Origin of the sequence: Streptomyces sp. NPDC058576 (genome assembly GCF_042718715.1) — a bacterium.
GTDB lineage: Bacteria > Actinomycetota > Actinomycetes > Streptomycetales > Streptomycetaceae > Streptomyces.
On sequence record NZ_JBHXPF010000014.1, the window covers coordinates 1 to 54,188 of the forward strand.

Genomic DNA, 54,188 nt, shown 5'->3' on the forward strand with positions numbered 1-54,188 from the left:
GTTCTCGGGCGATCGGGGGTAGCGTCCTCGGCATGGACTCTCGTACCACCGTTGAGCGCGCTCAACGCCTCAAGCAACTGCACGCCGACCACAAGCCGCTCGTGCTGCCCACCGTCTGGGACGTCTGGTCCGCGCGGACCGCAGCCGCCGCGGGCTTCCCCGCCCTGACCATCGGCAGCCATCCGCTCGCCGACTCCCGCGGGGCCGCCGACCAGGAGGGACAGACCTTCGAGGAGGTGCTCGCCGCCGTCAGGCCGATCATCGCGGCCGTCGACGTCCCCGTCTCCGTGGACCTGGAGGCGGGCTACGGACAGAAGCCCGCGGATCTCGTGGCCGGTCTCATCGAGGTCGGCGGTGCCGGACTCAACATCGAGGACACCGTCCACTCGGAGGGCGGACGGGTGCGCGGCACGCAGGAGCACGCGAGCTATGTCGCGGGCCTGCGCGCGGCGGCCGACGACGCGGGGGTCCCGCTCTGGGTCAACGGGCGCACCGACCTCTTCCTGCACGCGGAGAATCCCGCCGACGTGCTCGACGAGGTGATCGAGCGACTGCGAGCCCTGGAGCAGGCCGGCGCCGACAGCGTCTACCCGGTGCGTATCCAGGACGACGACGACCTGCTCGCGGCGGTGACCGCGTCCGTCGCCGTTCCGGTCAACACCACCGCCCATCCCGTGAAACACGACCTTGAGCGCTTCCGCCGTCTCGGCGTCGGCCGGATCACCTACGGTCCGCTGCTGCAGATCGCTCTGACGGACGCGATGAAGGACATGCTCAAGCCGTGGGCGACCGCCTAGAGACTGTCCCGCGATGCGAGAAGCCCCCGGCCGCGGCGAGCGATTCGCCGCGGCCGGGGGCGGCCGTCACGTGCGGGGAGTGAGGTCAGGCGGCCGGGCGGGCGCTTCGTGCCGCGTGCTCCCGGACCAGCTCCGCGTACCGGAGCCCGCTGCTCTTGACCGTACGACGCTGGGTCGCGTAGTCCACGTGGACAAGACCGAACCGCTTGTCGTAGCCGTAGGCCCACTCGAAGTTGTCCATCAGGGACCAGGCGAAGTACCCGGCGAGCGGGGCGCCCTTGGCGACCGCGCGGGCGCAGGCGGCGAGGTGCTCCTCCAGATAGCGGACGCGCTCCGGGTCGTGCACCGAACCGTCCGCCCCGACGACGTCCTCGTACGCCGAACCGTTCTCGGTGACGTAGATCCGCTGGACGCCGTACTCCTCGGTCAGGCGCAGCAACAGCTGTTCCAGGCCCTCCGCGTGGACCTCCCAGTCCATGTGGGTGAGCCGGGCGCCGGGGACGGAGACCTGCTCGGCGTGCGGTGCGGTCCCGTCGGGGTCGGCGGTGACGATTTGGCGGAAGTAGTAGTTCAACCCCAGCCAGTCCAGCGGGGCCGCGATCGTCTCCAGGTCGCCCGGCCGGACCGGGAGTTCGACGCCGTACTCCTCCACCATGTCCTGCGGGTAGCCGCGGCCCAGGATCGGGTCCAGCCACCAGCGGTTGATGTGGCCGTCGGCGCGCCGGGCGGCGGCGAGGTCGGCCTCGCTCGCGCTCGCCGGCTCGATCGGGCTGAGGTTGTTGACGATGCCGACGCGGGCGTCCGGGGAGGCCGCCCGGATCGCCCGCACCGCGAGGCCGTGGCCCAGATGCAGGTGGTAGGAGGCGCGCACGGCGGCGGTCAGGTCGGTGAGACCCGGCGCCATCCGGCCCTCCAGGTGACCGATCCACGCCGAGCAGAGCGGCTCGTTGAGCGTCGCCCAGTCCTTGACCCGGTCGCCCAGGCGCTCCACCACATGGGAGGCGTACGCGGCGAAGTGCTCCGAGGTCTCCCGTACCGTCCAGCCGCCCCGGTCCTGGAGCACCTGCGGCAGGTCCCAGTGGTAGAGGGTGGCGAACGGGGTGACACCGGCCTCCAGCAGTCCGTCCACGAGCCGGTCGTAGAAGTCCAGGCCCGCCTTGTTGACCGGCCCGTCGCCGCCGGGCACGACGCGCGGCCAGGCGATGGAGAAGCGGTAGGCGTCCGCGCCGAGCCGCTTGATCAGGCCGATGTCCTCGGGCACCCGGTGGTAGTGGTCGCAGGCCACGTCACCCGTGTCACCGCCGTCGATGGTGCCGGGGGTGTGCGAGAACGTGTCCCAGATGGAGGGGGAGCGGCCGTCCTCGGCCACGGCCCCCTCGATCTGGTACGCGGCGGTGGCGACGCCCCAGGTGAAATCCGCCGGGAGGGTGGTGAGGTCGGACACGTACTGCCTTTCTGTGGGGGTCACTTGACGGCTCCCGCCGTCAGACCGGCGACCAGATAGCGCTGGAGGAGCAGGAACCCGACGACGATCGGGACGCTGACGACGAGGGACGCCGCCATGACCTGGTTCCAGTACACGTCGTTCTGCGTGGCGTAGCCCTGGAGGCCGACGGAGAGGGTCCGGGTGGCGTCGTTCGTCATGACGGAGGCGAAGAGCACTTCGCCCCAGGCCGTCATGAAGGAGTAGACGGACACGGCGACGATGCCCGGGACGGCTGCCGGCACGACGACCTGGAAGAGGGCGCGGACCGGTCCGCAGCCGTCCACCAGAGCGGCCTCGTCGAGGTCGCGGGGGATGGAGTCGAAGTAGCCGATCAGCATCCAGATGGAGAACGGCAGCGAGAACGTGAGGTAGGTGAGGATGAGCCCGCCGCGCGAGCCGTACAGTGCGACGCCCGTGCTGTTGCCGATGTTGACGAAGATGAGGAACAGGGGGAGCAGGAAGAGGATCCCCGGGAACATCTGCGTGGACAGCACCGTGACGGTGAAGACCCGCTTGCCCCGGAACCGGTAGCGGCTCACCGCGTACGCCGAGAACACCGCGATCGTCACCGACAGCACCGTCGCCGAGCCCGCCACGATCAGCGAGTTGACGAAGTACTTGGCGAGCGGGACGGTCTCCCAGATGTCGAAGTACGGCTGGATCGTCAGCGTGGACGGGATCCACTGGAACTTCCCCGACACGTCCTGGAGCGGCTTCAGCGAGCTGCTGACCATCACGTAGACCGGCAGCAGGACGAAGCCGGCGAGCAGGGTGAGGATGATGCGGCGGGTCCAGAGGAAGGACTGCGGCGCGGCCATCGGCGAGCGGGCCCGCGACCGGGTGGTGCGGGTCGGCCGCGTGAGGCTAGACATCGGCGCCCTTCCTTCCGCGCGAGGTGAGGAACAGGTAGACGGCCGTCACGATCAGCAGGAAGAGCAGCAGCAGGACGGACATCGCCGACCCGGTGCCGAAGTTCCAGGTGACGAACGACGACTGGTAGATGTGGATCGAGATGAGGTCCGCGTTCTCCGGCGCCGACTTCCCGAACAGGACGAACGGGGTGTTGAAGTCGTTGAACGTCCACAGGAAGAGCACCAGCACCAGAACCTGGTTGACCGGGCGCAGCGAGGGCAGGGTGATCCGGCGGATCTGCTGCCAGATGCCGGCGCCGTCGATCGAGGCGGCCTCGTACAGGTCGCGCGGGATGTTCTGGAGCCCGGCCATCAGCATGAGGAAGGCGAACGGCCAGCCCTTCCACACCGAGACGATGATCAGGGTGTAGAGGCTGTTGTCGCCGATCAGCCAGAACGACGGCTCGTCCGTGATGCCGAGCTGGTCGTGCAGGACGTGGTTGATCATCCCGTTGTCCCGCTGGAACATGAACGCCCAGGTGATGACGGCCGCGTAGACAGGCAGGGCGTACGGGACGAGGAAGATCGTCCGCAGGACGCCCCGGCCCCGGAAGCTCTCCTGGAGCAGGATCGCGGCGGCCGTGCCGAACAGCCAGGCCAGGCCGACGGAGAAGAACGTGAAGACGCAGGTGACGAAGAACGAGTGGAGCAGGGCCTCACCGATCGGCGCGTCGATGTCGACGGCGATCCGGTAGTTGTCGAGGCCGGACCAGGGCGCCGCGCCCCAGTCGTTGATGAAGAACTGCGTGAGCTGCCGGAAGCTCATCACGATCCCGATGACCATCGGGATGATGTGGATGAGGAGTTCCAGCAGGACGGCGGGCAGGAGCAGGAGATAGGGCAGTCCGCCTTGGCGGATCCGGTCGGGGATGCGCGGCAGTCTCCTGCGCGCACCCCCGGTGCCCCGGCTCGTCCCCCTGCTCGTCGACTTGTCGACCTCGGGGTCCGTGGTGACGGTGGCGGTCATGGATCAGGGCCTCACTGCTGCATCGTCTGCTGGGCCTTTTCCAGGCGCGCCTTGACGGATTCCTCGGTCACGGGGCGTCCGGCCGCCGCGTCCGCCCACAGTTCCTTGACCGCCGTGCCGACGGCCGTCTCGAACTGCGACTCGTTCGGGACCTGGGGGAGCGGGGCGGCGCTGGTGGCGAGGGTGTCGCGCAGGATCTTGAGGTCGGGGGCCCCGAAGGCGGCGTCGGCCTGCGCGGCCTCGACGGGCGGGATGGAGCCGTAGGTCTTGTTGAGCAGCTTCTGCTCGGCGTCGCTCGTCATGAACTTCACGAACTTCTTCGCGCCGTCGATGTTCTTGGTGTTCTTGAACACCGCCATGTTGATGCCCGCGACCATGGAGTTGGTCTGCTTGCCGGTACCCGGTGCGCCCGAGGGGACCGGCACCGGGGCCGCGCCCCAGTCCTCGGGCTTCATGCCCTGGGCGGCGAAGGTGGAGGCGGCGGCCTGCCACAGCACCATGGCCGTCTTGCCCTTGGCGAAGTCGGTGAGCGACTGGTTCTGGGCGTACTCCGCGTTGCCCGGCGCGATGATCTTGTCCTTGGCCATGAAGTCGATGTACTGCTTCACCGCCGCGACCGCACCGTCCGAGGCGAACGTCGCCTTGCCGTCCTCGTCGAAGAAGTCGGCGCCGTGCTGCTGGCCCAGGACGAACGTCTGGTGGATGTTGTTGGAGAGGTTGCCGCCCTCGGCGCCCAGCCCCCACTTGCCGTCCTTGGATATCTTCCTGCCGGTCTCGACCAGCTCGTCCCAGGTGGCCGGGGGCTTCTCGACGCCCGCCTCGGCGAACATCTTCTTGTTGTAGTAGAGGGCGTACGCCAGGGAGTACAGCGGCACCGCGGCGGGCGGTTCGCCCTCCTTGCCGGCCGAGGCGACCGCCGAGTCGACGAAGCGGTCCCGGCCGCCGATCGCCTCGAAGTTCTTGTCGTCCCACGGCAGGAGTGCCCCGGTCGCCTGGAGCGAGGCCGACCAGGTGTTGCCGATGTTCAGCACGTCCGGGCCCTGACCGGAGGTGGTGGCGGCGAGGATCCGGTTCAGCAGGTCGGCCCACGGCACCACCTCCAGCTTCACCTTGATCCCGGTCTCCTTCTCGAACTTCTTCAGCTCGGGAGTGAGGATCTCCTTGTCGGCCTCGATGCTGGGACCCTGGTTGGAAGCCCAGTAGGTGAGGGTCTTCGGCGACTCGTTGCTGCCGCCCGACGGGGACCCGCCGCCACAGCCGGTGGCGGCCACGGCGATGGCGAGGGCGAGGGTGACGGCGCTTGCGGCTCTGAGGTGACGCATGAGAGGTGGCCCCTTTCCGGGGATGGCTGCGTTCGGGAACCGAACGGCCTCCATGACTTAATTTATGCCGTGATTTAAGAGGTGAGAGAAGGTCGCGTCAAGGCCTTCGACCGGGGTATGTTCCTGGACGGGAAGGAGCACCATGGCCGAGCGCAACAGACGAACCGTGCGTGACCTGCGGCGGGGCAACCGGGCGAGGGTATTGCAACGGTTGTATTTCGACGGCCCGCTGAGTCGTCAGGAGCTCGGACCGGTCACGGGCCTGAGTTCAGGTTCCATCAGCAACGTCGTCGCGGAGCTCTCCGCCGAGGGACTGCTGGAGGAGGCCGGCGTCGTCGACTCCGACGGCGGCCGCCCCCGTACGCTGCTGCGCGTCGCCCCGGACGGCGGGCTGCTCGTCGGCATCGACATCGGCGAGACCCGGGTGCGGGTCGAGCTGTTCGACCTCTCCCTGACCGAACTGGCCCGCACCGAAAGGCTGCTGGCCCAGCACGGCTACGACGTCGACCGGATCGTCGCCCACGTCCGCACCGGCGTCGCGGACGTGCTGCGCGACGCGGGCGCCGACCCCCGCCGGCTCCTCGGCATCGGCATCGGAGTCCCCGGCATCATCGAGCGCGACGGCCCCGAAGGCCCCGACGGCACGCGCGGCGCGGTGGTGCACGGCCAGACCATCGGCTGGCGCGCGGTCCCCTTCGAACAACTCCTGCGCGAGGCCGTCGACGTGCCGCCCGAGGTGCCGCTGTTCATCGACAACGGGGCCAAGACGCTCGGCCAGGCCGAGATGTGGTTCGGCGGCGGCCGGGGCGCGGGCGCCGCCGCCATCGCCCTCATCGGATCGGGCGTGGGCGCCTGCGTCGACCACGGCGACATCCTTGACGAGGACCGCACCAGCCTCGCCCTCGAATGGGGCCACACCACGGTCCAGCTGCGCGGTCGCCGGTGCCGCTGCGGCTCCATCGGCTGTCTGGAGGCGTACGCGGGCGCGGAAGCCCTGCGCGAGCGCTGGCGCGAGGCGGGCGGCCCGCTGCCCGAGGACGCCGACGACGAGACCGCGCTCGCCGCGCTGCTCGCCGCCGCCTATCCGGCGCGCCGGGGCACCGCCCCGGACCCGGTGGCGCTCTCGCTCCTCGACGAGACCGCCGAATGCCTCGGCGCGGCCCTCGCCGACCTGATCAACCTCTTCCTGCCCGAGCGGATCCTCATCGGCGGCTGGGCGGGGCTGCTCCTCGGCCCCCGCCTGCTGCCGGAGATCCGCCGGTACGCGAACGAGTACGCCCTGAGCCACGCGGCGGCCCGCACCACCATCGAGATGGGGCGCCTCGGCCCGGACGCGGTCACGGTGGGCGCGGCGACGCTCCCGCTCGCCGACTTCCTCACCCGGGGCGGCAGCCGTCCAGGGGTGGGCGGTGCCGGCACCCCGCCGCGCACGGCCGTCCAGACGGTCCGGGAACGCCACCGGACCGCGCTGGGCTGAGAGGGCACGCCTCCGCCGGTCAGCCCACCGCGCCGCCCGGCGCGCCCCAGTGCGGGTCCACCCGGCCCGGCCGGGCGTCCTGGGCGTCGGCGAGCGGGCGCTCCAGGGGAAGCTGCCTCATCCCGCGTTCGGTCCGACGGACAGCCCTCAGGCCGAGCCCCGTATCACCAGCTCCGGTTCGAAGATCACCGATGTCACCGGGCCGTCCGGCCGGGCCAGCCGGTCCAGCAGCAGCCGCGTCATCTCGGCCGCCATCCCCTCCACCGGCTGGCGGACCGTGGTCAGCGGCGGGCGGCAGGCCAGGGCCGCGCTGCTGTCGTCGAAGCCCACCACCGCCACGTCCCCCGGCACCGAGCGGCCGTGCTCCCGCAGGACGTGGCAGGCCCCCAGCGCCATCAGGTCGTTGGCGGCGAAGACCCCGTCCAGATCCGGATGCTCCGCCAGCAGCCGTTCCATCGCGGCCTCGCCGCTCTCCTGGGTGAACTGCCCCTCGGCGATGGGGATGTACGCGTGCCCGTGGCGCGCCATGGTGTCCCGGAAGCCCGTCAGGCGGGCCAGGCCCGCCGGTACGTCCAGCGGGCCGCTGATCGTCGCGATCACGCGGCAGCCCCGGCCCAGAAGATGCTCGGCCGCCAGCCGCGCGCCGTCCTGGTGCGCGAGATCGACATAGCTGACCGGGACCGGCCGCGCCGGGCGCGCGTACAGGACGGCCGCCAGACCGGCGTCCGCGAGCAGAGCGGGCAGCGGGTCCTCGGCGTGCGTCGAGACGACCAGGGCCCCGTCCGCGCTGCCCTGCCGCAGGTACGCCACCACCTCCTCGCGCGCCCGTGAGGTCTCCGCGAACATCAGCACCGGGTGCATCCCGCGCGGACGCAGGTAGTCGACCACCCCGGTCACCACCCGGCCGAAGAACGGGTCCGCGAACACCTGCGCGGTGAACGAGCCCGCGTCGCCGGCCCCGGCCCCGTCGCCGGGCCTCCTCGCCCGTGCCCCGGCCCCCGGTGCCCCGCCGCCGTTGTCCTCCGCGGCCGCCTGCGGCTCGACGCCCGCGCCCGACACGACCAGGGCGACGGCATCGGCCCGCCGGGTCACCAGGGACCTGGCCGCCCGGTTCGGGGTGTAGCCCGTCACGGAGACCGCCTGACGCACGGCCTCCTGGATCACCGGATCCACATTGCGCACCCCGTTGACGACCCGGGAGACGGTGGCGCGCGAGACGCCGGCCGCCCGGGCGACGTCCTCCAGGGTGGGTGCTCCGGCCGGCCGCAGATCATCCGTCATGAGCGCCTTTATAGCACCAACGGAGAGCGCTCTCCACGCGTCTGCGGTCCCGTAGCTCCACAACGGGCCGGCGTGACGTCTCAGGCCAGTGAGCCGCCCGTCGCGTCGACCCAGTGGCCCGTGATCCACCGGCTGTCGTCCGAGGCGAGGAAGGCCACCACGTCGGCGATGTCGGCCGCGGTGCCGACCTTCCCCAGGGCGGACAGGGCCGCCGCGCCCGCCCAGGCCTCGTCGCCGGTGCGCAGCCAGTCCGCGTTGGCGTCGGTGTCCACGATCCCCGGCGCCACCGCGTTGACGGTGATGCCCCGGCTGCCCAGCACCTTGGACAGGTAGCGGGTGAACACGTCCAGCGCGCCCTTGGTCATGGCGTAGGCGATCAGGTCCGGCATCATCGCCGCTCGGCTGAGGCCCGTCGAGACGTTGATGACGCGTCCGCCGTCCCGCAGCCGGTCGAGCCCCAGTTGGGTGAGGAAGAACGGCGCCTTCGTGTTGACGTCGAACAGTCGGTCGTACTCCGCCTCCTCGATCTGCGTGAAGTTCTGCGATGTGCCTGTCCCGGCGTTGTTGACGAGGATGTCCACGCCGTCCGCGTGCTCGTCGAAGGCGGCCCAGAGCGCGGCCGCGGACCCCGGAGCCGCCAGTTCCACGCCGACCGGGAACGCCGTGCCGCCCGCCTCCTCGATCGCGGCCACGGTCTTCAGGGCCGCCGCCTCATCTCTGCCGTAGTGCACACCGACGAGCGCTCCGTCGCGGCCGAGCCGCTCGGCGATCCCCCGTCCGATGCCCCTGCTGCCGCCGGTGACCAGTGCCGTCTTTCCCGTGAGCGAGCTCATGGCTCCGCCCTCCCTTTTTATTAGCGGTCGCTACAGAAAAGACCGTAACACGTTCCTTAGCGGTCGTTATAGAATTGGCGCATGGCGACGAAGCAGCGCGGCAGACCACGGACCTTCGACCGGGAGGACGCTCTCCGGAAGGCGACGCTGCTCTTCTGGGAGCAGGGGTACGAAGCGACCTCCATCGCGGACCTGACGCGCGTGATGGGCATCGCCGCGCCGAGCCTGTACGCCGCGTTCGGCGACAAGCGGAAGCTGTTCGGCGAGGTCCTCGACGCGTACGCGACCCTCTTCGGCGGCTTCGGCGACCGGGCCCTGGCCGCTGAACCGACCGCCCGACGCGGCTTCGCGCGGATGCTGCGCGAAGCCGCGGCGGAGTACACGGCGGACGGCCGGCCGCACGGCTGCATGGTGCTCAGCGCCGCCGAGAACTGCTCGTCGGACGAGGTGGTGGCGGTGCTGCGCGGCCACCGCCTGCGCAACGTGACGGAGTTCCGGCGGCGGATCCAGCTGGACATCGACGCGGGGGTGCTCCCCGCGCACGTCGACGCGGCGGCGCTCGCGCGCTATACGGCGGCCGTCGGCCAGGGAATGTCGCAGCAGGCCCGCGACGGCGCGAGCCGTGCGGAGCTGGAGGAGCTCGCGGACCTGGCCATGCGGGCCTGGCCGGAGGAGTCCGCGGGGGCCTGAACGCCTCCAGGGGCGAGGGAGGTTCGCGGCAGCGGCCGGAACCGGCAGGGAACGGGCCCGATGCAGCGGGCGCGGCAGCGCGAGGGCCGGGACTTCGCGGCAGCGGTATTCGGCCACCGACCGGCCGGGGGAGGCCGAGTATCACGTTTTGCTTGTGATCAGTCACCGTGCGGACCTACGTTGCCCCTTGCGAGATGTACCGAAGCCAGTGGGGGAGCCACGTATGGCCGCGACCGGACGGCACCGCAGATATCAGCCCAGTCGGATCAACCGTGCCTCGCTCACGGTGACGGCGGGCGGCGCCGGCATCGCCCTCCCGCTCATCACCGCGGCCTCGGCGGGCGCCGCGTCGGGTGAGGTCTGGGAGAAGGTCGCCGCCTGTGAGTCCAGCGGGAACTGGGCCGTCAACACGGGCAACGGCTATTACGGCGGGCTGCAGTTCAGCGGCTCCACCTGGGAGGCCTTCGGCGGCACGCGGTACGCGCCGCGGGCCGATCTCGCCACCCGGGACCAGCAGATCGCCATCGCCGAGAAGGTGCTGGACGGCCAGGGCCCCGGCGCCTGGCCCACCTGCTCGGTACGGGCGGGGCTCACCCGGGGCGGGGACGCGCCCGAGACGAACCCGGGGCCGGGGACCGACGCGCAGAGCGTCCAGGCCCCGGCGCCGCGGAGCGCGCCGCCTCAGCAGCCGCAGACGCGTCCCGCCGCGGCGACGCCCACCCATGTGCCGGGCAAGCGCGACGCGTACACCGTCGCGAGCGGCGACTCCCTCTCCGGGATCGCCTCCGCCCAGCGCGTGCGCGGCGGCTGGCAGGCTCTCCACGCGGCCAACCGCAGCGTCGTGGGGGACGACCCGGATCTGATCTTCCCCGGGCAGCGGCTGAGCCTCGACGGGAGCCGGGCGCCGAAGGCGGATCAGCGCAGGGCCGAGCCCCGGAAGGAAGCTCCCGAGCGGCAGGCGCCCAAGAAGGACGCCCCCGAGCAGCAGGCGCCGAAACAGCAGGCGCCCAAGAAGGAAGCGCCCAAGCAGCAGGCCCCGAAGCAGGAGGCCCCGAAGCAGCAGACCCCGAAGAAGGCCGCCCCCAAGAAGGAGCAGCCCGCTCCGGAACGGGCCGTGAAGCACTCCGGGTTCAGCGCCCCGGTGGCCGCCGGCACCGGCACCCCCTACCGGCAGGCGGGCGGCTGGTCCAGCGGATACCACACCGGCGTGGACTTCCCCGTGCCCACCGGGACGTCCGTGAAGTCGGTGGCCCCGGGGCGCGTCGTCTCGGCCGGCTGGGCCGGAGCGTACGGCTACGAGGTGGTCATCCGGCACAGCGACGGCAAGTACAGCCAGTACGCCCATCTCTCCGCGCTCCATGTGCGCGCGGGGCAGTCGGTCTCCGGCGGGCAGCGCATCGCCCGCTCCGGTTCCACGGGCAACAGCACCGGCCCCCACCTGCACTTCGAGATCCGTAACGGCCCCGGCTACGGCTCGGACGTCGATCCGCTCGCCTACCTGCGGGCCGGCGGCGTCAGGGTCTGAACCGTCCGCTCGGAGCGGGAGCGCCGCAGAGTGGATCCGCCGCGCCGCCGCTGCTCCGCGAGCGGCCCCGGCATACCGAACTCCATCTGCGGAACGGCGCGCCCCGGCGGCAGGGGCGCCGGCTGGTGTCCCGAGGGCAGCTGCCCCGACGCGGATTCCGGCACGGCCGGCGACGCCGAGGGGCGCCCGTCTTTTCGCCCTTCCCCGCCGCCGGCCGTGTCCTCCGCACCGGAGCCTCCGGCCTGGACCGTGCGCCGGGTACCGGGGCCCGTCGCCTCCGGGTCCGTCCGCGCCTGCTCGGCGTGCTCCCTGTTCAGCCTCTCCCGCGTCAGCATGATCAGGCCGCCGGCGGCCAACGCCCCGCTGGAGAGGGCCAGGACGGTGCCCGGCACGCCGAGCCGGAACTGCTCGCCGAACAGGGTGAGGCCGATCGCGGCGGCCACCACCGGGTTGACCACCGTCACCGTCGCGAGCGGAGCGGTGAGCCCCGCGCCCCGGTAGGCGGCCTGGGACAGGAACAGGCCCGCCGCCGCGAGCCCGGCGATCACCAGCAGCGGCAGCGCGCCCGAGCGCAGCGAACCGGACGTCCACTCCACGGCCACGGTCTTGGTGAACACCGAGGCCATGCCGAACGCCGCGCCCGCGCCCGTGGCCAGGACGATGCTGCGCAGGACCGGCCGGCGCAGCGTACGGGCGAGCACGACGAGCGCGCCGACGGTCCCGAACGTCACCGAGGCCAGCAGCGCCTGCTCGGTGCCGTTGAGGGTGTGCGGCTCGGCGTTGCCCGTGAGCGCCAGCAGCCCGCCGAGCCCGGCCGTCGCCATCAGCGCGCCGCGCCACGCCGTCGCCCCCGCCCTCCGCCCCACGAACAGGGCCGCCATCGGCAGCGCGAAGACGATCGTCAGCGCACCGAGCGGCTGGACCAGGCTGAGCGGACCGTAGGCGAGTGCCACCACGTGCAGGACCGCGCCGATCCCGTTGAGGACGACGGCGATCCACCACACGCCGTTGCGCAGCAGGGCGTACGAGGAGTTGTCACCGGTCGCGGCCACGCGCTCCTGGATGATCGCCCCGGCCGCATAGGCGACCGCGGAGATCAGTGACAGCAGCACGGACAACGCAAGGGAGCTCATGTACACCACGATGTCCCGTCCGGGGCCCCACGTCGTCGTCCTTGAGACTGCACTTCGGCGTACTGCCCCAGTAGTACGCCCGTTGGACCGACGTCCTCCTCCCGACGGTAGTCCTGCCGCCCCCTGCCGTCAGAAGTTGTCGCCCGGCGGATACGGTGAGCCGCGAGGACCGCACAGTCGGTGTCCGTACGGCAGGTCACGGGAGCGGGACCGCTGACGGACCGGGAACCGAGGGGGAGCAGGCCATGGACCTGGTGCTACTGGCGTCGGTCGGGGGATTCTTCGCGCTGCGGACCACCCCGGTGCCGGGCGGCGGGCACCGGCCGCTGGAGCGGTTGTACGCGGGGGAGAACGGCCCGCTCGCCGCGCGTGTCGACCGGGTCGCGGAGCGCCTCGCGGCCCCCGAGCGCAGGGTCGCCGCCTCCATCGCCCATCTCGGACTGGCCGCGCGGCTCTGGTCCATCGCCCTGGGCCCGGCCGCGCTCTTCGGGCGGATCCCCGCCCTGACGCCCGACGCGTTGCACTGGGACCCGTCGTCCACCTCGCCGGACGACCTGTGGCTCGCGGGGACGGCTGAGCTGCCCGGCACGGCGGCCCGGATCCGTGAGGAGGTCCAGTACCGGCACCTGGTCCCGCTGTCAGCGGCCTTCCGGCGCGACGGGAACATCTCCCCGCAACTGCTGCGGGGCAACGCGGGATCCGCGCTCGCCGGAGCCGTACGCGAACTCGTCGCCTTCGCCCGCGCCCACGACCGGCCGGACGTGGCCGAACGGGCCCGCGCACTGGCGGCCGAACTCTTCGACGACGAGGCGCTGCGCGACACCGGGACCCCGCACGGTCCGGCGTTCCGGCGGCGCAGCTGCTGCCTGTACTGGCGCTGCCCGGGCGGCGGGCTGTGCGGGGACTGCGTGTTCGACCGGGCGCCCGGAGCGGGTGTGGCGGGGCGGTAGCCGCCCTCCCGCCTCGGCCGACCGGGCCGGGACCGTCGGGAACCCGGTGCGGGAGAGGTCACGCAGGCGGTGCGGGAGAGGTCAGGAAGGCAGTACCGCGTCGATGGCGTCGTCCACGGACGGCAGCACGGGCAGGGCGCTGTCGAGGCCGATCATGCCGATCAGGCGTCGCATGAACGGGGAGGGGGCGGCCAGCCGCAGCCGTTCGCCGAGCGCGGTGTGTCCCTGGAGGAGCACGTTCACCGTCGTCGAGTCCGCGAAGCCGACGCCGGAGAGGTCCACGACGACCGGGCCGGAGCCGTCGTCCGCCGCCGAGGTCAGCGCGAGGCCCAACGGTGCGACGCTGTCGATATCGAGGTCACCCGACACGGTGAGGACGCGTGCGTCCCGTTCCTGCCGGGTGGTGATTCTGACGGCTCTGTCCTCGTTGGGCGATGAAAGCACGGAAGGCACCTCGGGCGAGTCGGAAGGGAAGCAGAGAGCCGTTCTGCCGGACGGGTCGGCGTCGTCCCGTCCCTGGTCGCGGCGGGGTACGAGGGTAACGATAGGAGTAACAGTTGCCATTTGACAACATTCTCCATCGGGTAACAATCTGGTCCCCGACGGTTGCTGGTCCGACTGTCGACGGCGGAGAGCCGATGGAAGCGGAAGCAGGAGCTGGATGAAGCTAGGCGCTGTCCGCGACATCATCGCGGAGTGGGGAGGCGGCCGTGTCCCCTTGCGGGGAAAGGCGCTCCGAAGCCGCGGCGTGGAAGGCCGCGAGGCCGTCCGCCAGGGCGGCGAGGGCGGCGGGATCCATCCGCTCCAGCACGGCGTTCAGCTCGGCGGCACGCAGCGCCCGGTACTCTTCGAGAAGGGCGCGGCCGCGCAGACTCAGCCGCAGTTCCACTTCGCGCCGACTGGTCGGGCTGGGAGCCCGCTGGACGAGCCCCATCGCCTCCATCCGGTCGCAGAGCCGACTGACGGAGGGGGCACGCGATCCCAGGGCCTCGCCCAGCGCCCGCAGATTGGTGCCCTCCTGCTTCTCGATCACCAGCAGGGCACGAAGCTGGGAGGGCGATACGGTTCCCGAAGCGGCGGATTCCTGGCCCCGGCCCCACAGCACCTCCAGCAGCTCCGAGGCGGCGACGGCGTCGGCGGACGCCTGTTCGCGGCTGCTCGGGCGAAATCCTCGGTGGGGCATTCAGCCACTGTGTCACCCGTCAGGCCCGCTTGTCAGCCCGGGCCCGGCCCCTACCGCGTCGCAGGACGAAGAATGTGCGAGAGACCGTGAACAGACGAACGGACATCGAGGCCGCCGTAAGGGCCGCCGCTCCGCACGCCCTGCTGGCCACCCTGCGCACCGAGCTCAGCAGCGCCTACGGGGCCCTCGCGGTCGAGCTCCACCTCGCCGACTACGGTCTGCGGGTCCTCAAATCCCTGGACCGGCCCGACGGCGAGAAGGAGCCGCTGTCCCTCCACAACAGCCCCGAGGGCCGGGCGTTCGGCAGCCAGGAGCCCCGCGAACAGCAGGTCCGGCACGATGACGCCGTCGACCACCACCTGCCCGTGACCGTACGGGGCGAACGGCTCGGCATCCTCACCGTCCGGCTGCCCCAGGCCCTGTCCACCCCGGAGCTGGTCGGCGAGCTGACCCACATGGCCGACCTGCTGGGACACGAGATCCTGGTCGCCGAGCGGGACACCGACCTGTACCAGCGCGCCCGGCGCACCACCCGCCTCACTCTGGCCGCCGAGATGCAGTGGCAGCTGCTGCCCGCCCGCGCCTGCACCGCCGCCGAGTTCGCGATCGGGGCCCAGCTGGAGCCCGCGTACGCCATCCACGGCGACAACTTCGACTGGGCCGCCGACGCCGACGAGCTGACCCTCGCGGTCACCAACGGCATGGGCGAGGGCATACAGGCCTCGCTCCTCACCAACCTCGCCGTCAACGCCCTGCGCAACGCCCGCCGGGCCGGCATCGGCATCGCCGACCAGGCGGCCCTCGCCGACCAGGCCCTCTACGACCAGCACCGAGGCGCCTCCCACGTCTCGACCCTGCTGCTCCGCTTCGAGCTGGCGACCGGGCGGGTCGGCGTCGTCGACGCGGGATCGCCCCAGCTGTGGATGCAGCGCGGCCGCACGGTCCACCGCGTGGAGCTGGAGGCGCAGCTGCCGCTCGGCATGTTCGAGGAGTCGCAGTACACGGTCCAGGAGTTCCACGTGGAGCCCGGCGACCGGCTGCTGCTGTTCAGCGACGGCGTCTACGACGCGGTGTCCCCGCTCGGCGAGGTGTACGGGGAACGCATGCTGGCCCGTGCCATCCAGTCGACGCGGCTCCTGCCGGCCGCCACCGTGCCGCGCGCGATGCTCGCCGAGCTGGCGGAGTACCGGGGCACGGAGACGCCCGACGACGCGCTGGTGCTGTGCCTGGACTGGTTCGGCCGGCAGGACGGCTGACAGCGGGGGAGAGGCGGCCGGGGGGGGGCGTCGGTCAGGGAGTGTCGAAGGCGCGCCGGGAAGCCTCGATGTGACCGAGGTGCTCATGGGTCCAGTCGCACATCACATGGACCGTCCGGCGCAGGCCCTGCCCCGGCCCGGTGAGGGTGTACTCGACCCGTGGGGGCACGGTGGGGTGCACGCACCGGTCGACGAGTCCGTAGCGCTCCAGCATGCGCAGGTTCTGGGTGAGCATCTTGTGGCTGATGCCCTCGACCGCGCCCCGCAGCTCGGTGAAGCGGAGGGTGCCCTCGCCCAGGGCCTCGATGATCAGGAGCGCCCACTTGTTGGCGACGTCGGAGAAGATCTCCCGCGCCAGCGAGTCCGCGCGTCGCAGATCCGCGTCTTCCGGCGAGCCGCTGAACTGCTTGGTCACCATCAGGTTCCCCCGTCACCGGAAAGTGCGTTCTTCCCTGTCGGCGGCCACTCTCCTACGGTTTCCGAGTAACCACAAGTGACCGGGATCCGTCCGGTCCGGTGGCGGAGCGGGGGCACGGCCCCCGGGACGAGGAGGCGGGCGGCATGGCCATCACCCTGTTGAACCCGAGCGGACTTCCGGAGATCGGCGCCTACCGGCAGGTGTCGGTCGCGACCGGATCGCAGCTGGTCTTCATCGCCGGGCAGGTCGCCTGGGACGCGGCGGGCGCCACGGTCGGCGCGGGCGATCTCGCCGCGCAGGTCGAGCAGTGTTACGTCAACATCGGCACGGCCCTCGCAGCGGCCGGCGGCACCTTCGACGACGTGGCGAAGCTGACCGTGTACGTCGTGGACTGGGCGCCCGGGAAGATGCCGCTGTTCCTGGAGGGCGTGGCCCGGGCCGCCGCGAGACTGGGGGCCACCCCCGTACCGCCCGGCACATTGGTGGGCGTCGCGGCCCTGGACGTTCCCGAGCACCTTGTCGAGGTCGAGGCGATCGCCGTGCTCGACGCCTGAGGCGAAGACCCGGACGGCGGACGGGCGCCCGACGGAACGGGGAGCACCGGCGGGCTCAGGTGCTGAGCTGGAACTCCGCCCGGATCCGCTTGCCCACCGGCACCCGCTCGGCCGTGAGCCGGTCGCACAGGGCCACGACGATCTCCATGCCGTGACCGCCGAGGCGGGACGGGTCCGGGGCGTACAGCACGGGCATCGCGGTGCTGCTGTCGTACACCGTGACGCTGATGAGCCGCGCGTTGCCCTCCAGCTCCAGGAGGTAGGGGCCGTGGCTGTACCGGTCGGCGTTGGTGACCAGCTCGCTGACGGCCAGCATCAGGTCGCTGCGCGTGTGTTCGCCGATCGGGGCGAGGCACTCCACCGCGAGCCTCGTCAGGAAACGGTCGGCGAGCTCACGGGCCTGCGCGATGCAGCCCGGCTCGCCGTCGAAGACCTCGGCGCTGAGCAGCACCTCGGCGCCGGCCGTCCCCTGACCCGGTTCTTCCGGTGGGGAGGTGAGCTGTTCGTTCATGTGCTCCAGCCAGGGCGCCGAGTTGAGATCGCAGACCTTTTCCGCCATTCGTCTACCCCTGGCGAAGGATCCCACTCCAGGAGATCCGGACCGATCCTACGCACGTCCCGGCAGCCGCACCACGGTCACGAAGAACTCGTCGATCTGGCGCACCGCGGCGATGAACTGATCGAGGTCCACCGGCTTGGTGACGTAGGCGTTGGCGTGCAGTTTGTAGCTGCGCAGGATGTCCTCCTCGGCCGAGGACGTGGTGAGCACGACCACGGGGATGAGGGAGAGCTCGGGGTCGCCCTTGATCTGCTCCAGCACCTGCCGGCCGTCGTACTTGGGCAGGTTCAGGTCCAGCAGCACCAGGTCGGGGCGGGGGGCGTCGCCGTACTCGCCGCGTCGGTAGAGGAAGTCCAGCGCCTCCTGGCCGTCGCGCACGACGTGCAGGGTGTTGCGGATCTTGTTGTCCTCGAAGGCCTCACGGGTCATCAGCTCGTCGCCGGGGTCGTCCTCGACGAGCAGGACCTCGATGGGCTGGACGGGTGCGTTCACGAAGGGTCTCCCGACTGGCTGGTGAGCAGGGCGGGAGCGAGCAGCTCCGCCGTGGTGTGGGTGGGCGCCTCGGGCGCCACGGGCAGCGTGAAGTGGATGCGGGTGCCTTCGCCCGGTTCGGGCTCCAGCCAGATCCGGCCACCGTGGAATTCGATGATCTTCCGGCAGAGGGCGAGACCGATGCCCGTGCCGTCGTACTCGTCGCGGGCGTGCAGCCGCTGGAAGATGACGAACACCTTGTCCGCGAACTCGGGCGCGATCCCGATCCCGTTGTCCGACACGGTCAGGTGCCAGTTCTCGTCCTCGCGCACGCAGTCGACGGTGATCCGGGGCGTTCGGTCGGGGGCGCGGAACTTCACGGCGTTGCCGATGAGGTTCTGCCAGACCATGGTGAGGGCGGTGGCGTCCCCGACGAGTTCCGGCAGCTCCTCGGGGCGCTCGACGCTCGCCCCCGACTCCTCGACCGACGCGGCCAGATTGCCCAGAGCGCGGTCGAACGCCCGGCCCAGGTCGACGGGCTTCCAGCCGTCCTGGACCCGGCCCACCCGCGAGAAGGTCAGCAGGTCGTTGATGAGCACCTGCATGCGCTTGGCGCCGTCCACCGCGAACGCGATGTACTGCTTGCCCCGGTCGTCCAGCTCCGTTCCGTACCTCTTCTCCAGGAGCTGGCAGAACGAGGCGACCTTGCGCAACGGCTCCTGGAGGTCGTGGGAGGCGACGTACGCGAACTGCTCCAGCTCGGAGTTGGAGCGGCGCAGCTCCTCCGTCTGTCCCGCGAGGAGATCCTCGCGCCGCTGGGCTTCGTCCAGCTCGTCGGCGAGCCGACGGCGCATGTCCTCCACCGCCCCGGCCACGTCCTGGACGTCGGACGGACCCCTGATCTCGATCCGGTGGTCGAAAGTCCCCGATCGCACGGCTTCGGAAGCGGTGCGGAGCCGGTTCAGCGGCACGCCCACCACCCGGTGGAGCAGCACGCTCAACGCCACGATGGTGAGCACGAGAACACCGAGCAGGATGCCCACCACCCAGTCGCGGGTGGAGCGCGCGGCGTCCAGCCCGTCCCTCGCCCGGTCACGCGCCTCGGCGAGATTTCCCTGCTGGGCCGTGTACGCGCGCCGCAGGCTGTCGAACTCCGTCTTGCTGCTCTGGAGCTGCGCGGTGGTGCCGGAGCGGCTGGGGCCGCCCTCCCGCACCGCCGCGATCAACGGCTGGGCCTTGGTCTGCCGCCACCGATCGGCGGCGGCCTCGATGGCGTCCAGGTCCTGCGCGAGCCGCTCGTCGTCGCCGATCAGCTCCCGCGCCCGGGCCAGCCGCTCCCGCTCGGCGCTCTTCCCGGCCTCGTACGGCTCCAGGAAGGACCGGTCGCCGGTCAGGGCGAACCCCCTGACCCCCGTCTCCTGGTCGAGCAGGGCGTTCTGCAGTTGGAAGGAGACCGATCGCGCCGGCTGGATACGGTCCACCAGCTCGTCGGTGCGCTCCGACATCCGCGACAGCACCAGGCCGCCGATCACCAGGCAGCCGCAGATGACCACGACGAAACCGCCGAGGATCAGATGGACCCAGGACTGCACCGACAGCCGGGAGGCGATGCCCTCCTGCGGTATGCCCTTCGCGTTGTCAGTGCTCATTGTCTTCCGATCCCCAACCCAGGTGCAGTACGGCCACGTCGTCCGCGAGCCCACCGTACGGCGCGGCCCCTTCGGCGGCTCCCGCCACCAGGGCGTCCACGAACGCGTGGGCCGGCAGATGTCCGTTGGCCCGTGCCATGGCCAGCAGCCCTTCCTCGCCGAGCCGGCTGTCCGGCCCGTCGCGTCCCTCGAAGAGCCCGTCCGTGAAGAGGACCAGACCCGCGCCGGGCGGCAGTGAGATGTCCACCGTCGGCCACCGGCCGACCCCGGGCAGCAGCCCGAGCGCCATACCGCCCTCGGGTTCCACCCAGGTCACCTCCGTGCCCTGACGCAGCAGCAGGCCCGGGTGACCGGCCCGCAGGACCTGTACGTGCCGCTGCCCGGGCGGGAAGGCGAGTGAGGTGACGGTGGCGAACACATGCGAGTCCGAGCGCTCGGCGACCAGGATCTCCTCCAGCAGGGCGATCTGCTCGGGGTGGGACGTGCCGCACAGCACCGCGGTACGCCAGGCCACCCGCAGACACACGCCGAGGGCCGCCTCGGCGGCGCCGTGCCCCGAGACATCGCCGATCACCGCGTGCACCGTGCCGTCGGAGGTCTGCACGACATCGTAGAAGTCACCGCTCAGCAGCCCGTGGACCCGCCCCGGCTCGTAACGGGCGCGGGCCCGGAACCGGTCGTCGCGCAGCAGGGGGACAGGCAGCAGACCGCGCTCCAGCCGGGCGTTCTCCTGGGCCATCAGCTGGTTCGCGCGCAGCGCCGCGGCGGCCCGCTCCACTTCCTTGCGCTGCAGGGCGTAGCGGATCGCGCGCGAGAGGATCTCGGGGCCCAGACGGCCCTTGACCAGGTAGTCCTGGGCGCCTCCGGCGACCGCGCGGAGTCCGGTGCCCGAGTCCTCCAGGCCGGTGAGGACGACGATCGCGGCCTCGCCGTCGGTCTCCAGTATCTGGCGCACGGCGTCGAGGCCGTGGACGTCGGGCAGGTGCAGATCGAGGAGCACGCACACCGGCGCGGTGGAGGTGCGCAGGAACGTACGGGCCTCGCCCAGCGTCTTGCACCAGGTGAGGGCGGAGTCCAGCTCGCTGTCGGCGAGCATCTCCTCGACGAGCAGCGCGTCACCCGCGTCGTCCTCCACCAGCAGGATCGTCGCGTCGAGGTTCCACAACGGGGATTCGGGGCGGTGGGGGATGCCGACCTGTTGGGTGGGGATGCCGGGGGTGCCCACAGGACTCGGAAATGTGCCCACGGGCGACTCGGTCAAGCCTTCACCCTCTCGCGCCACGGCACGGTGCGTCCGGCCTGATCGTCAGAAAGCATATGCGAGCAAGGGGCCACGTCGGGGACGGGGCCGATGAGCGGACGGCACGAAGCCGCCCGCCCGGAAGGGCGGACGGCTCTATTCCGGGCGAAACCCGGACAGTTCGCGCAGGCTCACGCCTCGACGCTCATCCCCTTGCGCAGCTGCTGCACGATCCGGCTGAGCAGCCGCGACACATGCATCTGGGACACGCCCAGCTCCGCGCCGATCTGCGACTGCGTCATCTCCGCCCCGAACCGCATCTGCACGATCCGGCGCTCGCGGTCGTCGAGCTGCTCCAGCAGCGGGGCCAGGGTGTGCAGGTTCTCGACGGTCTCCATGCCCGGATCGGCCTCGCCGAGGACATCAGCGTACGCGCGCTGCTCCTGGCCGGAATCGCTGTCCGCGGAGGGAGTGTCGAGCGAGCCGGCCGAGTAGCCGTTGGCGGCCACGAGCCCCTCGATGATCTCCTCCTCCGGGAGGTCGAGGTGGGCGGCCAGCTCCTTGACGGTGGGGTCGCGGTCGAGCCGGGCGGAGAGCTGCTCCTTCGCCTTGGCGAGATCCACCCGCAGCTCCTGAAGCCGCCGCGGCACGTGCACCGACCAGGTGGTGTCCCGGAAGAAGCGCTTGATCTCCCCGACGATGTAGGGCACGGCGAAGGTCGCGAACTCGACCTCGCGGGACAGGTCGAACCGGTCGATCGCCTTGATCAGGCCGATCGTGCCGACCTGGATGATGTCCTCGGTGTCGTCGCCGCCGCGGTTGCGGAACCGGGAAGCGGCGAAGCGCACCAGCGAGAGGTTCATCTCGATCAGGGTGTTGCGCGCGTACTGGTGCTCGTGGGTGCCCTCCTCCAGCGTCTGGAGGCGGTCGAAGAAAATCTTGGAAAGGGCCCGGGCGTCCTGGGGAGCGACCTTCCCGGCGTCCTCGATCCAGGGCAGCTCTCCCGTGACGTCCGCTGCCTGCGTGCCGTTCCGGTCGTCGCTCAGCGGCGTCGTGGTTCCGGTGGCTCGCGCCGACATCGTCGTCATGGTGTCGCCCTCCCTGCTGTCCAATGTGTCGGACGGTCGCATGCCCGGTCTTCGCAGAGTCATGCGCTCCTTTTTCAGATTTCTTCGATCGGCTTCTCCGGCGCCCCTCCGGCAGCCTCTTCCTCCGCCCCTCCGGCACCCTCCTCCGGCGCCCTTCCTCGCCCGAACGGAGCAGTGACCCACCCATGGCAAACTTGACCGGGGTGTTTCGGCCGTGGTGATCGGCGGCCCGCGGCGAGAAGATGACAGAGGAACGGCCATGACGGTGACAGAGGACAGCCCGGAGCTCGCTCCCGGAATCGAGGAGTTCGGTCCCGGAATCGACCCGGAGCGGCTGGCCGTCTGCCTGAGCGTGCTCGACGAGCTCGACCGGATCGAGGTGGACCACCCGGACGCCATCGCCGTCCGCCGCGCCACCGCAGGGATCTACCGCACCGTGAAGCAGCGCCGCCGCCAGGAGCGCCGCGCCGCGAAGACCGCCCACGACCGGGCCGTCACCGAGGCGACGGCGACCGGCTCGGCCGAGCGCATCGACGACGAGACGCAGGGCGTGCTGCCGTCCTCCTCCGCCCAGGCCGAGATCGCGGGCATCCTCCAGCGACCCAGGTCCTGCTACATCTGCAAGACCCGTTACGTCGAGGTCGACGCCTTCTACCACCAGCTCTGCCAGTCGTGCGCCAAGGAGAACCGCTACCGTCGCGACGCCCGTACCGATCTCACCGGACGACGGGCGCTGCTGACCGGCGGCCGGGCGAAGATCGGTATGTACATCGCGCTGCGGCTGCTGCGCGACGGCGCGCACACCACCATCACCACCCGGTTCCCCAACGACGCGATCCGCCGCTTCAAGGCGATGGAGGACAGCGACGAGTGGATCCACCGGCTGAAGGTCGTCGGCATCGACCTCCGCGACCCGGCCCAGGTCGTCGCGCTGGCCGACTCGGTCGCCGCCGAGGGCCCGCTGGACATCCTGATCAACAACGCCGCCCAGACCGTACGCCGCTCCCCGGGGGCCTACAGCGAGCTGGTCAACGCCGAGTCGGCGCCGCTGCCGGCGGGCGAGCTGCCCGCCGCCGAGGTCATCGGCACCTTCAACAGCGGCACGGTCGACCGGGTCGCGGCGCTGCCCAGCGCTCGCAAGGAGGGCCTGAGCGCCCAGGAGGTCACGGATCTCGCCCTGGTCACCGGCTCCGCATCGCCGGCCCGGATCGCCGCGGGCACCGCGATCGACGCGGGCGGTCTCGTCCCGGACCTGCACGACACCAACAGCTGGATCCAGACGGTCGAGGAGGTCGAGCCGATCGAGCTCCTCGAAGTCCAGCTCTGCAACTCCACCGCGCCGTTCATCCTGATCAGCCGGTTGCGCCCGGCGATGGCGGCGACCGCCGCGCAGCACGCGTACGTCGTCAACGTCTCGGCGATGGAGGGCGTCTTCAGCCGCGGTTACAAGGGCGCGGGCCACCCGCACACCAACATGGCCAAGGCCGCGCTCAACATGCTGACGCGCACCAGTGCCCAGGAGATGTTCGAGAAGGACGGCATCCTGATGACGGCCGTGGACACCGGCTGGATCACCGACGAGCGCCCGCACCCGGACAAGATGCGCCTCGCCGAGGAGGGCTTCCACGCGCCCCTCGACCTGGTCGACGGGGCGGCCCGGGTCTACGACCCGATCGTGCGCGGTGAGGGCGGCGAGGCCCTCTACGGCTGCTTCCTCAAGGACTACGCCCCCGCGAACTGGTAACCCGAACGGCTCAGCCGGCCCGACGGTCCCCGCGCGGCGGCCGGAGACCCGGCCCAGGATGTTCCTGGGCCGGGTTTTCGCTGTACCCCGTGGCTGAAAGTGACCTACCGCACACGTTCTATCGAGCGCGGCGGCGCTCATTTGGTTAGGCTGAGGCGAACGGACGTCACCGAGGGGCCCACGAAGGTTCCTCGACCGTCCTGGGACACGGTCGGTAACCCGGCCGCTGTTCCGCCCCGAACCGGCGCCACCGCGACCGAAATATCACCATCCCTGCCCCGCTCGGGGCGGTCGCGCTCCGGCATCGGTGCCGGAGCGTCGGCGACGCCCTGGGTGACGCGACACAGAGGAGTGCGCGGTGACGACACCGGAACTGACCGAGCGCGAAATGCGCCCCGCCGAACGGACCTCGGGGCGGCCCGGCCGCCCCGAGAAGCTGAGGAACATCGAGGTCTGGGCCAGGTCCGCCCCGATCCGGCTCGCCGGATACGAGGACGACCTCGCCGAGCCGCACATCCTGCCCGGCATCGACTGAGCCGTCGGCCGACGGCTCAGCGGCATCGGCCGACGGCTCAGCGCGTCCCGCGGCCCGTCTCCCCGCCCTCCCGCTCCGGCGGCAGCGGCCGGGAGACGGGCCGCAGGAATTCCCGGACGTAGGTGCGATGCCACCAGCGGCCGGTGGCCCGCAGCTCCCGGAGCCCGGTGAACCGGTAGCGGAACACCCGGGCCCGCACATGCCGGGGCGGCTCCCCGGGGAACGGGTTGTGGCCGAGCAGCCGGAGCGTGTCCCGGTCGCCCGCCAGCAGCCGCTCGACGAAGGGCCCGAACCAGGGCCGGGCGTACGCGGGGGAGAGCGCCGCGAACCACATCATCCAATCGAGCCGCAGGTGGTACGGGGCGAACAGGCGCGGCAGCCGGCGCGGATCGCTGGGCTTGCCGCGGAAGCCGTACTCCCGCCACTCGGCACCCTCGTGCGCCACCGGACCGGCGCTGCCCTCCACCACGACCTCCAGCCGCATCCGGCTGATGGAGCCGAACGCGCCATAGGTGTTGACCAGGTGCAGGGGATCGTAGGACCGGTTCATCGCCTGCCGCCGCGAGAGCAGATTGCGCGCCGGGCGGTAGCTGAGCACCAGCACCAGGGCGGTCGCGGCGATGACGACCACCTCGTACCAGAGAGGTGGTGCGATCCGGTCCGGCGGCGGCCCGGCCAGGGGAGTCCAGTCGATCGCGGAGAGTGCCAGCGCGATGGTGAGCCAGTTCAGCCAGGCGAAGTTCCCCGACAGGACCAGCCAGAGCTGGGTGAGGACCATCAGACCGGCGGCCACGCTCGCGACCGGCTGCGGGGTGAACAGCAGGAAGGGCACCAACAACTGGGTGACATGGTTGGCCGCCACCTCCAGCCGGTGCACGGGCCGTGGCAGATGGTGGAAGAACCAGCTCAGCGGCCCCGGCATCGGCTGGGTCTCGTGGTGGAAGTCCAGGCATGTCAGCTTCCGCCAGCAGGCGTCGCCGCGCACCTTGATCAGCCCCGCGCCGAACTCCACCCGGAACAGCAGCCACCGCAGCAGCCACAGCACCAGCACCGGCGCGGCCGTGTCCCCGGTGCCGAGGAAGACCGCCAGGAACCCCGTCTCCAGCAGCAGTGACTCCCAGCCGAATCCGTACCAGACCTGACCCACCTGGACGATCGACAGGTACAGCACCCACGGCAGCGCCCAGAGCAGCATGCCGCCCCACAGCGGCAGCAGACCGTCCAGACCGGCGATCAGCGCCACCGAGACGACGCAGCCGCTCCAGGCGACGGCGGCGAAGAAGCGGTCCGAGTAGTGCAGCCGGAAGAGCCCCGGGGCCGCCCGCCAGGGTGTGCGCCGCAGCAGCTCGGGGACGGGCAGCATGCCGCGCTCGCCGATCAGCGCCCGGAACTGGAGCGCGGCGGAGAGGAAGGCGACCAGATAGACCACGGCCAGCGCCCGCTGGAAGATCAGCCGGCTCAGCCAGTAGCCGTCCGCGGTGAACCATTCCATCCCTGCCAGTATCGGCCGACGGGCGGCCCGGGGCTCCCCGCCGGTCCGGTCGGGGCTCCCGGGCTCCTGGCCGGTCGCGCCCGGCCTGCTCAGTCCGCGGCGACGATCCGGCGGAGCGTACGGCCGAGCCTGCGCGCGTACCAGTGCTGCACGGGCGGCACCAGCGGTCCGGCGAGCCGGGCGTACCAGGAGGCGGGGCGCGAGAACGCCAGCACCGTGAACCACACCGTGCCGTCGTCCGCGAGGTCCACCACGAAGCACTCCTCGCCGCGCTCCGGATGCCCGGCCAGGGTGCCGTACCCGAAGCCGGTGCGGCCGTCCTCCCCGTACGCCGTCCAGATCACCTCGCACGGGGCGGTGAAGCGCAGCGGGCCCAGGCCCAGGGAGACCCGGACGTCTCCGCCGGGCTCCGCGCGCCGGGCCGAGGCCTCCACCCGGGCGCCCGAGGCGCGGTGCATCCGCCACTCGGTGATCGCCGCGCCGGCGGCGGCGAAGTCCGCCTCGCCCCGGCCGACCCGGGCGCGGTGGTGGAGGTGGTGGTAGCCCCGGGGGAGCGGGCCGAGCCGGGTCGCGCCGACCTCCGGGTAGGTGAGGGTGCTCATGCGGTCCTGCCTTCGATGTCGGAAAGGACGCCGGTGCGGCCTTCGATGCGGACGCTGTCGTCGGTGCGGAGCCGCCGCCAGGCCAGCAGCGAGCAGAGCGCGAAGCCCAGCGCGTTGCCCAGGCCATGCGTGGCGGCCATCCAGGTCAGGCTGGGGTGGGGGAGTCCGGTCGCCTCGCCGAGCGCCCAGCTCAGCGCGAGCAGCATCGTCGCCACCAGGACGGCGGCGGAGGAGAGCAGCAGGAGCCGTGTCGTCCGGTCCCGGCCTTCGGCGCGCCCCATGCGCCAGGTCAGCAGGGAGACCGTCCACATGCCGGCCGTCAGGACGAGGGCTCCGGCGAGCTCGGCCCAGTCGCCGATGAAGTACCCGACGAGGACGAGCAGGGTGCCCAGCGGCACGCTCAGCGCGGCGAAGCGGCCCGCAGGGCCTTCGGAGACCCGGCAGACCAGCCCGGCGATCAGGGCGGCGGCGAATCCGGCGAAGTGGAAGTGCGGCACGGTCAGGGCGAGGATGCCGAGGTCGAACCCGAACAGCTCGTGCCCCGAACGCTCGGCGACCAGGGCGGTCGCGGCGACGGCCGGGGTGACCAGTGCGGTGAGCAGGGCGATCCCGGCGGGGTCGAGGTCCCGGCCGCGGGCTGCCCGGCGCGGGGCGTGCAGGGCGAGCAGGGCGGTGCCCAGCGCGTAGCAGCAGGCGAGCACCGTGGCCGTGGCGCCGCGCGGCAGCCAGAGGGCGAGGGCCCCCGGCACGGCGAAGAGGGGCCAGTGCCGGCGTATCCGGTCCAGGCCCTGGTGTCCGATGAGCCTCAGCCCCGCCGGCACGACGACGAGCATGCCCAGCATGACGATGGCGTTGACCAGTGCGGACATGACGTACCCCCTTTGATTTGAACGTGTTCAAGTCTCTCAGGGATGAGAGTAGAGGGTCTATTGAACGTGTTCAAGACTGGGGTGGCGGCCGCCCGTCCGCTTGCGGGCCGGTGCTCGGTGCGGCACAGATGGTGACACCCATCCGTTCCCCAGGGACAGGCAGGAGAGCTCTGTGCGCTCACAAGGACGTTTCCGGCGTACCGCGCTCGCCGCGCTGTCCGCCGGGGTGCTCTTCGCGGTCGCCGGCTGCGGCGACGGCGGCGACCGGACGGCGAAGGGCACCACGGGCACCGCGGAGGCCAAGGACGTCCTCCTCCAGCCCCTCGCGTCCCCCGGCCCCGGACCGTTCACCGCGTCCACGGCACAGGCGACGGCATCCCCCACCCCCACCGGAGCACCGGACGCGGAACCGACCTCCACCACCCGGACGGTCCATCCGGTCTCCGGCGCCGTCCCGGGGCTCTATGGCGGCACCCGATCGGTCGCCGCCTGCGACGTCGAGCAGCAGGCCGCCCTCCTGACCGACGACGAGGACAAGGCGCGCGCCTTCGCCGACGCGGCCGACGTCGAGGCCGTGCAGATCCCGGGCTACCTGAAGTCGCTCACCCCGGTCGTCCTCGGCGTCGACGCCCAGGTCACCAACCACGGCTACAGCGCCGGTTCGGCCACCGCCTTTCAGGCCGTCCTCCAGGCGGGCACCGCCGTCCTGGTCGACAGCCGGGGGGTGCCCCGGGTCCGCTGCGCCTGTGGCAACCCGCTCGGCCCGCCCGTGGTCGCCGACGGGAAGATCGCCCACCGGGGCGAGCGCTGGCCCGGCTACGACCCCGCGCGCATCGTGGCCGTCGAGCCAGGCGTCAAGGCGGCCACGAGCCTGATCATCGTGAACGCCGACGACAACACCTGGATCGAGCGGGCCATGGGTGACAGCGGAGGCCGCGACCGGACCCCGGACGACCCGCCGCCCTACGCGCCCGACGCCGACCTGCTCTTCCCGTCCCCGGGCCGTCCCTCCGAGCCCGCGCCCCCGGACTCCACCCCGTCCGACCCGGCCCCCTCCGAGCCGGAAGCCCCGACGGACCCCGGACCCGGGGAGTCGTCCGACGACTTCGGCGACACGCCGCCCGAGGACCCGTGGGAGTACGAGGAGGGCGTCCCGGACGTCGCGCCCGAGCCGACCCAGGTCTTCCCCGCCGAGCCGGAAGGGCCCGCCGAGCCCGCCGAGCCGGACCTGCCCGCCGAGCCGGACGAGCCCATGGAAGCGGATCTCGGCGACGTGTTCGCCGGCTGACCGGTCGAGGGTTCGGACCTGCGGAATCGGACAAGAGGAATCGGAAAAATGGTGGCAGAGTGGCCCACATGGATGATCGGGTAGCGGGTGCCCTGTCACTCCCCGACGACTGGCCCGCCCACCCGGACCTCAGCCTCGCCCTGAACCGTATGGGCAGCTTCGACTGGGATCTTGACACCGGCCTCATGCACATGGACCAGCCCGCCCTCGACGTGTTCGACCTGACCGCGGACGAATACGACGACCGGCCCGCCTCGCTGGCGCCGCGTGTGCCGACGGACGAGGCCCAGCGCCTGGACGGGCTGGTCTCGCACGCCCTCAAGAGCGGGCGCACCAACTACGGCGCGTACTTCCGCATCCAGCGGCGCGACGGCACGCTGCGCTGGACCCACACCCAGGGCTTCGTCCGCCGGGACGGGACCGGCCGCCCGCGCCGCATCATCGGGATCGTCCGCGACGCCACCCAGGAACTGGCCGACTCCACCGCCCGGCGCGAGCTGGACGAGGAGCGCCGCCAGCGCACCAGCCTGGTCGAGGGCACCACCGCCGCGCTGGCCCACGCCCGTACGGTCAAGGACGTCATCGCCGTCCTCAAGAACTCCCAGGGCCTCGCCCACCTCGGGGCCACCAGCCTCGTCATGGGCCTGCTGGAGTCCGGCCGCATCCACCTGGTGGCCGACGGCCCCGAAGGCGCGTACGTCCCCGGCACCCGGTACACCCGGGTGGACGAGCGGTACCCGATGAGCGAAGTCGTCCGCACGCTCTCCCCGCGCTTCATCGAGTCCGCCGAGGACTTCGCCGCCTCCTACCCGGTCCTGTGGCCCAACATCAGCCACCTCGGGATCACCTCCGCCGCCTATATGCCGCTGATCGCCCAGGCCCGCCCGATCGGCGCGCTCGGCCTCCTCTACCGGGACAAGGCGGGCTTCACCGCCGACGAGCGCAACCTGCTGATGGCGCTCGGCACCTCGATCGCCCAGAGCCTCCAGCGCGCGATGCTCTACGAACAGGAGCACGACCTCGCCGAAGGGCTCCAGCAGGCGATGCTGCCGCGCCGGATCCCGGCCGTGCCCGGGGCACAGGTCGCCGTCCGCTACCGCTCGGCCCGCCTCGGCCGGGACATCGGAGGCGACTGGTACGACCTGATCCCGCTGCCCGGCGGCCGGGTCGGCGCCGTCATCGGGGACGTCCAGGGCCACGACACCCACGCCGCCGCCGTCATGGGGCAGCTCAGGATCGTCCTGCGCGCGTACGCCGCCGAGGGGCACAGCCCCGCCACGGTCATGGCGCGCGCCTCGGTCTTCCTGCACGAACTGGACACCGACCGCTTCGCCACCTGCACCTATGCCGAGGTCGACCTCACCACCGGCGTCGTCCAGGTGGTCCGCGCCGGACACGTCGACCCGCTGGTACGGGACGTGGACGGGAGCTGCCGCAGGATGCCGTCCGAGGGCGGCCTGCCGCTCGGCCTCTCGGCGGAGTTCGGCCGACTGGAGTACCCGGTCGGCACGGTCGAGCTGGACCCCGGCCAGACGATGATCCTGTTCACCGACGGCCTCGTCGAACTGCCCGGCTCCGACCTCGACGAAGGCATGCACCTGCTCACCACCCTCGTCACCAACGGCCCCCACGACCTGCAGAAACTGGCCGACCAGCTCTGCGACGCCGTCGACGGGCGCGGGGGCCAGGACGACGTCGCGGTCCTGCTGCTGCGCCGCCGGGCCGCGCACGCCCCGCAGCCGGGCGGCCGGCTCCAGCAGCACGTCGCCCAGAACGACCCCGAGGCGCTCAGCTCGTCCCGGCACATGATCCGGGCCGCTGTCCGGGCCTGGGGGGCGAAGGACCGGGCCGACGAGATCGAGCTCGCGGCCGACGAACTGATCACCAACGCGCTCATGCACACCGACGGCGGCGCCGTCGTGACGATCCGGGTGCTCGCCGGAACCGAGCGACGGCTGCGCGTCGACGTCGAGGACCGGTCCAGCGCTCTGCCCCGGCGCCGCGACGCGGGGGAGTCCGGGGTGTCGGGGCGCGGCCTGATGCTGGTCGACCGGCTGGCCGATGTCTGGGGCGTCGAGTCGCGGGGCAGCGGCAAATGCGTGTGGTGCGAGTTCCTGATTCCGGCGCGCTGAATCCCGGCCCGCCGAAGCCCCGTGCGCGCGTGACCGGCGCGGCAGTGTAACAGTACGTAACATGGCCGTACTTGACCGTAACCGACCGCGAAGGATTGACTGCGGGGGACCGGCCGCACCCCGGCCCCGCCGCCCTCGACGACATCTTCGACGACATGAGGTCCCCGTTGAGTACCGAGCTCCTGGCCCCGCTCGATCTTGCCTTCTGGCACCTCGAATCGGACGCCCATCCGATGCACCTGGGCGCGCTCGCCGTGTTCGCCCCGGCGCCGGGCGTCGGTCCGGGCCGGATCCTCGACCTGCTCGGGACCCGCGCCGCCGCCGTCCCCCGGCTGCGGATGTGCGTACGGGACGTCCTGCTGCCGGTCGGCGGCAAGGCCTGGACGGTGGACAAGGACTTCGACGTGCACCGGCACGTCGAGCGCGTCGTCGTGGCCGACGGCGACTTCATGGCGGAGGCCACCCGGCTGGCCGGCGAACTGATGGAGCGACCGCTCGGGCGCGGGCTGCCGCCCTGGCGGATGTACCTCATCGGCGGCCCTGACGGCGGACCCTTCGCCGTCCTGGTGAAGCTGCACCACGCCCTGGCCGACGGCATGCGGGCGGTCGCCATCGGGGCCGGGATCTTCGACGAGATCGCCGCCGTCACCAGCGCCCGCACCGCCGCCCGGGGCCGCCCCGCCGTCCCTCCCCGCTCCTGGCTGCCCGACCCCCGCGAAATGGCGGGCATGGCGCTCGGCCGGATCGGCGAGGTCGGCCGAGCGCTCGGCGTGGGCGCCTCCGTCGTCCGCGCCGGCCGCCTCGACCTGTGGGGCCCGTCCGCCTTCACCGCGCCCTCCAGCGGCACCCGGCGCCTGGCCACCGCCGACCTCGACGCCGGGGACCTGCAGCGGATCCGGCGCGCCGAGGGCGGCACCGCCAACGACATCCTCCTCGGTGTGGTCGCCGGGGCGCTGCGCCGCTGGATGGCCGAGCGCGGCGAGCCCCTGCCCGCCGCCGACCCGCGCGCCCTCGTCCCCGTCTCCCGGCGCAGGACCGGCGGGGCCGCCACCGGCAACCGGCTCTCCGCCTATCTCCTCGGCCTGCCGGTCACCGCCGCCGACCCGCGCGAGCGGCTCCGGGCGGTCCGGAGCGCGATGGATCGCAACAAGGCTGCCGGTCCCCTGAAGGGCGCCGGGGCCGTCGCCGTACTCGCCGACCAACTGCCGCCGCTCGCGCACCGGTTCGGCGCACCGCTGGCCGCCAACGCCGCCCGCATGCTCTTCGACGTGCTGGTCACCAGCGTGCCGCTGCCCCGCTCCGCGCTCTCGCTGGGCGGCTGCCCGCTCACCGCCCTCTACCCGATGGCGCCGCTGGCCCGGGGCCAGTCCCTGGCCGTCGCCCTGTCCACCTACGGCGGGCGGGTGCACGTGGGTCTGGTGGCCGACGGCAAGGCGCTGCCCGACCTCGAACGGCTCGCCGCGGCGGTCGAGGAGGAGTTCACGGAGCTGTACACCGTCATCACCGGCACGGACCGCGCGCCGGTGTCCTGACAGGCAGCCGCCCACCGGCTGCGGCAGTCTTGAACCATGCCCGAACTGCCCGAAGTCGAAGCCCTGCGGGTCTTCCTCGACGACCACCTGGTCGGCAAGGAGATCGCCCGCGTCCTCCCGCTGGCGATCAGCGTCCTGAAGACGTACGACCCGCCGCTGACCGCCCTGGACGGCGAGCGGGTCACCTCGGTAGCCCGGCACGGCAAGTTCCTCGACATCGAGGCCGGCGGGCTCCACCTGTGCACCCACCTCGCCCGGGCCGGCTGGCTCCGCTGGAAGGACTCCTTCCCGGCCGCCCCGCCCCGGCCCGGCAAGGGCCCGCTCGCCCTGCGGCTGGTGACCACGGACGGCGACGGCTTCGACCTGACCGAGATGGGCACCAAGAAGAGCCTCTCGGTCCACCTCGTCCGCGACCCCATGGACGTCCCCGGCATCGCCCGCCTCGGCCCCGACCCGCTGGCCGACGCCTTCGACCGCGACGCGTTCGCCGCGCTGCTCGCCGGGGAGCGCCGCCAGATCAAGGGCGCGCTCCGCGACCAGTCGCTGATCGCGGGCATCGGCAACGCCTACAGCGACGAGATCCTGCACGTCGCGAAGATGTCCCCGTTCAAGCGGACCGCCGACCTGGGCGAGGACGATGTCACCCGCCTGTACACCGCGCTGCGCACCACTCTGAAGGACGCCGTGGACCGCTCCAGCGGCGTGGAGGCGGGCAAGCTCAAGGCGGAGAAGAAGACCGGGATGCGGGTCCACGGACGCAGGGGCGAGGCCTGCCCGGTCTGCGGGGACACGATCCTGGAGGTCTCCTTCAGCGACTCCTCGCTCCAGTACTGCCCCACCTGCCAGACCGGCGGGAAGCCGCTGGCCGACCGCAGGCTCTCGAAGTTCCTCAAGTAGCGGCATCCCGGCTCACCGGGTGACCGTCACCAGCCGCCGCCCGTCCGCCGTCCGCACCTCGAAGTGGTCGATGCCCTCCGGCCGCAGCGCCGCCCCGCCCGACACCTCCACCGGACCGTCCCCCGCACCCCCGGCCGACCAGCTGCCCACCGTCTCCTCACTGCCGTCCCGGCCCACCGCGACCAGCGCGCACACCCCCACCACCGGAACCCGCGCCACCTCCAGCGCCACCGCCGTCCCCCAGTCGTGCCCCGCCGCCGTCACCACCGCGGCCACCCCCGACGCCCCGTCCGTCCCGGACCACCGCTGCGCGCCCGTCCCGTCCGCCCGGCCGCCGGAGAATCCGGCCACCAGCGCGGGACCGGCCGCCGCGAGCACGACCGCCGCCGCCACCAGCGCGAGCCGCCGCCGACCCGCCCCGCGCCGCCCCTGTGCCACCGCGGCCGTCAGGCGTTCCGCGAGCTCGGGCCCCGGGGCCACCGGGGGCCCCACCGCCGCCAGACCGTCCCGCACTCCGGCGAACTCGCCGGCCCGCAGCCGGCACCCGGGGCAGTCCGCCAGATGCTCCTCGAACCGGAAGGCGTCGGTGCTCCCGAGCACGCCCAGGGCATAGGCCCCCACCCGGATGTGGGGTTCGGTCGTCTGCATGTACTGCGGTACGGGAACAAGCCGCGCATCACTCAAGCCATCGGCCCCCGCACCCCCTAAACTCCGGCCTCATGCTGCGCGTACTCGCCGTCGACGACGAACAACCCGCCCTGGAGGAACTCCTCTACCTCCTGCGCGCCGACCCCCGTGTCCGCAGCGCCGAGGGCGCCACCGGTGCGACCGAGGCACTGCGCCGCATCGGCGGCGCGGTGGACGCCGGACCGGACGACCCGTCCGCGATCGACGTGGTCTTCCTCGACATCCACATGGCCGGTCTCACCGGCCTCGACGTCGCCCAGCTCCTCGCCGGATTCGCCGCGCCCCCGCTCATCGTCTTCGTCACCGCGCACGAGGGCTTCGCCGTCCACGCCTTCGACCTCAAGGCCGTCGACTACGTCCTCAAACCGGTCCGCCGCGAACGCCTCGCCGAAGCCGTCCGCCGGGTCGCCGAACAGGTGGGGGACCGGTCGGCGACGGTCAACGACACGGCCATCGACCAGATCCCGGTCGAGCTCGGCGGAGTCATCCGCTTCATCCCGATCGACGAGATCGCGTACGCCGAGGCGCAGGGCGACTACGCCCGCCTGCACACCGCCGGCGGCAGCCACCTCGTCCGGATCCCGCTGACCACCCTGGAGGAGCGCTGGCGCTCCCGCGGCTTCGTCCGGATCCACCGCCGCCACCTCGTGGCGCTGGCCCGGATCGACGAGCTGCGCCTGGACGCGGGCAGCATGAGCGTGCGCATCGGAGAGGCCGAACTCGCCGTCAGCCGCCGCCACACCCGCGCCCTGCGCGACCTCCTGATGCGCCAGGGCGGCCGCTGAGAGAGCACAGCCGGCCGTCACGGGGAGACGGCACGGGCCGCCGCTGACCTGGGGAGACCTTCCGCGATCCCTTCCCAGCACCACCCGCCGACGCCTACACTCCGAGCCCATGTCCGCAGAGCCAACCCCCCGGCGCGAAGTGGTCACGGGGGCGCCGCGGCGGGTGCGCCCGCTGCCCCGCTACCGCACCCAGTCGGAGATCGACGAGCAGACCGCTCTCGGCGGCGCCTATGTGCGTTCGCTGATGCGCGGCCAGCTGCGCGCCGGGCTCACCGTCTTCGGCGTCCTCGCCCTCGTCGCGGGCACCCTGCCGCTCCTCTTCGCCGCGCTGAACAGCTCCGCCCTGGTCTGGGCGGTCCTCGGCTTCGCCACCTACCCGCCGCTCACCCTCGCCGCCTGGTGGTACGTCCGCCGGGCCGAGCGCAACGAACGCGACTTCGCCCGGCTGGTGGAGGGCCGCCCCGCGCCGTGAGCACCCCCGACCACATGGCGTCCTGGGTGGCGGTCGCCCTCGTCGTCCTCGCCACCGTCCTCGTCGGCGGCTTCGGCCTGCGCATCTCCCGTACGACCTCCGACTTCTACGTTGCGTCCCGCACCGTGCGCCCCCGCCTCAACGCCGCCGCGATCAGCGGTGAATACCTCTCTGCCGCCTCCTTCCTCGGCGTCGCCGGGCTCGTCCTCGTCCACGGACCCGACATGCTCTGGTATCCGGTCGGCTACACCGCCGGATACCTGGTGCTCCTGGTCTTCGTCGCCGCACCACTGCGCCGCTCGGGGGCGTACACCCTGCCGGACTTCGCCGAGGGCCGGCTCGAATCGCGCCAGGTCCGCCGCCTGGTCAGCGCCCTCGTCGTCGGGGCGGGCTGGCTCTACCTCGTACCGCAGCTCCAGGGCGCCGGACTCACCCTCAAGATCCTCACCGGCGCCCCCGGCTGGCTCGGCGACGTGCTCGTCGCCACCGTCGTGACCGCCGCCGTCGCCGCGGGCGGCATGCGCTCCATCACCTTCGTCCAGGTCTTCCAGTACTGGCTGAAGCTCACCGCCCTCCTCGTCCCGGCCCTCTTCCTGGTCCTCGCCTGGCAGGGCGACGGCCGGCCCCGGGTCAGCTTCGACGACCAGCTCGCCGTCTTCCGCGCCGACCACCCGCTCTACGCGACGTACGGGCTGATCGTGGCGACCTTCCTCGGCACCATGGGCCTGCCCCATGTCGTCGTCCGCTTCTACACCAGCCCCAACGGCCGTGACGCCCGCCGCACCACCGTCGCCGTCCTCGCCCTGGTCGGCCTCTTCTATCTGCTGCCGCCGATCTACGGTGCGCTCGGCCGGCTCTACACCCCCGAACTGCGGCACGGGGGAGACGCGGACGCCGCCGTCCTGCTGCTGCCCGCCCGGGTCATCGGCGGACTCGGCGGAGACTTCCTCGGGGCGCTGATCGCGGGCGGGGCCTTCGCCGCGTTCCTGTCCACCGCATCCGGGCTCACCATGGCCGTCGCCGGCGTCATCACCCAGGACGTCCTGCCCTCCCGCGGGGTACGCCACTTCCGGCTCGCCACCGTCCTCGCCATCGCCGTACCGCTGGTGGGGTCCCTGCTGGTGAGCCGGGTGCCGGTGGCCGACGCGGTCGGCATGGCCTTCGCCGTGTCCGCCTCCTCCTTCTGCCCGCTGCTCGTCCTCGGCATCTGGTGGCGGCGGCTCACCCCGCCCGGGGCCGTCGCGGGGCTGCTGCTGGGCGGCGGGTCCGCGCTCCTCGCCGTGGCCATCACCGTCAGCGGAGCCGTACGCCCACCCGGCTGGCCGCACGCCCTGCTCGCCTGGCCCGCCGTCTGGTCCGTCCCCGTGGGCTTCCTCGCGATGATCCTCGTCTCGCTCGCCACCCCGGGGCGGATACCCCCGGGCACCAACGCCGCCATGACCCGCTTCCACCTCCCCGAGGCCCTGACGTCGGCGCGCGGAACGGTGAGGGAACGATGACCGGGGCCGGGATCGCCGTCCTCGTCGTGCTGGTCGCGCTGCTGCTGGGCGCCGGGTTCTGGCTGGGCCGCCGCACCGCCCGCCCGCTGCGCCCCAGCGACGTCGGCACGCCCGTCGAGCACGCCACGTTCGAGACCCTGCACACCGCGTCGCTGGCCGCCCCGCCGCTGCGGGCCGGCCTCACCGAGGAGAGCGCCCGGCGCGCGGCCCGCCGACTGCGTTCCCTGCTCGGCACCGACGCCCTCTGCCTCACCGACCGGGAGCGGGTGCTGGTCTGGGACGGCGCCGGCCACCACCACGGCAAGGACGTGCTGGAGCACCTGAAGGCGCTGCTGGACAACGGCCGCGGCACCGCCTTCGACAGCGGCTGCGCGGACCTCGACTGCCCGTTGCGCTGGGCCGTCGCCGTTCCGCTCACCGTCGAGAACCGGGTCCTGGGCGCGCTCGTCGCCTACGCCCCGCGCGAGTCCGCGGTGCTGGCCCGGGCGGCGGGGGAGGTGGCGCGCTGGGTCTGCGTCCAGCTGGAACTGGCCGAGCTGGACCGCTCCCGCACTCAGCTCATCGAAGCCGAGATCAAGGCCCTGCGGGCGCAGATCTCCCCGCACTTCATCTTCAACTCACTCGCCGCCATCGCCTCGTTCGTCCGGACCGACCCCGAGCAGGCTCGCGAACTGCTCCTGGAGTTCGCCGACTTCACCCGCTACTCGTTCCGCCGGCACGGGGAGTTCACCACCCTGGCGGACGAACTGCACTCCATCGACCAGTATCTGGCGCTCGTCCGCGCCCGCTTCGGCGAACGCCTCGCCGTGACCCTCCAGGTCGCCCCCGAGGTGCTGCCGGTCGCCCTGCCGTTCCTCTGCCTCCAGCCGCTGGTGGAGAACGCCGTCAAGCACGGCCTCGAAGGGGCGGTCACCCGCAGCCGCATCACCATCAGCGCCCTGGACGCCGGCTCGGAGGCCGAGGTGGTCATCGAGGACGACGGCACCGGCATGGACCCCGAGCGGCTGCGGCAGATCCTGCGCGGCGAGGGCGGAGCGTCCACCGGCATCGGCCTGCTCAACGTGGACGAGCGGCTGCGCCAGGTCTACGGCGACGACTACGGCCTCGTCATCGAGACCGGCGTGGGGGCGGGCATGAAGATCACCCTGCGGCTGCCCAAGTACCGCGCCGGGGTGCACGGTTCCTGAAACGGCCCTGTTCTCCCGAAGCTGCCGCGAGGTGACAGGTAACTCAGCGTGTAGTTAGGGTCTTGGCTTCTGTGCGAGGTTCAGGAACCTCGTTGCCGGTGAGGACTGCGAAGTCGTCGTGCGCCTGGGCGACGGCTTCGGGGTATGCCTCGCGCTTGGCGTACTCGGCGAGCGCCCGGTAGATGGTGGCGATGGAGCGATTCTGTCCCTTGCGTTTGCCGGTGGGGATGAACACATCGGGCTGGATCTGCTCGACGGATTCGCCGAGGGCCCGGCGCCGCAGCACAGTGTGGAGCATGTCCTCGGTGATGACGGGTGGCCGCCCGCCGTGCTTGTCCTTGCGGGCCGCGGTTTCGAGTCCTTCCAGTGCCGACTCACGGATGTTCTCCCGCTCCGTCTCCGCCACCACCGCGAAGAACGCGAACAGCAACTTCCCCGGCCCGGTGGGATCGTAGATGCCCGGCAGGGGTCCGGAGAGCATCTCCAGGACCAGGCCGTGGGCAGTGAGGTGGTCGGCGAGCGCGGTGAGTTCGGCGGCGTCGCGGCCGAGGCGCTTCATCTCGTACACGGTGAAGATGACCCGGCAGTGTGGGGCGTGCGCCTTGACCTCCCGCGCCGTGCGCAGCGCCGGGCCGCCAGGGCCGGCCCGGGCCGCGGTCGGCGGGAGTGGGCACCCGTAGTCCCCTTTTCAGCCGGGGCACCTTCGTGAAGCGGCGGGTGTGGTAGGCGGAGGCGACTGCGCCGCCGCGTGAGCGACGAACGAATCCAGGTTCGGTGGAGGTCTGGCGAGCCGTTTCTGATCTTGCTCGCGCAAAGGACCGTTTGTGAGCACCGCCTCCCATCGTGGGCCGTCGGCCCCTGTCGGCTGCTCAGTCGGGTGGGACGGCTGGGTCGATGATCCGATACCCCACGCCAGGTGTGGTGGCGATGACCGGAGGGTTGCCGAGCTTGCGGCGCAGGCGGCTGATGGTCACCGTGGCGGTGTTGGTGAAGGGGTCGGCGTGTTCGTCCCAGACCTGTTCGAGGAGGTTCTCCGTGCTGAGGAAGGCGGGGCTCGCGTTCAGGAGGGCTTCGAGTACCGCGAATTCCTTGACGGAGAGGTCGAGTTGGTGGCCGTCGCGGCTGGCGGTGCGGCGCATCGGGTCGAGTTCGATGCCCGCCGTGCTCAAGGTGCGGGACCGGGCGGCGGGGCGGCGGCGGTCCAGGGCGCGGATGCGCAGGACGAGTTCGGGAAAGTGGAAGGGCTTGGCGAGGTAGTCGTCCGCGCCCAGGGTGAGGCCGCTGACGCGGTCGCCGGGTGAGTCGGCGGCGGTCAGCATCAGGACCATCACGCGGCCGTGCCGATCGATGATCATCTGGCAGAGGGTGTCACCGTGGATGCCTGGCAGGTCGCGGTCGAGCACGACGACGTCGTACGCGTTGACGTCCAGCTTGGCCGCGGCGTCGAGCCCGTCGTGGGCCACGTCTACGGCCATGCCCTGGTCGCGCAGTCCCTCGGCGATGACTTCGGCGAGGGGGCGGGCGTCCTCGACCACCAGGACTCTCAACGCGCCACGCCCGTCTCTGTGTCGGGGGCTTCCGCCGTCGCCCTGACGTCCGTACGGGGGAGGGTGACGGTGACGCGCAGGCCGCCGTCGGGGCGGGCGCGCAGGTCCAGGGTGCCGTGGTGGGCCTGGGTGATGGCCGCGACGATGGAGAGGCCGAGGCCGCTGCCCTGGCCGGTGCCGGTCCGGTCGGCGCCAAGGCGGCGGAAGGGTTGCGCGAGGTCCGCCACTCGCCGCTGATCGAGGACCGGTCCGCTGGACTCGACGACGAGGGACACTGCGCCTGCGTCGTCTCGTTCGGCCCGTACCGCGACACTGATCCAGCCCCCGGGGTCGTTGTGCGCGATCGCGTTGTCGAGCACGTTGTCGGCCACGCGGCGCAGCAGCGTCTGGCTGCCCCACACCCACGCGGAGTCGTCGCTCCGGCTTTCGCGCACGGTCAGGCCCTTGGCCGCGATGTCCTTTGCCCGTCCGGTCAAGGCGGTCAGCGCGAGTTGGCCGAGGGCGAGGCGCGCCGAGTCGGTGAACTCGCCGCGCTGGGTGCGAGCCAGGACCAGGAAACTCTCCAGCAGCCGGTCCACCTGGTCGAGTTCGGCGCGCATCCGGGCGGCCAGCGTGGCCGTGGTCTCGGGTACCGGGCCCGGCTTGGCGAGGGCCACGTCAAGGGAGGCCCGCATCGTGGTGAGCGGGGTGCGCAGCTCGTGGGAGGCGTTGGCGACGAAGAGGCGCTGGGCGTCGAAGGAGCCCTCCAGGCGGCCGAGGAGGTCGTCGATGGTGTCGGCGAGGTCCTTCACCTCGTCGCCGGGGCCGCCGATGGCCAGGCGTTCGTGCAGGCTGTCGGCGGTGATCCGGCGGGTTGCCGCTGTCATCACGCGCAGCGGGCGCAGCACCCGGCCGGCGACGAACCAGCCGAGGCCGACCGAGATCACCGCCATGACGCCGAGGGCGATGGCGGAGCCGATCACGATCTGCCGGGACTGGGTGTCGTGCGCCTGGGTCAGCTGCTGCTCCAGCTCGTTGATGCGGCCCTGGGCCTGTGCCGCCGTTGCGGGCTGATCGGTGCCGCCATCGGGGGCGGTCTGGCTGGAGCGCGATCCGCCGGATGCCACCACGGCCGCGATGACGAGCAGCGCCGTTCCCGACAGCAGGAACAGAGTCACGTACCAGGCGGTGAAGCGGGTGCGGGCAGTGCCACGGCGCAGGCCGAGCCGGGCAGTCAGGCCCGCGAGCCGTCGGGGCGGACCCCATTTCATCCGCATGCTCCCCTCTCGCGACCGCATCAGGACACGTACCAGGTCAGGCTAAGCCGAGGCGCCTAACAGCGAGATGACAGTGGCCGTTCGGCCCCTGTAACTCGCTCCGTCACAGGGTGGGGCCATGAGCGATGAGAGTACGAAGGCGACGATCGAGGTCACTGGTCTGCGTAAACGCTTCGGGCCGCAGCTGGCTCTGGACGGTATGACGTTCACCGTGCGGCCCGGACGGTTGACCGGCTTCGTCGGCCCGAACGGCGCGGGCAAGTCCACCACCATGCGCGTGATCCTGGGCCTTGACGCGGCTGAGGAGGGAAAGGCCCTGGTCGGCGGGGTGCCGTACCGCACTCTGCGTCGCCCGCTCAGGCATCTGGGGGCACTTCTCGACGCCTCCGCGCTGCAGCCGAGCCGCACCGCCCGTAACCACCTGCTGTGGCTGGCCCACTCGCAGGGCTTGTCGGCCCGGCGGGTGGACGAGGTCATCGATCAGGCCGGCCTGGGCACGGCGGCCCGGCGCAAGGCCGGAGGCTTCTCGCTGGGCATGCGCCAGCGCCTGGGGATCGCGGCGGCGCTGCTGGGGGACCCGCCGGTGGTCATGCTGGACGAGCCGTTCAACGGCCTCGACCCCGACGGCATCGTGTGGATGCGCGGCTTCCTGGCGGAGCTGGCCCGGCAGGGCCGCGCCGTCCTGGTCTCCAGTCACCTGATGAGCGAACTCGAAGACACCGCGGACCATCTCGTGGTGATCGGCCGCGGCCGGGTCGTCGCGGACACCAGCGTGTCCGAGCTGCTCGCCGAGGCGGCCGGCGGCCGGGTCACCCTGCGTACCTCCGCGCCTCCTCGCGCCGCCCAGGTCCTGCACGGTGCGGGCGCCACCGTTCTCGCCACCGGTCCCGACACCCTCGGCGTCACGGGCCTGCCTGACGAGGAGATCGTGGCCCTGCTTGCCCGGAACGGGGTGCCGTTCTCCCAGGTGTCCGCGCACCGGGCGACGCTCGAAGAGGCGTACATGGAGCTCACCCGGGACGCGGTGGAATACCGGGGCATCCCGGCGGGGGAGGCCACGCGATGACAGCCACCCTCACCCCTCGCCCCCCGGCCACGAGGCGCGCTGAGCGGAGCGGGTTCCTCAGGACCCTGCACTCCGAGTGGACGAAGTTCCGTACGGTACGCGGCTGGGTCCTCGCCATGGCGGGGGCGCTCCTGGTGACGATCGTGGTCGGCCTGCTCGGCACGGCCGCCCCCGCCCCCGGCGGTCGCGGCGCCGACGCCGCCTCGTACCCGAAGGGTCCGGGCGGCGAGGCCGTCAACGACAGCTTCTACTTCGTCCACAAGACGCTCACCGGTGACGGCACCCTCACCGTTCCCCTGCGGTCGCTGACCGGTGTGGCCGACACCGGGACCGGCAAGACGGCCCAGGGCGCCCAGCCCTGGGCGAAAGCCGGGATCATAGTGAAGGAAGGCCTCACCCAGGGTGCCCCTTACGCGGCGGTCATGGCCACCGGCGGCCACGGTGTGCGCATGCAGTACGACTACACGCACGACACGGCGGGCCCTTCCGGCAAGGCCACCCAGGAGTCCTCGCGCTGGCTGCGCCTGGTCCGCTCCGGCGATGTCCTCACCGGCTTCTCCTCCACCGACGGCTCCCACTGGACCAAGGTCGGCCATGCGAAGCTGCCGAGGCTTGCGCGCACCGTGCAAGCCGGGCTCTTCGCCACGTCACCGCAGGCGAAGCAGGACACCGCGGCGGGCACGGGCTTCAGCCCCGCCGTGGCCACGGGCACCTTCGGCCGCCCCGCCCTCACCGGCGGCTGGTCCCAGAGCGCGTGGAGCGGCACACAGATGGGCGGCGACGCGGGCACCTCCGGCAGCTACACGAACACCACCAAGGGCGACTTCACCCAGACCGACGGCGGCGGGTTCACCGTGACCGGGGCCGGGGACATCGCACCGGTCGTCGGCGGGCCCGTCATGGGCGTCGGCTTCTCCGTCGAGAACTTCCTCGTCGGCACCTTCGCCGGGCTGATCGTGGTGATCGCCGTGGGCACGGTGTTCATCACCGGCGAGTACCGGCGCGGTTTGCTGCGTACGACCATAGCGGCAACTCCCCTGCGGGGCCGGGTTCTTGGTGCCAAGGCGCTGGTGGCCGGGGGCGTCGCGTTCGCCATCGGCCTGGTGGCCGCCGCGATCACCATTCCCATCGGGGAAAGCAGCGCGCGCGGCAGGGGCTTCCATGTCTTCCCCGTCACGTCGGCGACCGAAGTGCGCGTCGTGGTCGGCACCGGCCTGCTCTGTGCAGCCGCCGCCGTGCTCGCTCTCGGCTTCGGTGCCCTGCTGCGGCGCAGCGGCACAGCGGTCGCCCTGGTCATCGCGTCGATCGTGCTGCCCTTCCTGCTTGCCACCTCCGGCGTACTGCCCCCGGGCGTCTCGGAGTGGCTGCTGCGGGTGACCCCGGCTGCGGGCTTCGCCATCCAGCAGACCCTGCCGCAGTACGCGCAGGTGCTCAGCGTGTACGAGCCGTCGACCGGCTACTACCCGCTGGCGCCATGGGCCGGCCTCGCCGTGCTGTGCGGATACGCCGCGCTCGCCTTCGGTCTGGCCGTGGTGCGGCTGCGCGGGAGGGACGTATGAGTCTCCTGAGAAGTGCACGACTCACGAGCACGGCGGACGGCGCGTGGCGAGGGGACTTCGGCCGCGCCCTGCGCGCGGAGTGGACGAAGCTGCGCACCGCAGGGGACATGGGCAGGTTGCTCCTGCTCGCCGTCGCGCTGACCGTGGCCGTCGGCTGCGGCACCGCCAAGGCCGTGAAGTGCCCGGATGCGGGGTGCGGTCAGGACGCCGTCAAGCTCGCCCTGACCGGCGTCACCGTCGGGCAGGCGGCCATCGCCGTCTTAGCGGTGCTGGCCGTCAGCGGCGAGTACGGCACCGGGATGATCCGCACCACGCTCACGGCGGTGCCGAACCGGCTCACCGTCCTCACCGCCAAGGCGACGGTCCTCGCCACGGTCGTCCTGATCTCCGGGACGGCTGCCGTCCTCGCCTCGCTCCTTGCCGGCCGCTACATCCTGCCCGGCAACGGATTCACCGAGGCCCACGGCTATGCCCCGTTGTCCCTGGCCGACGGCTCGACCCTGCGCGCGGCCGTGGGTTCGGTCCTCTACCTCGTCCTGATCGCCCTGATCGGTCTCGGCGTGGCGACGGCGGTGCGGGAGGCGGCGACCGCCATCGGGATCGTGCTCGGGCTGCTCTATCTCTTCCCGGTCGTCACCCAGGTGCTCAACGACCCGGAGTGGCAGCGGCACCTCCAGCAGATCTCGCCCATGCCCGCCGGACTCGCGGTCCAAGCCACCGTCCATCTGCACGAGCTGCCCATCGGCCCATGGGCCGGCCTGGGCGTGCTCGCCACGTGGGCCGCGGCCGCGCTGCTGGTCGGCAGCCTGCTGCTGCACAGGCGCGACGCGTAGCCGAATCGAGTCGACCCCGAGCACGGTGGATTCGGGCCCCTACCCGGCCCGGCGCCACACCCGGTCAACGATCCAGCCGACCGGGAGCGACGCCGGGCGGGTGGGTCTTCAGGATGCCGACCCGGACCCACCGTCCGCCGCCGATCGGGCGGCTTCCGCCTTGAGCACAGAGCGGGGGCCGGGCACTGGGGACGCTGTGGCGGCGAGGGCGAGGTGCGAGTTCATGTCCAGCTCGAACCGGCCGTAGGGGTTCACGTGGGTCCAGCGCTGTGGGGACAGGGCCCGCCGGTCCGCGTCGGTGAGCCGCTTCTGCCACCCCAACAGGCTGTCCAGCCCCAGCGCGCCCGGGTCGGCCTTCAGCTCGGTGAAGAACGTGCCCCCGCCCCAACTCCGCGAATGCAGCCCCCGATGAACCCAGTAGATCGAAAACCCTGACAAGCGCACCCCAGGTCCGCTACACAGAGCTACTTGTCACTTCGCGGCAGCTTCGGGAGAACAGGGCCGAAACGCGCGGCTCAGCAGAGGTGGACGGCCAGATGTCCCAGCGGCAGCCCCAACTGCCAGGCGGGCGTCCAGATACGGACCTCCTGATCGCCGCCCGCCGGGTCGGTCGCCGCCTCCCAGGGGGCTGGGCCGATCGCGTCCAGGTCCGCCGCGAGCAGTTCGGTCTCCTCCAGCCAGCGCCAGGCCGCCCGGGCGAGCGCCAGATCGGGGTCGCCGGGCTCGGCGCACCGTTCCGTCTCCGCCAGCCGCTCGCAGACCCAGCTGCGCCAGGTGCACTCGTACGCCGTGAGCACGCGCAGTTCGTCGACCCGCGGTTCGGGCAGGGCCCGCGCGGCGGGCGCGTCCCGGGGGAACCCGCACAGGAACATCGTCAGCGCGAGCGCGTCGCGCCCCGCCCGGAACTCCAGGGTCGTCGGCTCCATCAGATCGCCGGTCCGTAACAGGTCGTCTGCCATGTACTCGGTGGACAGCCAGGTCATCGGCACCTGGAGCCCGTTCCCACCGGTCCCATCCATATCCTCGGGACGCATCCCGTCTCGCCTCTTTCCTTGCTCGGTACCGGGCTTCACGCAGCATTGAACCGGGGGCGGGCGCCCCGCGTGGGCAGAAGGGGAGGATCGCCCAGGAGATGCGAGGCTGTGAATGAGTGCCGACCCCGGCGACGACCCGCATGTCCGCCTGCTGCTGGGCGCGTACGTCCTGGACGCTCTGGACGCCGAGGAGACATGCCGGGTGGCCCGTCATCTCCGGAGCTGCGACGGCTGCGCCCGGGTCTATGTGGAGGTGGCCGAGGCCTCCGCGCTGCTGGCGCTGCTCCGGGCGGAGGACCTGCGGGAGTAGCCGGGCAGCGTGCGGGAGAGGACCCGCAGGGCGTAGTACGAACGGGACTTGACGGTTCCGGCGGGGATGCCGAGCACCGTGGCCGTCTCGCCGACGCTCAGTCCGCGGAAGTAGATCTGCACCAGCACCGCACGGTGCTCGGGGCTGAGCGTGCGGACCGCCTCGCGGACGTCCAGGGCGCGGACGGCCGAGTCCGCGGTGTCCAGGGAGTCCGGGGTGCTCTCCAGCACCGTGTCGCTGACCTCGGCGGGGCGGGCCTGGCGCGAGCGCCGGGCGTCGATGGCGAGGCGGCGGCCGACGGTGAACAGCCACGGCCGCATCGAGTCGTAGGGCGCGTCGAAGGCCTCGGGGTGCTGCCAGGCGCGTACGAGGGTCTCCTGCACCAGGTCCTCGGCCCGCTGCCGGTCCCCGAAGGTCAGGCCGAGGAGGAAGTGGAACAGTGCGGGGCCGTGTTCCCGCTGCAACTCCGCCAGGGTCCGCTCGTCGGTCGTCGTGGTGGTCTTCATGAACGTCCTCTCCCGCCGAGGCCCCTGACGGCCGCGTTGCCGACTGGCGTATACGAACGCATTCGGCGGCGCGGGAACAGGCGGTGCACCGAGGCGTGCGACGAGCGGTCGCTCAGTGCGGCGAATGGTGCGGTGAACGGTCGAGGGGCCGTCGGGGTCGGCCGGTACGACCAGTTCAGCTAGGTATGCGGCAATGGTCCTTGCTTATCCGGTATGAAGATCTGTTTAGTCGGATGGTCGTAATCATCCGAACATGGAGTCGAGCAGATGACGCAGCGCATCCGACCGGGCACCGTGGCCGCCATCGCCCTCCTGCTCGCCGCGGCTACCGGCTGCACCGGGCAGCAGCCCGCGGCCACCGCGCCGAGCGGACCGCCCGCCGCCCGGGGCGCGGGCGGGCAGGGCGCCGAGGGGCCCCGCCCGTTCACGCTGCTCGCCGCGGGCGACGTCCTGCCGCACTCCTCCGTGATCGACCAGGCCGCCACCGACGCGGGCGGCACCGGCTACGATTTCGCGCCGATGCTGGCGGGCGTCGCCCCGGTCGTCTCCGGCGCTGACCTGGCGTTCTGCCATATGGAGACCGTGTATGGGAAGGAGGGCGGCCCCTATACCGGCTATCCGAGCTTCAAGTCGCCGCCCGAGATCGCCGCCGCCCTGCGCACCACCGGGTTCGACTCCTGCTCCACCGCCTCCAACCACACCCTCGACGACGGGGCCGAGGGGGTCTCCCGCACGCTCGGAGCCCTGGACGAAGCGGGCATCCGGCACGCCGGCTCGGCCCGCACCGCCGCCGAGGCCGCCCGGCCGACGATCCTGCCCGCCGGACCGGGGAAGAGGGCGGCCAAGGTCGCCCACCTCGCGTACACCTACGGCACCAACGACATCCCCCTGCCTGCCGACCGGCCCTGGACGGTCAACGTCACCGACGAGCGGAAGATCATCGAAGAGGCCCGGGCGGCCCGGCGCGCCGGCGCCGACATCGTCGTCCTCTCCGCCCACTGGGGCACCGAATGGCAGGACGAGCCCGACGCCCGGCAGCTGGAGCTCGCCGATCGGCTCACCGCCTCCGACGACGGTGGCCGTCCCGACATCGACCTGATCATCGGCACCCACGCCCATGTGCCGCAGGCGTACGAGAAGGTCAACGGCACCTGGGTCGTCTACGGCATGGGCGACCAGATCGCCGGAGCGATGATCAACTACGAGGGGGTCCAGGACCCGCGCGGCAACCAGAGCTCGATGGGCCGCTTCACCTTCGCGCCGCCCGCGAAACCCGGCGAGCGCTGGAGCGTGAAGAAGGCGGAGTTCGTCCCGCAGTGGTATGACACGGCCACCGGGCGCGCGGTCAACCTCAACGCCTCGCTCGACGACGGGGCCGAGCACCTCCGCGAGGTCCGCGACCGTATCCGTACCGTCGTCCTCGGGCGGGGAGCGGACAGGGACGGGCTTCTCATGGGCGAGTAGCGGTCGGCGGGGGCGAAACGCGGTCGGCGGCGGAGGGCCTACGGCACCACGGTGACCGGCCAGCGTCCCGCCTTCACCAGGCGTACGGCCACCGAACCGATGAAACGGTGCCCGGCCGACTCCGAGGCCCCGACCACCACCGCGTCCGCCTTCAGCTCGTCGGCCGCCGTGACCAGGCCGTTGTACGGGTCGCCCCGGAAGGTGTGGAACTCCCAGCGCATGTCCCACGCGTCACTGAAGCGCTCGGTCGCCTCGCGGATCTCGGCGACCAGAGCATCGGCGACCTCGCCCGTCGTATCACCGACCGGCACGCCCAGGGCGGCGCCCGCCGTCATGACCGGCTGGACGTACACCAGGGCCAGCATGGCGTTCTGCCGACGGGCCAGTCCGGCGGCGTAGGCCGCCGCGCGCATCGAGGAATCGGAGCCGTCCAGCCCCGCGACGATCACTTTGGGGCCGTCCGTACCGCGTTCGAACCGATGAGGCTGCTGCTCTGTCACGGCTCCGAGGCTATCGGCTCGTCCCGGCGGCGACGCTCCGGGCTCCCGACGGGCCGCCCCAGGACTCCGGGGGGCGGCGACGGGCTCCGATGAAGATGAACATACTGCGTCGATCGGGTGCAAAACGGTCGGCATCCGGTGTCGGCGGCCGGGGCGGGCGTCCGGCCGTGCGAGCAGTTGGCCATGACAAGTGATCACACCGGACCCGAGCGCCGCACCCTGCTGAGGATCGCCCTCGGCCTCGGAACCGCCGCCGCCGTGCACCTGGTCGTCGCCGATCCGGCCTCCACGCCCAGTGGCCCCGCCCGCACCGCGGGGACCCCGCCCGCACCCGCCGCGGGGCCCCCGGCGAACGTGCGGGGCCGGCCCTCCCCGTACCGGCTCGACCCCATGACAGCGGGCAGCCCGCCCCGGTTCCGACCGGCCAGGCCGCCCGTGCGCACCCGGCCCTTCGAGCACCTCCCCGACCTCGGGCACTCGATGGTCCTCAGCTTCGACGACGGCCCCGACCCGCTCTACACCCCGGACATCCTGGCCACCCTGCGCGAGCACCGCGTCCGCGCGATGTTCTTCGTCTGCGGCGAGATGGCCGACGGCAACCCGGACCTGCTGCGCGAGATGGCGGCCGACGGGCATGTGGTCGGCAACCACTCCTGGTCCCACCCGCTGATCCCCGAGCTCTCCCGCCCCGCGATCCACGACGAACTGGGGCGTACCAGCGAGGTGGTGGAGCGGGTGCTCGGCGCCCCGCCGCTGTGGTACCGCGCCCCCTACGGTGCGTGGAACCGCAACTCCTTCGAGATCGGAGCAGAGTTGGGCATGGAGCCGATGGCCTGGACCGTGGACACGCTCGACTGGAAGACGCCGGGCACCGGCACGATCGTCCGCCGGGTGCTGAACGGAGCCGCGCCCGGCGTCGTCGTCCTCTCGCACGACGCGGGCGGCGACCGCTCGCAGAGCGTCGCGGCCCTGCGCCGCTACCTCCCCCGGCTGCTCGACTCCGGCTACCGGATCACGGTGCCGCGCCGCGTCTGAGCCGAGGAGGCCGTGCGCGCAGGGCGGTGTCCCCGGCGGATCGCCGGGGACACCGCCCTGCGGGGCGCGCCGGTCAGCGGGTGTCGACCAGTCGGGCGAAGACCACCACGTTGCCGTCGTAGCCGCCCCCCTTGGAGTAGCCCCCGCCGCACGTGATGACCCGCAGCTCCGCGTGACCGGTGTCGCCGTAGACCCGGGGGCCGGGGAAGTCGTTCTTGGAGAAGACCTCCACCCCGTACACCTCGAAGATCGCGACCCGGCCGTCGTAGCGGGCGACCTCGACGCGGTGGCCCTTCTGGAGCGAGCCGAGGCCGTAGAAGACGGCGGGCCCGGACGTGTTGTCGACGTGGCCGACGACCACGGCGGTACCCCGCTGGCCGGGGGCGATGCCGTTCTGGTACCAGCCGGCGAGGTTGGGGTCCTCGGCGGGCGGGGCGTCGATCCATCCGTTGGCGTCCAGGTTGACGTCGATGATCGGTGCGTCCACGTTGATGGAACCGATCTTCACCCGGGAGGCCGGGGCGTACGGCAGTGACTGCACGGGCTCGCCCTCCACCGGGGGACCCGCGGCGTCCTTGCCCAGGTCCAGCGAGGCGGCCGCCGCGGGCTGAGGCGGGCCCGCCTCACCGAACTCCGTGCCGTTGCGCATGAGGGCGAGGCCGCTGAGCATCACCAGGGCGATCGCACCCCATGGCACACGTCTGGTCCGCTCGGCGCCAGCGTAGTCCCGGCCCATGGCTCTCCCTTCGTCGCGACGCTGTGAACGTTAAGGGCGCGACGTCCGGGTGGCGATCAGGGAGAGGCGAACGGGTGGCGACGCGGTGGGGCCCCTGATGGATGACTGCCCATCGGAGTAATGAGCAGATAAAACTTCTGACGGTCCGTGACCTGCGACTCCGTCAGATTCGGGGGCTTTCGTACGGCGTGTCGCATCACCGGGGTGGAGCAGTGCCGAAGTGCGATCCATCGGTCCACTGGTGAGTGTTCGTCATGGGAGACGTTCTCGTCGATCCAGCCCGGGGGACAAGCCCCCGGGGGCGTTTCCCGCTGGAGGTTCACACGATGCGTGCTTCACGCGCTCTCGCGGTCACCGCGACCGCTTTCGCGGCCGTCGGGCTCGCGGCCCCCATGGCCGCCGCCACCAACGGCCCGGTCAATGTCGCCGTCAACCCTCAGTCCGTCCACCAGGGCGGCACGCTGAAGATCACCGCGCAGGGCTGCGGTCACGGCGGCAAGGTCTGGTCGAACGCGTTCCCGACGACCAGCCTGTCGGCGGGTGACGGCACCAACTTCGCCCATGCCCGGGTCCGGAACAACACCACGCCGGGTCAGTACCACCTCTCGGTGAAGTGCAATGACAACGACCGGGTCGCGACGGCGCGGTTCACCGTGCTGGCCGGTAACCCCGCGCAGGGCGGCCTCGGCGGCTCGATGGGTCCGAGCTCCGTGGAGATGCAGGTCGGCGGCGGTCTGGTGGCCGCCGCGGCCGTCGGCGGTGCCGTCTTCCTCGTCCGGCGTCGGCAGACGAGCCATGCGGGGTTCTGAGGCGTCGAACTTCCCGTCCGGCCCGATACGCCCGTCGCCCCGAGTCCTTGATCAGGACCCGGGGCGACTGCCGTGCGCCGCATGCTCGCGGTCAGTGGCGGCGGTCGGCGGTACGGCGACGCGCGAAGTAGAGCGCGCCCGATGCCGCCGCGACGACCAGGGCCGCGCCGGCGGCGACCTCCACCGTGTCGGTGGAGCCGGAGCTGCCGCCGAGACCGCCGCGCACCCCGCCCGGCACGAGAGCCGTGGAGCTGGCGGTCGGCACCGTGGTGGGCCTCGCGGTCGGGGTGGGGCTGCTCGTGGCGCCACCGGTGATCGTCAGATTGACGTTGCGGGAGGTGCCGGTGGAGCCGCACGTGAAGGTCACCGCGTAGACGGCGCCCCGGCGGGCGTCGGTGTCGACGGTGGCGGTGGCCGACGTGGAGCCGCTCGGGATGGTCGCGGTGTCGAAGACGCCCGAGCTGACGGTCGTCTCGCCCGTGCAGCCACCGGCGCCGAGGGTGACCCGGCCGCCCGGGGCGATGACCGAGGGCGTGATCGTCGGATTGAACGTGCTGGAGGCCCCGTCCGGCGCGGCGAAGGCGGTGGACGGGGCGATCAGCGTCAGGGCACTGGCGCCGAGCAGGGCGAGCGGTGCGACACGTATCGCGCGCATGGTGGATCCTCCGGGTTCCCCGAGGGGCAGCTGCGGAACCAATTTCCACATAGCAGGAAAAATGCACCTCGATGCCCGACACGCTAGGAGCGCTCCCCCCGGCCCGCGATCGGGGTCCGGCGAATGGGTCAGTCTGTCCCCCGACCGGCGCACCGGCCGGGGGACCGGACCTCAGCCGGTGATCCCCGGGAACATGTCGATGAAGGGATCGGCGGTGGCCGAGATGCCCCGCCCGAAGGGCGCGTCGAAGTCCCAGATCAGGAAGAGCAGGAAGGCGATCAACGCGCTGAACAGACCCGCCAGGAGCAGTTCGCGGAACGTTCTGCGGATCTGGAGGGTGAAGATCAGCCCCACGGTCACCAGCGCCCCGATGATCAGCCCGAACCAGACCACCCCGGGCATCGTCGCGCCGGCGTTCTGCGCCCGTGAGCTGCGGGCGTCGTCCGCCGCCGCCACCTGGTCGACCAGGGGCTGGTAGGCCTGCCCCTCGTGATCGGTCTTCGGTTCGTAGCCGGTCACGTCCGCCCGCAGTCTGTCCAGCAGCTCGGTGCCGCGCTCGGTGAGCGTGTTCCGCTCCGACATCACCTTCCACTCGTCGTTGACGACATGGCTGACGTAGGCGTCGACGTCCGCCCGGATGCGGTCGCGGACCTCCACCGGGTAGACGGACGCCCGCGCCTGCACCTCGTGCAGCGCCTGCGCCTCGATGCGTACGGACTCCTGGGCCGCGCTGCGCCCCTCCCAGACCCCGGCGATGGCGAGCCCCAGGACGATCGCGTAGACCACGCCGATCATCATCGTCATGTACTCGATGACGTCAGGCGTCTCGGAGGGGTCGTCGTCATCCCTGATCCGCCGGTTGTTCAGGACGGCGATGGTGAGGACGACCGCGCAGGCGGACGCCATGGCAATGCTCAGTACGAGCCATTCGGACATGCATCTCTCCTGGTCAGCGGGATGATCGCGGCCGCAGCACGGCGACGGCGAATACCGCCGGGGCGGTGATGAGCAGAGTCAGCGACACCAGCGAAGGCCCGCTCCGCGGCTGTTTGCGGGTCGGTTTGCGGTACGTCGGCAGGGCGACGGCCCGAGGTTCCGGCGGCTCGGTCCGCACCGGGGGCTTCGGTGAGGGCGAGGGTGAGGGCTTCGGGGGCGGTGCCGGAGCCGGCGGGGGAGGGGGCGGTGGCGCGGGAGGCGGAGGTGGCGGAGGCGGTGGTTCCGCGACGACCGGTGGCGGCGGTGGCGGAGGCGGAGGCGGTGGTGGCGGGGGAGGAGGTGGCGGTGGCGGTGGAGGTTTCGGTGGGGGCGGCGGCGGAGGTGGCTCCGGCTCCGTGACCGCCACGCAGCCCCCGTCGCCCGCCACGGCGATGGAGGAACTGCCGTCGCCCTGCCCGATCGAGGCCACCGCGCAGTTGTCGGCGGTCGCGGGCAGCGGTACGGCTGTCAGCCAGAGGAGTGCGGCGGCCGTGGCGAGCCGCGCGATGCGTGATCCGTACACGACGGGGAGCATGATCCACGCCGCCGGGGAACACGCGGTACCCGCGGGTGATTCGCCTGATCGTGCGGTTAATGGGCCATTCGTGTTTGCGTGGCCGACCCCGGCCCGCCGAATTCTTCTCGGTCTTCCTTTGAACGCGACCCCGTCGGTGTCCCGTACCTAGGGCCATGAACGGCGCGGTCCCGCGCCGGCATCGAAAACGCTACGACGAAGCACCACGGGAGTCGACATGAACACCTGGCGCAACGCCTCGCTCGCGGTCACCGCCGCGGCTCTGTTGACGCTCACGACGGCGTGCGGTCAGGAGCAGGGAGGCACCTCTCCCAACGGCCAGGCGGTGGGCAACGCGGCCCCGGCCCAGCAGCCCGCCGACGGCGGCTACGGGTCGGCCGACGGGGGATACGGCTCCGGGGCCGACACGGATGCGGCGGAACCGAAGGAGGCCGGTCAACTCGCCGTGCAGGAGAGCAAGAAGCTCGGAAAGGTGCTCACCGACAGCGAGGGATTCACGCTCTACCGCTTCGACAAGGACACCGCGAACCCGCCGAAGTCGAACTGCGAGGGCGAATGCGCCGCGGCCTGGCCGGTGGTGGCCTCGGGCAACGCCACCGCCGCGGCCGGCACCGACGAGGAACTGCTCGGGGAGGTCACCCGCCCCGACGGCACCAGCCAACTCACCGTCGACGGCTGGCCGATGTACCGGTACGCGAAGGACACCGCCCCGGGCCAGGTCAACGGGCAGGGAGTCGGCGGAACCTGGTTCGCCGCGGCCCCCGACGGCACGAAGGCGGCAAAGAACGCCGACAGCGCGGGGGTCGCCGAACCGGCCGACCCCGCGGGGCTTTCGGTCCGCAAGGATCCGGAACTCGGCGACATCGTGGTGGACGGCCGGGGCATGACGGTTTACCGCTTCACGAAGGACTCCGCCTGGCCGATGAAGACCGCCTGCACGGGCGAGTGCCTCAAGAAGTGGCCGGTAGTGGCCCCCATGGCCAAAAACGCGGTGGACGGAGTCACGACGAAGGGATTCGTCACCTTCGACCGCCCCGACGGCATCAAACAGCAGACCATCGACTGCTGGCCCATCTACACCTTCGCGGGCGACGAGAAGCCCGGTGATACCAACGGACAGGGCGTCGGCGGCACCTGGTACGCCGTTTCCCCGGATTCGAAACTCGTCGGGGCCGCGAAGTAATCACGGACTCCGCAGAACAATCGCCCAGGAGCCCCAAGTGGCCCCGAACCACCGGGAAACGGTGTCCGGAGTGCCGGTCCGTCGCTGCCCGCATACGCGCAGCGACGGACCGGCCGCGGATGCCACCGGAGTGTGACCAATAACGGATCGCTAATTTCCGTTTCCACTCGCTCTCCTGGCGACCGATCAGTAGCCTCTGGTCAACACTGACCATGAACATGGCCGGATCGCCGTGGCGACTTGTTGGAGACATCGATGGAGCGTCCCGCCTGGGCACCGCAGGGCATTGACATTTCGGTGCCGAGCGTGTCTCGCATGTACGACTTCTATCTGGGCGGATCGCACAATTTCGAGGTGGACCGGGAAGCCGCGCGCAAGGCCATGGAGTTCCTCCCGGGCCTTCCCAAGATCATGCAGGCCAATCGCGCCTTTATGCGCCGGGCCGTCCGCTTCGCCGTCGACTCGGGCATCGACCAGTTCCTCGACATCGGCTCCGGCATACCGACCTTCGGCAACGTCCACGAGGTCGCCCAGGCCGCCGACCCCGGTGCCAGGGTGGCGTACGTCGACCACGACCCGGTCGCCGTCGCCCACAGCCAGGCCGTGCTGGAGGGCAACGACCGCGCGGTCATCGCCGCCGCCGACCTGCGCCGCCCCAAGGAGATCCTGGCGAA

General features: G+C 71.9%; 56 protein-coding genes (1 of these 56 running past the window's edge). 27 read left to right on the top strand and 29 right to left on the bottom strand.

All coding sequences use genetic code 11. The annotated features are described in order from the left end of the window. The first annotated feature begins 32 nt into the window (after nt 1-32). Nucleotides 33-797, top strand: coding sequence for an isocitrate lyase/phosphoenolpyruvate mutase family protein (locus ACFWRV_RS13055; RefSeq protein ID WP_384332739.1), 765 nt, complete (start codon nt 33-35; stop codon nt 795-797). An 85-nt stretch (nt 798-882) separates the two neighbouring features. Here ACFWRV_RS13055 and ACFWRV_RS13060 read toward each other — a convergent pair whose 3' ends face one another. Genes ACFWRV_RS13060 through ACFWRV_RS13075 form a run of 4 tightly spaced genes read right to left on the bottom strand, consistent with a single transcriptional unit; the run spans nt 883 to nt 5,483 of the window. Continuing rightward, nucleotides 883-2,241 carry a GH1 family beta-glucosidase gene (locus tag ACFWRV_RS13060; RefSeq protein WP_384333058.1) on the bottom strand — a complete coding sequence of 453 codons (1,359 nt, stop codon included), beginning with the start codon at nt 2,239-2,241 and terminating at the stop codon, nt 883-885. A 20-nt stretch (nt 2,242-2,261) separates the two neighbouring features. Further along, nucleotides 2,262-3,155, bottom strand: coding sequence for a carbohydrate ABC transporter permease (locus ACFWRV_RS13065; RefSeq protein ID WP_384332742.1), 894 nt, complete (start codon nt 3,153-3,155; stop codon nt 2,262-2,264). Beyond that, nucleotides 3,148-4,161: a carbohydrate ABC transporter permease gene (locus tag ACFWRV_RS13070; RefSeq protein ID WP_384332745.1), complete on the bottom strand. Its 1,014-nt coding sequence runs from the start codon at nt 4,159-4,161 to the stop codon at nt 3,148-3,150. The genes ACFWRV_RS13065 and ACFWRV_RS13070 overlap by 8 nt, the downstream gene beginning before the upstream one ends. 11 nt (nt 4,162-4,172) lie before the next feature. Beyond that, complete coding sequence (locus tag ACFWRV_RS13075; RefSeq protein WP_384332748.1) at nt 4,173-5,483, bottom strand: ABC transporter substrate-binding protein; 1,311 nt, start codon at nt 5,481-5,483, stop codon at nt 4,173-4,175. Nucleotides 5,484-5,625: 142 nt separating this feature from the next. Between ACFWRV_RS13075 and ACFWRV_RS13080 the strand changes: the two genes are divergently transcribed. After that, nucleotides 5,626-6,960, top strand: a complete 1,335-nt coding sequence (locus ACFWRV_RS13080) for an ROK family protein (RefSeq protein WP_384332751.1) — start codon at nt 5,626-5,628, stop codon at nt 6,958-6,960. A gap of 147 nt (nt 6,961-7,107) precedes the next feature. Here ACFWRV_RS13080 and ACFWRV_RS13085 read toward each other — a convergent pair whose 3' ends face one another. Together ACFWRV_RS13085 and ACFWRV_RS13090 are read right to left on the bottom strand one after the other, a co-directional pair. Then, nucleotides 7,108-8,241 (bottom strand): LacI family DNA-binding transcriptional regulator, encoded by a 1,134-nt coding sequence (locus ACFWRV_RS13085; RefSeq protein WP_384332754.1) that lies wholly within the window; start codon nt 8,239-8,241, stop codon nt 7,108-7,110. An 80-nt stretch (nt 8,242-8,321) separates the two neighbouring features. After that, nucleotides 8,322-9,074: an SDR family oxidoreductase gene (locus tag ACFWRV_RS13090; protein WP_384332757.1), complete on the bottom strand. Its 753-nt coding sequence runs from the start codon at nt 9,072-9,074 to the stop codon at nt 8,322-8,324. A gap of 81 nt (nt 9,075-9,155) precedes the next feature. Here ACFWRV_RS13090 and ACFWRV_RS13095 point away from each other — a divergent pair, with 81 nt between their 5' ends. Both ACFWRV_RS13095 and ACFWRV_RS13100 read left to right on the top strand, forming a co-directional pair. Then, nucleotides 9,156-9,764, top strand: coding sequence for a TetR/AcrR family transcriptional regulator (locus tag ACFWRV_RS13095; protein ID WP_384332759.1), 609 nt, complete (start codon nt 9,156-9,158; stop codon nt 9,762-9,764). A 223-nt stretch (nt 9,765-9,987) separates the two neighbouring features. Then, nucleotides 9,988-11,289, top strand: a complete 1,302-nt coding sequence (locus tag ACFWRV_RS13100; RefSeq protein ID WP_384332762.1) for a transglycosylase family protein — start codon at nt 9,988-9,990, stop codon at nt 11,287-11,289. Here ACFWRV_RS13100 and ACFWRV_RS13105 read toward each other — a convergent pair. After that, nucleotides 11,259-12,422 carry a DMT family transporter gene (locus tag ACFWRV_RS13105; RefSeq protein WP_384332765.1) on the bottom strand — a complete coding sequence of 388 codons (1,164 nt, stop codon included), beginning with the start codon at nt 12,420-12,422 and terminating at the stop codon, nt 11,259-11,261. The two genes, ACFWRV_RS13100 and ACFWRV_RS13105, sit on opposite strands and share 31 nt — an antisense overlap. Nucleotides 12,423-12,667: 245 nt before the next feature. Between ACFWRV_RS13105 and ACFWRV_RS13110 the strand changes: the two genes are divergently transcribed. Continuing rightward, a complete protein-coding gene (locus ACFWRV_RS13110) occupies nt 12,668-13,372 on the top strand; it encodes a (2Fe-2S)-binding protein (protein ID WP_384332768.1) in 705 nt (234 codons plus the stop codon). A gap of 81 nt (nt 13,373-13,453) precedes the next feature. Here the strand turns inward: ACFWRV_RS13110 and ACFWRV_RS13115 are convergent, their stop codons facing one another. Beyond that, nucleotides 13,454-13,816, bottom strand: a complete 363-nt coding sequence (locus ACFWRV_RS13115) for an STAS domain-containing protein (RefSeq protein WP_384332772.1) — start codon at nt 13,814-13,816, stop codon at nt 13,454-13,456. 223 nt (nt 13,817-14,039) lie between these two features. Further along, nucleotides 14,040-14,555 carry a MarR family winged helix-turn-helix transcriptional regulator gene (locus ACFWRV_RS13120; RefSeq protein WP_384332775.1) on the bottom strand — a complete coding sequence of 172 codons (516 nt, stop codon included), beginning with the start codon at nt 14,553-14,555 and terminating at the stop codon, nt 14,040-14,042. 86 nt (nt 14,556-14,641) lie between these two features. Here ACFWRV_RS13120 and ACFWRV_RS13125 point away from each other — a divergent pair, with 86 nt between their 5' ends. Beyond that, nucleotides 14,642-15,811, top strand: a complete 1,170-nt coding sequence (locus ACFWRV_RS13125) for a PP2C family protein-serine/threonine phosphatase (RefSeq protein ID WP_384332778.1) — start codon at nt 14,642-14,644, stop codon at nt 15,809-15,811. 34 nt (nt 15,812-15,845) lie between these two features. Here the strand turns inward: ACFWRV_RS13125 and ACFWRV_RS13130 are convergent, their stop codons facing one another. Next, nucleotides 15,846-16,229, bottom strand: coding sequence for a winged helix-turn-helix transcriptional regulator (locus ACFWRV_RS13130; protein WP_384332782.1), 384 nt, complete (start codon nt 16,227-16,229; stop codon nt 15,846-15,848). A 143-nt stretch (nt 16,230-16,372) separates the two neighbouring features. Here ACFWRV_RS13130 and ACFWRV_RS13135 point away from each other — a divergent pair, with 143 nt between their 5' ends. Next, the gene (locus tag ACFWRV_RS13135; RefSeq protein ID WP_384332784.1) at nt 16,373-16,783 is read left to right on the top strand and encodes a RidA family protein; all 411 of its coding nucleotides are present in this window, start codon (nt 16,373-16,375) and stop codon (nt 16,781-16,783) included. A 55-nt stretch (nt 16,784-16,838) separates the two neighbouring features. Here ACFWRV_RS13135 and ACFWRV_RS13140 read toward each other — a convergent pair whose 3' ends face one another. The 5 genes from ACFWRV_RS13140 to ACFWRV_RS13160 all read right to left on the bottom strand — a co-directional run bounded on the left by ACFWRV_RS13140 (nt 16,839) and on the right by ACFWRV_RS13160 (nt 21,790). Then, nucleotides 16,839-17,294, bottom strand: coding sequence for an ATP-binding protein (locus ACFWRV_RS13140; protein WP_384333062.1), 456 nt, complete (start codon nt 17,292-17,294; stop codon nt 16,839-16,841). Between the two features lie 96 nt (nt 17,295-17,390). Then, entirely contained in the window at nt 17,391-17,834 is a 444-nt protein-coding gene (locus tag ACFWRV_RS13145; protein ID WP_384332787.1) for a response regulator, read from the bottom strand. Then, the gene (locus ACFWRV_RS13150) at nt 17,831-19,462 is read right to left on the bottom strand and encodes an ATP-binding protein (RefSeq protein WP_384332790.1); all 1,632 of its coding nucleotides are present in this window, start codon (nt 19,460-19,462) and stop codon (nt 17,831-17,833) included. Before ACFWRV_RS13150 ends, ACFWRV_RS13145 begins: the two co-directional genes overlap by 4 nt. Then, nucleotides 19,452-20,687, bottom strand: a complete 1,236-nt coding sequence (locus ACFWRV_RS13155; protein WP_384332793.1) for a PP2C family protein-serine/threonine phosphatase — start codon at nt 20,685-20,687, stop codon at nt 19,452-19,454. Before ACFWRV_RS13155 ends, ACFWRV_RS13150 begins: the two co-directional genes overlap by 11 nt. A 206-nt stretch (nt 20,688-20,893) precedes the next feature. Beyond that, nucleotides 20,894-21,790, bottom strand: a complete 897-nt coding sequence (locus ACFWRV_RS13160; RefSeq protein WP_384332796.1) for an RNA polymerase sigma factor SigF — start codon at nt 21,788-21,790, stop codon at nt 20,894-20,896. Between the two features lie 259 nt (nt 21,791-22,049). On the opposite strand from ACFWRV_RS13160, the gene ACFWRV_RS13165 reads away from it, so the two are divergent. Beyond that, nucleotides 22,050-23,534 carry an SDR family NAD(P)-dependent oxidoreductase gene (locus ACFWRV_RS13165; protein ID WP_384332799.1) on the top strand — a complete coding sequence of 495 codons (1,485 nt, stop codon included), beginning with the start codon at nt 22,050-22,052 and terminating at the stop codon, nt 23,532-23,534. Nucleotides 23,535-23,892: 358 nt separating this feature from the next. Then, nucleotides 23,893-24,069, top strand: a complete 177-nt coding sequence (locus ACFWRV_RS13170; protein ID WP_010058891.1) for a hypothetical protein — start codon at nt 23,893-23,895, stop codon at nt 24,067-24,069. Between the two features lie 37 nt (nt 24,070-24,106). Here the strand turns inward: ACFWRV_RS13170 and ACFWRV_RS13175 are convergent, their stop codons facing one another. The 3 genes from ACFWRV_RS13175 to ACFWRV_RS13185 all read right to left on the bottom strand — a co-directional run bounded on the left by ACFWRV_RS13175 (nt 24,107) and on the right by ACFWRV_RS13185 (nt 27,032). Then, nucleotides 24,107-25,561, bottom strand: coding sequence for a lipase maturation factor family protein (locus tag ACFWRV_RS13175; RefSeq protein WP_384332802.1), 1,455 nt, complete (start codon nt 25,559-25,561; stop codon nt 24,107-24,109). Between the two features lie 89 nt (nt 25,562-25,650). Then, on the bottom strand, nt 25,651-26,163 hold the full coding sequence (locus tag ACFWRV_RS13180; protein WP_384332805.1) for a DUF1990 family protein: 513 nt from the start codon (nt 26,161-26,163) through the stop codon (nt 25,651-25,653). Further along, nucleotides 26,160-27,032, bottom strand: coding sequence for a YndJ family protein (locus ACFWRV_RS13185; RefSeq protein WP_384332808.1), 873 nt, complete (start codon nt 27,030-27,032; stop codon nt 26,160-26,162). Before ACFWRV_RS13185 ends, ACFWRV_RS13180 begins: the two co-directional genes overlap by 4 nt. A gap of 172 nt (nt 27,033-27,204) precedes the next feature. Between ACFWRV_RS13185 and ACFWRV_RS13190 the strand changes: the two genes are divergently transcribed. The 4 genes from ACFWRV_RS13190 to ACFWRV_RS13205 all read left to right on the top strand — a co-directional run bounded on the left by ACFWRV_RS13190 (nt 27,205) and on the right by ACFWRV_RS13205 (nt 32,881). Then, entirely contained in the window at nt 27,205-28,320 is a 1,116-nt protein-coding gene (locus ACFWRV_RS13190; protein ID WP_384332811.1) for a DUF6777 domain-containing protein, read from the top strand. 68 nt (nt 28,321-28,388) lie between these two features. Beyond that, a complete protein-coding gene (locus tag ACFWRV_RS13195; RefSeq protein WP_384332814.1) occupies nt 28,389-30,452 on the top strand; it encodes a SpoIIE family protein phosphatase in 2,064 nt (687 codons plus the stop codon). A 167-nt stretch (nt 30,453-30,619) separates the two neighbouring features. After that, nucleotides 30,620-31,984, top strand: coding sequence for a wax ester/triacylglycerol synthase family O-acyltransferase (locus tag ACFWRV_RS13200; protein ID WP_384333065.1), 1,365 nt, complete (start codon nt 30,620-30,622; stop codon nt 31,982-31,984). 36 nt (nt 31,985-32,020) lie between these two features. Continuing rightward, complete coding sequence (locus ACFWRV_RS13205) at nt 32,021-32,881, top strand: Fpg/Nei family DNA glycosylase (RefSeq protein ID WP_384332817.1); 861 nt, start codon at nt 32,021-32,023, stop codon at nt 32,879-32,881. Between the two features lie 12 nt (nt 32,882-32,893). Here ACFWRV_RS13205 and ACFWRV_RS13210 read toward each other — a convergent pair whose 3' ends face one another. Next, on the bottom strand, nt 32,894-33,529 hold the full coding sequence (locus ACFWRV_RS13210) for a zf-HC2 domain-containing protein (RefSeq protein ID WP_384332820.1): 636 nt from the start codon (nt 33,527-33,529) through the stop codon (nt 32,894-32,896). 71 nt (nt 33,530-33,600) lie between these two features. Between ACFWRV_RS13210 and ACFWRV_RS13215 the strand changes: the two genes are divergently transcribed. The 4 genes from ACFWRV_RS13215 to ACFWRV_RS13230 all read left to right on the top strand — a co-directional run bounded on the left by ACFWRV_RS13215 (nt 33,601) and on the right by ACFWRV_RS13230 (nt 37,511). Beyond that, a complete protein-coding gene (locus ACFWRV_RS13215) occupies nt 33,601-34,353 on the top strand; it encodes a LytR/AlgR family response regulator transcription factor (RefSeq protein WP_384332823.1) in 753 nt (250 codons plus the stop codon). Nucleotides 34,354-34,462: 109 nt separating this feature from the next. Then, the gene (locus ACFWRV_RS13220) at nt 34,463-34,825 is read left to right on the top strand and encodes a hypothetical protein (RefSeq protein ID WP_050513202.1); all 363 of its coding nucleotides are present in this window, start codon (nt 34,463-34,465) and stop codon (nt 34,823-34,825) included. After that, nucleotides 34,822-36,324 (top strand): cation acetate symporter, encoded by a 1,503-nt coding sequence (locus ACFWRV_RS13225; RefSeq protein WP_384332826.1) that lies wholly within the window; start codon nt 34,822-34,824, stop codon nt 36,322-36,324. The genes ACFWRV_RS13220 and ACFWRV_RS13225 overlap by 4 nt, the downstream gene beginning before the upstream one ends. Then, the gene (locus ACFWRV_RS13230; RefSeq protein WP_384332829.1) at nt 36,321-37,511 is read left to right on the top strand and encodes a sensor histidine kinase; all 1,191 of its coding nucleotides are present in this window, start codon (nt 36,321-36,323) and stop codon (nt 37,509-37,511) included. The genes ACFWRV_RS13225 and ACFWRV_RS13230 overlap by 4 nt, the downstream gene beginning before the upstream one ends. Nucleotides 37,512-37,554: 43 nt before the next feature. On the opposite strand, the gene ACFWRV_RS13235 is transcribed toward ACFWRV_RS13230, so the two are convergent. The 3 genes from ACFWRV_RS13235 to ACFWRV_RS13245 form a co-directional block, all read right to left on the bottom strand. Further along, entirely contained in the window at nt 37,555-38,070 is a 516-nt protein-coding gene (locus ACFWRV_RS13235) for a recombinase family protein (RefSeq protein WP_384332832.1), read from the bottom strand. Between the two features lie 310 nt (nt 38,071-38,380). Further along, entirely contained in the window at nt 38,381-39,058 is a 678-nt protein-coding gene (locus ACFWRV_RS13240; RefSeq protein WP_384332836.1) for a response regulator transcription factor, read from the bottom strand. Continuing rightward, nucleotides 39,055-40,308 (bottom strand): sensor histidine kinase, encoded by a 1,254-nt coding sequence (locus ACFWRV_RS13245; protein ID WP_384332839.1) that lies wholly within the window; start codon nt 40,306-40,308, stop codon nt 39,055-39,057. Before ACFWRV_RS13245 ends, ACFWRV_RS13240 begins: the two co-directional genes overlap by 4 nt. Nucleotides 40,309-40,432: 124 nt before the next feature. On the opposite strand from ACFWRV_RS13245, the gene ACFWRV_RS13250 reads away from it, so the two are divergent. Genes ACFWRV_RS13250 through ACFWRV_RS13260 form a run of 3 tightly spaced genes read left to right on the top strand, consistent with a single transcriptional unit; the run spans nt 40,433 to nt 43,772 of the window. Then, nucleotides 40,433-41,380 (top strand): ABC transporter ATP-binding protein, encoded by a 948-nt coding sequence (locus ACFWRV_RS13250; protein ID WP_384332842.1) that lies wholly within the window; start codon nt 40,433-40,435, stop codon nt 41,378-41,380. Beyond that, entirely contained in the window at nt 41,377-42,939 is a 1,563-nt protein-coding gene (locus ACFWRV_RS13255; RefSeq protein ID WP_384332845.1) for an ABC transporter permease subunit, read from the top strand. The genes ACFWRV_RS13250 and ACFWRV_RS13255 overlap by 4 nt, the downstream gene beginning before the upstream one ends. Further along, a complete protein-coding gene (locus ACFWRV_RS13260) occupies nt 42,936-43,772 on the top strand; it encodes an ABC transporter permease subunit (RefSeq protein WP_384332848.1) in 837 nt (278 codons plus the stop codon). The genes ACFWRV_RS13255 and ACFWRV_RS13260 overlap by 4 nt, the downstream gene beginning before the upstream one ends. Before the next feature lie 108 nt (nt 43,773-43,880). On the opposite strand, the gene ACFWRV_RS13265 is transcribed toward ACFWRV_RS13260, so the two are convergent. Continuing rightward, nucleotides 43,881-44,210 (bottom strand): hypothetical protein, encoded by a 330-nt coding sequence (locus ACFWRV_RS13265; RefSeq protein ID WP_384332851.1) that lies wholly within the window; start codon nt 44,208-44,210, stop codon nt 43,881-43,883. Nucleotides 44,211-44,287: 77 nt separating this feature from the next. Next, entirely contained in the window at nt 44,288-44,806 is a 519-nt protein-coding gene (locus ACFWRV_RS13270) for a hypothetical protein (protein WP_384332854.1), read from the bottom strand. Nucleotides 44,807-44,918: 112 nt separating this feature from the next. Between ACFWRV_RS13270 and ACFWRV_RS13275 the strand changes: the two genes are divergently transcribed. Next, nucleotides 44,919-45,116, top strand: a complete 198-nt coding sequence (locus ACFWRV_RS13275; protein ID WP_384332857.1) for a zf-HC2 domain-containing protein — start codon at nt 44,919-44,921, stop codon at nt 45,114-45,116. Here ACFWRV_RS13275 and ACFWRV_RS13280 read toward each other — a convergent pair. Continuing rightward, a complete protein-coding gene (locus tag ACFWRV_RS13280; RefSeq protein ID WP_384332860.1) occupies nt 45,050-45,622 on the bottom strand; it encodes a sigma-70 family RNA polymerase sigma factor in 573 nt (190 codons plus the stop codon). The genes ACFWRV_RS13275 and ACFWRV_RS13280 overlap by 67 nt on opposite strands. Before the next feature lie 267 nt (nt 45,623-45,889). On the opposite strand from ACFWRV_RS13280, the gene ACFWRV_RS13285 reads away from it, so the two are divergent. After that, entirely contained in the window at nt 45,890-47,086 is a 1,197-nt protein-coding gene (locus tag ACFWRV_RS13285) for a CapA family protein (RefSeq protein WP_384332863.1), read from the top strand. Nucleotides 47,087-47,124: 38 nt separating this feature from the next. On the opposite strand, the gene ACFWRV_RS13290 is transcribed toward ACFWRV_RS13285, so the two are convergent. Further along, nucleotides 47,125-47,586 (bottom strand): universal stress protein, encoded by a 462-nt coding sequence (locus tag ACFWRV_RS13290; RefSeq protein WP_384332866.1) that lies wholly within the window; start codon nt 47,584-47,586, stop codon nt 47,125-47,127. A 183-nt stretch (nt 47,587-47,769) separates the two neighbouring features. Here ACFWRV_RS13290 and ACFWRV_RS13295 point away from each other — a divergent pair, with 183 nt between their 5' ends. Then, complete coding sequence (locus ACFWRV_RS13295; protein WP_384332869.1) at nt 47,770-48,621, top strand: polysaccharide deacetylase family protein; 852 nt, start codon at nt 47,770-47,772, stop codon at nt 48,619-48,621. 73 nt (nt 48,622-48,694) lie between these two features. Here the strand turns inward: ACFWRV_RS13295 and ACFWRV_RS13300 are convergent, their stop codons facing one another. Then, nucleotides 48,695-49,357, bottom strand: coding sequence for a class F sortase (locus tag ACFWRV_RS13300; RefSeq protein ID WP_384332872.1), 663 nt, complete (start codon nt 49,355-49,357; stop codon nt 48,695-48,697). 326 nt (nt 49,358-49,683) lie between these two features. Between ACFWRV_RS13300 and ACFWRV_RS13305 the strand changes: the two genes are divergently transcribed. Beyond that, nucleotides 49,684-50,166, top strand: a complete 483-nt coding sequence (locus ACFWRV_RS13305) for a hypothetical protein (RefSeq protein ID WP_384332875.1) — start codon at nt 49,684-49,686, stop codon at nt 50,164-50,166. Nucleotides 50,167-50,257: 91 nt separating this feature from the next. On the opposite strand, the gene ACFWRV_RS13310 is transcribed toward ACFWRV_RS13305, so the two are convergent. Next, entirely contained in the window at nt 50,258-50,821 is a 564-nt protein-coding gene (locus tag ACFWRV_RS13310; RefSeq protein ID WP_384332878.1) for a hypothetical protein, read from the bottom strand. Between the two features lie 171 nt (nt 50,822-50,992). Then, nucleotides 50,993-51,757 carry a DUF4239 domain-containing protein gene (locus ACFWRV_RS13315; RefSeq protein WP_384332881.1) on the bottom strand — a complete coding sequence of 255 codons (765 nt, stop codon included), beginning with the start codon at nt 51,755-51,757 and terminating at the stop codon, nt 50,993-50,995. Nucleotides 51,758-52,003: 246 nt separating this feature from the next. Here ACFWRV_RS13315 and ACFWRV_RS13320 point away from each other — a divergent pair, with 246 nt between their 5' ends. The 3 genes from ACFWRV_RS13320 to ACFWRV_RS13330 form a co-directional block, all read left to right on the top strand. Then, nucleotides 52,004-52,156 (top strand): hypothetical protein, encoded by a 153-nt coding sequence (locus ACFWRV_RS13320; protein WP_384332884.1) that lies wholly within the window; start codon nt 52,004-52,006, stop codon nt 52,154-52,156. A 392-nt stretch (nt 52,157-52,548) separates the two neighbouring features. Then, complete coding sequence (locus ACFWRV_RS13325) at nt 52,549-53,514, top strand: SCO0930 family lipoprotein (protein ID WP_384332887.1); 966 nt, start codon at nt 52,549-52,551, stop codon at nt 53,512-53,514. Between the two features lie 255 nt (nt 53,515-53,769). Continuing rightward, nucleotides 53,770-54,188, top strand: partial view of an SAM-dependent methyltransferase gene (locus tag ACFWRV_RS13330; protein ID WP_384332890.1) — the 5' portion only. The gene runs 400 nt beyond the window's last position; only the first 419 of its 819 coding nucleotides appear in the window; it begins with the start codon at nt 53,770-53,772; its stop codon lies off the right edge, out of view.

Excerpts from the sequence above, each read along its gene's own strand:
- ACFWRV_RS13285 (WP_384332863.1), top strand. The coding sequence starts at position 45,890 with ATGACGCAGCGCATCCGACCGGGCACCGTGGCCGCCATCGCCCTCCTG.
- ACFWRV_RS13100 (WP_384332762.1), top strand. The coding sequence starts at position 9,988 with ATGGCCGCGACCGGACGGCACCGCAGATATCAGCCCAGTCGGATCAAC.
- ACFWRV_RS13275 (WP_384332857.1), top strand. The coding sequence starts at position 44,919 with ATGAGTGCCGACCCCGGCGACGACCCGCATGTCCGCCTGCTGCTGGGC.
- ACFWRV_RS13140 (WP_384333062.1), bottom strand. The coding sequence starts at position 17,294 with ATGAACGAACAGCTCACCTCCCCACCGGAAGAACCGGGTCAGGGGACG.
- ACFWRV_RS13185 (WP_384332808.1), bottom strand. The coding sequence starts at position 27,032 with ATGTCCGCACTGGTCAACGCCATCGTCATGCTGGGCATGCTCGTCGTC.
- ACFWRV_RS13295 (WP_384332869.1), top strand. The coding sequence starts at position 47,770 with ATGACAAGTGATCACACCGGACCCGAGCGCCGCACCCTGCTGAGGATC.
- ACFWRV_RS13135 (WP_384332784.1), top strand. The coding sequence starts at position 16,373 with ATGGCCATCACCCTGTTGAACCCGAGCGGACTTCCGGAGATCGGCGCC.
- ACFWRV_RS13325 (WP_384332887.1), top strand. The coding sequence starts at position 52,549 with ATGAACACCTGGCGCAACGCCTCGCTCGCGGTCACCGCCGCGGCTCTG.
- ACFWRV_RS13175 (WP_384332802.1), bottom strand. The coding sequence starts at position 25,561 with ATGGAATGGTTCACCGCGGACGGCTACTGGCTGAGCCGGCTGATCTTC.
- ACFWRV_RS13310 (WP_384332878.1), bottom strand. The coding sequence starts at position 50,821 with ATGCGCGCGATACGTGTCGCACCGCTCGCCCTGCTCGGCGCCAGTGCC.
- ACFWRV_RS13150 (WP_384332790.1), bottom strand. The coding sequence starts at position 19,462 with ATGAGCACTGACAACGCGAAGGGCATACCGCAGGAGGGCATCGCCTCC.
- ACFWRV_RS13210 (WP_384332820.1), bottom strand. The coding sequence starts at position 33,529 with ATGCAGACGACCGAACCCCACATCCGGGTGGGGGCCTATGCCCTGGGC.
- ACFWRV_RS13070 (WP_384332745.1), bottom strand. The coding sequence starts at position 4,161 with ATGACCGCCACCGTCACCACGGACCCCGAGGTCGACAAGTCGACGAGC.
- ACFWRV_RS13280 (WP_384332860.1), bottom strand. The coding sequence starts at position 45,622 with ATGAAGACCACCACGACGACCGACGAGCGGACCCTGGCGGAGTTGCAG.
- ACFWRV_RS13245 (WP_384332839.1), bottom strand. The coding sequence starts at position 40,308 with ATGAAATGGGGTCCGCCCCGACGGCTCGCGGGCCTGACTGCCCGGCTC.
- ACFWRV_RS13085 (WP_384332754.1), bottom strand. The coding sequence starts at position 8,241 with ATGACGGATGATCTGCGGCCGGCCGGAGCACCCACCCTGGAGGACGTC.
- ACFWRV_RS13080 (WP_384332751.1), top strand. The coding sequence starts at position 5,626 with ATGGCCGAGCGCAACAGACGAACCGTGCGTGACCTGCGGCGGGGCAAC.
- ACFWRV_RS13235 (WP_384332832.1), bottom strand. The coding sequence starts at position 38,070 with ATGAAGCGCCTCGGCCGCGACGCCGCCGAACTCACCGCGCTCGCCGAC.
- ACFWRV_RS13090 (WP_384332757.1), bottom strand. The coding sequence starts at position 9,074 with ATGAGCTCGCTCACGGGAAAGACGGCACTGGTCACCGGCGGCAGCAGG.
- ACFWRV_RS13180 (WP_384332805.1), bottom strand. The coding sequence starts at position 26,163 with ATGAGCACCCTCACCTACCCGGAGGTCGGCGCGACCCGGCTCGGCCCG.
- ACFWRV_RS13110 (WP_384332768.1), top strand. The coding sequence starts at position 12,668 with ATGGACCTGGTGCTACTGGCGTCGGTCGGGGGATTCTTCGCGCTGCGG.
- ACFWRV_RS13315 (WP_384332881.1), bottom strand. The coding sequence starts at position 51,757 with ATGTCCGAATGGCTCGTACTGAGCATTGCCATGGCGTCCGCCTGCGCG.
- ACFWRV_RS13065 (WP_384332742.1), bottom strand. The coding sequence starts at position 3,155 with ATGTCTAGCCTCACGCGGCCGACCCGCACCACCCGGTCGCGGGCCCGC.
- ACFWRV_RS13095 (WP_384332759.1), top strand. The coding sequence starts at position 9,156 with ATGGCGACGAAGCAGCGCGGCAGACCACGGACCTTCGACCGGGAGGAC.
- ACFWRV_RS13160 (WP_384332796.1), bottom strand. The coding sequence starts at position 21,790 with ATGACGACGATGTCGGCGCGAGCCACCGGAACCACGACGCCGCTGAGC.
- ACFWRV_RS13270 (WP_384332854.1), bottom strand. The coding sequence starts at position 44,806 with ATGCGTCCCGAGGATATGGATGGGACCGGTGGGAACGGGCTCCAGGTG.
- ACFWRV_RS13105 (WP_384332765.1), bottom strand. The coding sequence starts at position 12,422 with ATGAGCTCCCTTGCGTTGTCCGTGCTGCTGTCACTGATCTCCGCGGTC.
- ACFWRV_RS13220 (WP_050513202.1), top strand. The coding sequence starts at position 34,463 with ATGTCCGCAGAGCCAACCCCCCGGCGCGAAGTGGTCACGGGGGCGCCG.
- ACFWRV_RS13305 (WP_384332875.1), top strand. The coding sequence starts at position 49,684 with ATGCGTGCTTCACGCGCTCTCGCGGTCACCGCGACCGCTTTCGCGGCC.
- ACFWRV_RS13260 (WP_384332848.1), top strand. The coding sequence starts at position 42,936 with ATGAGTCTCCTGAGAAGTGCACGACTCACGAGCACGGCGGACGGCGCG.
- ACFWRV_RS13255 (WP_384332845.1), top strand. The coding sequence starts at position 41,377 with ATGACAGCCACCCTCACCCCTCGCCCCCCGGCCACGAGGCGCGCTGAG.
- ACFWRV_RS13075 (WP_384332748.1), bottom strand. The coding sequence starts at position 5,483 with ATGCGTCACCTCAGAGCCGCAAGCGCCGTCACCCTCGCCCTCGCCATC.
- ACFWRV_RS13250 (WP_384332842.1), top strand. The coding sequence starts at position 40,433 with ATGAGCGATGAGAGTACGAAGGCGACGATCGAGGTCACTGGTCTGCGT.
- ACFWRV_RS13300 (WP_384332872.1), bottom strand. The coding sequence starts at position 49,357 with ATGGGCCGGGACTACGCTGGCGCCGAGCGGACCAGACGTGTGCCATGG.
- ACFWRV_RS13230 (WP_384332829.1), top strand. The coding sequence starts at position 36,321 with ATGACCGGGGCCGGGATCGCCGTCCTCGTCGTGCTGGTCGCGCTGCTG.
- ACFWRV_RS13215 (WP_384332823.1), top strand. The coding sequence starts at position 33,601 with ATGCTGCGCGTACTCGCCGTCGACGACGAACAACCCGCCCTGGAGGAA.
- ACFWRV_RS13165 (WP_384332799.1), top strand. The coding sequence starts at position 22,050 with ATGACGGTGACAGAGGACAGCCCGGAGCTCGCTCCCGGAATCGAGGAG.
- ACFWRV_RS13195 (WP_384332814.1), top strand. The coding sequence starts at position 28,389 with ATGGATGATCGGGTAGCGGGTGCCCTGTCACTCCCCGACGACTGGCCC.
- ACFWRV_RS13205 (WP_384332817.1), top strand. The coding sequence starts at position 32,021 with ATGCCCGAACTGCCCGAAGTCGAAGCCCTGCGGGTCTTCCTCGACGAC.
- ACFWRV_RS13055 (WP_384332739.1), top strand. The coding sequence starts at position 33 with ATGGACTCTCGTACCACCGTTGAGCGCGCTCAACGCCTCAAGCAACTG.
- ACFWRV_RS13120 (WP_384332775.1), bottom strand. The coding sequence starts at position 14,555 with ATGCCCCACCGAGGATTTCGCCCGAGCAGCCGCGAACAGGCGTCCGCC.
- ACFWRV_RS13130 (WP_384332782.1), bottom strand. The coding sequence starts at position 16,229 with ATGGTGACCAAGCAGTTCAGCGGCTCGCCGGAAGACGCGGATCTGCGA.